The organism is Streptomyces sp. NPDC043878 (assembly GCF_056435735.1).
In genome coordinates, this window is sequence record NZ_JBWKDW010000024.1 from 1 (window position 1) to 56,004 (window position 56,004).

Annotated in this window: 43 protein-coding genes; 34 read left to right on the forward strand and 9 right to left on the reverse strand. The window is 74.2% G+C overall.

All coding sequences use genetic code 11. The annotated features are described in order from the left end of the window. Positions 1 to 579 precede the first annotated feature (579 nt). Entirely contained in the window at positions 580 to 1,554 is a 975-nt protein-coding gene (locus tag AC07AZ_RS28670; protein WP_478852715.1) for a ScbA/BarX family gamma-butyrolactone biosynthesis protein, read from the reverse strand. A gap of 171 nt (positions 1,555 to 1,725) precedes the next feature. On the opposite strand from AC07AZ_RS28670, the gene AC07AZ_RS28675 reads away from it, so the two are divergent. Beyond that, on the forward strand, positions 1,726 to 2,415 hold the full coding sequence (locus AC07AZ_RS28675; RefSeq protein ID WP_478852717.1) for a ScbR family autoregulator-binding transcription factor: 690 nt from the start codon (positions 1,726 to 1,728) through the stop codon (positions 2,413 to 2,415). Between the two features lie 654 nt (positions 2,416 to 3,069). On the opposite strand, the gene AC07AZ_RS28680 is transcribed toward AC07AZ_RS28675, so the two are convergent. Next, positions 3,070 to 3,933 (reverse strand): shikimate kinase, encoded by an 864-nt coding sequence (locus tag AC07AZ_RS28680; protein ID WP_478852719.1) that lies wholly within the window; start codon positions 3,931 to 3,933, stop codon positions 3,070 to 3,072. 540 nt (positions 3,934 to 4,473) lie between these two features. On the opposite strand from AC07AZ_RS28680, the gene AC07AZ_RS28685 reads away from it, so the two are divergent. Then, on the forward strand, positions 4,474 to 6,573 hold the full coding sequence (locus AC07AZ_RS28685; RefSeq protein WP_478852721.1) for an AMP-binding protein: 2,100 nt from the start codon (positions 4,474 to 4,476) through the stop codon (positions 6,571 to 6,573). Further along, entirely contained in the window at positions 6,570 to 6,974 is a 405-nt protein-coding gene (locus AC07AZ_RS28690; RefSeq protein WP_478852723.1) for a hypothetical protein, read from the forward strand. Before AC07AZ_RS28685 ends, AC07AZ_RS28690 begins: the two co-directional genes overlap by 4 nt. A gap of 79 nt (positions 6,975 to 7,053) precedes the next feature. On the opposite strand, the gene AC07AZ_RS28695 is transcribed toward AC07AZ_RS28690, so the two are convergent. Beyond that, a complete protein-coding gene (locus AC07AZ_RS28695; protein WP_478852725.1) occupies positions 7,054 to 7,914 on the reverse strand; it encodes an RNA polymerase sigma-70 factor in 861 nt (286 codons plus the stop codon). Further along, on the reverse strand, positions 7,911 to 8,489 hold the full coding sequence (locus AC07AZ_RS28700) for a carboxymuconolactone decarboxylase family protein (protein WP_478852727.1): 579 nt from the start codon (positions 8,487 to 8,489) through the stop codon (positions 7,911 to 7,913). The genes AC07AZ_RS28695 and AC07AZ_RS28700 overlap by 4 nt, the downstream gene beginning before the upstream one ends. A 561-nt stretch (positions 8,490 to 9,050) precedes the next feature. Here AC07AZ_RS28700 and AC07AZ_RS28705 point away from each other — a divergent pair. The 30 genes from AC07AZ_RS28705 to AC07AZ_RS28850 all read left to right on the forward strand — a co-directional run bounded on the left by AC07AZ_RS28705 (position 9,051) and on the right by AC07AZ_RS28850 (position 47,790). Further along, positions 9,051 to 9,371, forward strand: coding sequence for a LysR family transcriptional regulator (locus AC07AZ_RS28705; RefSeq protein WP_478852729.1), 321 nt, complete (start codon positions 9,051 to 9,053; stop codon positions 9,369 to 9,371). Positions 9,372 to 9,981: 610 nt separating this feature from the next. Then, the gene (locus AC07AZ_RS28710) at positions 9,982 to 11,529 is read left to right on the forward strand and encodes an FAD/NAD(P)-binding protein (protein WP_478852731.1); all 1,548 of its coding nucleotides are present in this window, start codon (positions 9,982 to 9,984) and stop codon (positions 11,527 to 11,529) included. Between the two features lie 160 nt (positions 11,530 to 11,689). After that, on the forward strand, positions 11,690 to 12,502 hold the full coding sequence (locus AC07AZ_RS28715) for a class II aldolase/adducin family protein (protein WP_478852735.1): 813 nt from the start codon (positions 11,690 to 11,692) through the stop codon (positions 12,500 to 12,502). Positions 12,503 to 12,604: 102 nt separating this feature from the next. Continuing rightward, positions 12,605 to 13,789, forward strand: a complete 1,185-nt coding sequence (gene aroC, locus AC07AZ_RS28720; protein ID WP_478852737.1) for a chorismate synthase — start codon at positions 12,605 to 12,607, stop codon at positions 13,787 to 13,789. Positions 13,790 to 13,797: 8 nt separating this feature from the next. Continuing rightward, positions 13,798 to 14,988, forward strand: a complete 1,191-nt coding sequence (locus AC07AZ_RS28725; protein WP_478852739.1) for a 3-dehydroquinate synthase family protein — start codon at positions 13,798 to 13,800, stop codon at positions 14,986 to 14,988. Continuing rightward, positions 14,985 to 16,256 carry an IS701 family transposase gene (locus AC07AZ_RS28730; RefSeq protein ID WP_478852741.1) on the forward strand — a complete coding sequence of 424 codons (1,272 nt, stop codon included), beginning with the start codon at positions 14,985 to 14,987 and terminating at the stop codon, positions 16,254 to 16,256. Before AC07AZ_RS28725 ends, AC07AZ_RS28730 begins: the two co-directional genes overlap by 4 nt. A gap of 28 nt (positions 16,257 to 16,284) precedes the next feature. Next, positions 16,285 to 18,096 carry a transketolase-like TK C-terminal-containing protein gene (locus AC07AZ_RS28735; protein ID WP_478852743.1) on the forward strand — a complete coding sequence of 604 codons (1,812 nt, stop codon included), beginning with the start codon at positions 16,285 to 16,287 and terminating at the stop codon, positions 18,094 to 18,096. Further along, positions 18,093 to 19,061, forward strand: coding sequence for a transaldolase family protein (locus AC07AZ_RS28740; RefSeq protein ID WP_478852745.1), 969 nt, complete (start codon positions 18,093 to 18,095; stop codon positions 19,059 to 19,061). Before AC07AZ_RS28735 ends, AC07AZ_RS28740 begins: the two co-directional genes overlap by 4 nt. 1,573 nt (positions 19,062 to 20,634) lie before the next feature. Then, positions 20,635 to 21,678: a helix-turn-helix domain-containing protein gene (locus tag AC07AZ_RS28745; protein ID WP_478852747.1), complete on the forward strand. Its 1,044-nt coding sequence runs from the start codon at positions 20,635 to 20,637 to the stop codon at positions 21,676 to 21,678. After that, a complete protein-coding gene (locus AC07AZ_RS28750) occupies positions 21,675 to 25,337 on the forward strand; it encodes an AMP-binding protein (protein ID WP_478852749.1) in 3,663 nt (1,220 codons plus the stop codon). The genes AC07AZ_RS28745 and AC07AZ_RS28750 overlap by 4 nt, the downstream gene beginning before the upstream one ends. A gap of 326 nt (positions 25,338 to 25,663) precedes the next feature. Continuing rightward, the gene (locus AC07AZ_RS28755; protein WP_478852751.1) at positions 25,664 to 25,846 is read left to right on the forward strand and encodes a hypothetical protein; all 183 of its coding nucleotides are present in this window, start codon (positions 25,664 to 25,666) and stop codon (positions 25,844 to 25,846) included. Between the two features lie 240 nt (positions 25,847 to 26,086). Further along, positions 26,087 to 26,920, forward strand: a complete 834-nt coding sequence (locus AC07AZ_RS28760) for a PIG-L family deacetylase (protein WP_478852753.1) — start codon at positions 26,087 to 26,089, stop codon at positions 26,918 to 26,920. Between the two features lie 832 nt (positions 26,921 to 27,752). Further along, on the forward strand, positions 27,753 to 28,979 hold the full coding sequence (locus tag AC07AZ_RS28765) for an IS701 family transposase (protein WP_478852755.1): 1,227 nt from the start codon (positions 27,753 to 27,755) through the stop codon (positions 28,977 to 28,979). 474 nt (positions 28,980 to 29,453) lie between these two features. Beyond that, complete coding sequence (locus tag AC07AZ_RS28770; protein ID WP_478852757.1) at positions 29,454 to 31,094, forward strand: carboxylesterase/lipase family protein; 1,641 nt, start codon at positions 29,454 to 29,456, stop codon at positions 31,092 to 31,094. Positions 31,095 to 31,265: 171 nt separating this feature from the next. Further along, positions 31,266 to 32,435, forward strand: coding sequence for a 3-deoxy-7-phosphoheptulonate synthase (locus tag AC07AZ_RS28775; protein WP_478852759.1), 1,170 nt, complete (start codon positions 31,266 to 31,268; stop codon positions 32,433 to 32,435). Between the two features lie 58 nt (positions 32,436 to 32,493). Continuing rightward, positions 32,494 to 33,276: a 2,3-dihydro-2,3-dihydroxybenzoate dehydrogenase gene (locus AC07AZ_RS28780; protein WP_478852761.1), complete on the forward strand. Its 783-nt coding sequence runs from the start codon at positions 32,494 to 32,496 to the stop codon at positions 33,274 to 33,276. Between the two features lie 45 nt (positions 33,277 to 33,321). Then, positions 33,322 to 33,945, forward strand: a complete 624-nt coding sequence (locus AC07AZ_RS28785; protein ID WP_478852763.1) for an isochorismatase family protein — start codon at positions 33,322 to 33,324, stop codon at positions 33,943 to 33,945. Then, the gene (locus AC07AZ_RS28790) at positions 33,942 to 35,861 is read left to right on the forward strand and encodes an anthranilate synthase family protein (protein WP_478852765.1); all 1,920 of its coding nucleotides are present in this window, start codon (positions 33,942 to 33,944) and stop codon (positions 35,859 to 35,861) included. Before AC07AZ_RS28785 ends, AC07AZ_RS28790 begins: the two co-directional genes overlap by 4 nt. A gap of 228 nt (positions 35,862 to 36,089) precedes the next feature. After that, the gene (locus AC07AZ_RS28795; RefSeq protein ID WP_478852767.1) at positions 36,090 to 37,145 is read left to right on the forward strand and encodes a 3-oxoacyl-ACP synthase III family protein; all 1,056 of its coding nucleotides are present in this window, start codon (positions 36,090 to 36,092) and stop codon (positions 37,143 to 37,145) included. Positions 37,146 to 37,156: 11 nt separating this feature from the next. Continuing rightward, complete coding sequence (locus tag AC07AZ_RS28800; RefSeq protein ID WP_478852769.1) at positions 37,157 to 37,960, forward strand: arylamine N-acetyltransferase family protein; 804 nt, start codon at positions 37,157 to 37,159, stop codon at positions 37,958 to 37,960. A gap of 5 nt (positions 37,961 to 37,965) precedes the next feature. Then, the gene (locus tag AC07AZ_RS28805) at positions 37,966 to 39,540 is read left to right on the forward strand and encodes an FAD-dependent oxidoreductase (RefSeq protein ID WP_478852771.1); all 1,575 of its coding nucleotides are present in this window, start codon (positions 37,966 to 37,968) and stop codon (positions 39,538 to 39,540) included. Between the two features lie 79 nt (positions 39,541 to 39,619). Further along, positions 39,620 to 40,105, forward strand: a complete 486-nt coding sequence (locus tag AC07AZ_RS28810; protein WP_478852773.1) for an RrF2 family transcriptional regulator — start codon at positions 39,620 to 39,622, stop codon at positions 40,103 to 40,105. A 127-nt stretch (positions 40,106 to 40,232) separates the two neighbouring features. Beyond that, positions 40,233 to 41,723: an MFS transporter gene (locus AC07AZ_RS28815; protein WP_478852775.1), complete on the forward strand. Its 1,491-nt coding sequence runs from the start codon at positions 40,233 to 40,235 to the stop codon at positions 41,721 to 41,723. 198 nt (positions 41,724 to 41,921) lie between these two features. Continuing rightward, positions 41,922 to 43,106 (forward strand): MFS transporter, encoded by a 1,185-nt coding sequence (locus AC07AZ_RS28820; protein ID WP_478852777.1) that lies wholly within the window; start codon positions 41,922 to 41,924, stop codon positions 43,104 to 43,106. Between the two features lie 113 nt (positions 43,107 to 43,219). After that, positions 43,220 to 43,834 carry an NAD(P)H-dependent oxidoreductase gene (locus tag AC07AZ_RS28825; protein ID WP_478852779.1) on the forward strand — a complete coding sequence of 205 codons (615 nt, stop codon included), beginning with the start codon at positions 43,220 to 43,222 and terminating at the stop codon, positions 43,832 to 43,834. Positions 43,835 to 43,866: 32 nt separating this feature from the next. Next, positions 43,867 to 44,247, forward strand: coding sequence for a YybH family protein (locus tag AC07AZ_RS28830; protein ID WP_478852781.1), 381 nt, complete (start codon positions 43,867 to 43,869; stop codon positions 44,245 to 44,247). A gap of 154 nt (positions 44,248 to 44,401) precedes the next feature. Further along, the gene (locus AC07AZ_RS28835) at positions 44,402 to 45,046 is read left to right on the forward strand and encodes an NAD(P)H-dependent oxidoreductase (RefSeq protein WP_478852783.1); all 645 of its coding nucleotides are present in this window, start codon (positions 44,402 to 44,404) and stop codon (positions 45,044 to 45,046) included. A 172-nt stretch (positions 45,047 to 45,218) separates the two neighbouring features. Then, positions 45,219 to 46,850, forward strand: coding sequence for a class I adenylate-forming enzyme family protein (locus AC07AZ_RS28840; RefSeq protein ID WP_478852785.1), 1,632 nt, complete (start codon positions 45,219 to 45,221; stop codon positions 46,848 to 46,850). 37 nt (positions 46,851 to 46,887) lie between these two features. After that, positions 46,888 to 47,052 carry a hypothetical protein gene (locus AC07AZ_RS28845; protein ID WP_478852787.1) on the forward strand — a complete coding sequence of 55 codons (165 nt, stop codon included), beginning with the start codon at positions 46,888 to 46,890 and terminating at the stop codon, positions 47,050 to 47,052. 153 nt (positions 47,053 to 47,205) lie between these two features. Continuing rightward, positions 47,206 to 47,790 (forward strand): NADPH-dependent FMN reductase, encoded by a 585-nt coding sequence (locus tag AC07AZ_RS28850; protein WP_478852789.1) that lies wholly within the window; start codon positions 47,206 to 47,208, stop codon positions 47,788 to 47,790. A gap of 363 nt (positions 47,791 to 48,153) precedes the next feature. Here the strand turns inward: AC07AZ_RS28850 and AC07AZ_RS28855 are convergent, their stop codons facing one another. Beyond that, a complete protein-coding gene (locus tag AC07AZ_RS28855) occupies positions 48,154 to 48,879 on the reverse strand; it encodes an alpha/beta fold hydrolase (protein ID WP_478852791.1) in 726 nt (241 codons plus the stop codon). A gap of 158 nt (positions 48,880 to 49,037) precedes the next feature. On the opposite strand from AC07AZ_RS28855, the gene AC07AZ_RS28860 reads away from it, so the two are divergent. Beyond that, complete coding sequence (locus AC07AZ_RS28860) at positions 49,038 to 49,430, forward strand: winged helix-turn-helix transcriptional regulator (RefSeq protein WP_478852793.1); 393 nt, start codon at positions 49,038 to 49,040, stop codon at positions 49,428 to 49,430. A gap of 267 nt (positions 49,431 to 49,697) precedes the next feature. Here the strand turns inward: AC07AZ_RS28860 and AC07AZ_RS28865 are convergent, their stop codons facing one another. The 4 genes from AC07AZ_RS28865 to AC07AZ_RS28880 all read right to left on the reverse strand — a co-directional run bounded on the left by AC07AZ_RS28865 (position 49,698) and on the right by AC07AZ_RS28880 (position 55,906). After that, positions 49,698 to 50,921 (reverse strand): FAD-dependent oxidoreductase, encoded by a 1,224-nt coding sequence (locus AC07AZ_RS28865; protein WP_478852795.1) that lies wholly within the window; start codon positions 50,919 to 50,921, stop codon positions 49,698 to 49,700. After that, complete coding sequence (locus AC07AZ_RS28870; protein WP_478852797.1) at positions 50,918 to 52,327, reverse strand: FAD-dependent oxidoreductase; 1,410 nt, start codon at positions 52,325 to 52,327, stop codon at positions 50,918 to 50,920. Before AC07AZ_RS28870 ends, AC07AZ_RS28865 begins: the two co-directional genes overlap by 4 nt. Continuing rightward, positions 52,324 to 54,417 carry a molybdopterin oxidoreductase family protein gene (locus tag AC07AZ_RS28875; RefSeq protein WP_478852799.1) on the reverse strand — a complete coding sequence of 698 codons (2,094 nt, stop codon included), beginning with the start codon at positions 54,415 to 54,417 and terminating at the stop codon, positions 52,324 to 52,326. Before AC07AZ_RS28875 ends, AC07AZ_RS28870 begins: the two co-directional genes overlap by 4 nt. 109 nt (positions 54,418 to 54,526) lie before the next feature. Continuing rightward, on the reverse strand, positions 54,527 to 55,906 hold the full coding sequence (locus AC07AZ_RS28880; protein WP_478852801.1) for an MFS transporter: 1,380 nt from the start codon (positions 55,904 to 55,906) through the stop codon (positions 54,527 to 54,529). Positions 55,907 to 56,004: the final 98 nt, after the last annotated feature.

The following is a 56,004-nucleotide window of genomic DNA, read 5'->3' on the forward strand; positions in this document are numbered from 1 at the left end:
CCGGCTTTCGGCTGGTGTTTTCTCCCGGGGCCTGTGCTCGGTGCCGGCTGGTGTTTTCCCCGGGGGTCGGCTTCATGTCCTTCCCGGGTTGTGCTGGGGTGGGTTGCCGGCGGGCGTCTGGTGTGCTCTCGGCTTTGGGTCGGTGCCTGCCTGGGGCTGTGTCGGTGTCTGGCTGGTGCACGTTTTGGGTCCGCCGGCGGCGGCCGGCGGTCCCTCCCGGGGGGAGTTGGGGCGGTGGTGGTGTGGTGTGTTCGGGGGGTCCTGTGTGGTGGCAGGGTCGGGTTGAACCGCCAGGGGGGAGGCTGGATGGAGAGGCGGCCCTCGGCCCTCGGTGGTCGTGTCCCCCTTCGTGGTGTGGGCGATCACGGTCTGTCGTCTCCGCTTCGGAGCCGTCCGGTATGTGCCGCTGCGGGCGGTGGGGCGATCACCGCTGGTCCCGGCTCCATATGTCTCAACAGGGCGTCCAGCGAAGGCGATTCGGGCCGCGACCTGGGGATTCCGCCGGTTTGATCGGCTACACCACGAGACGGGACGTCACCCCTTCGGTTGTGGGGGGTTTTCTGGTTTTCGGTTGTGGTGTCAGGGGGTGGTGGGTTGGGTGAAGCGGATGGTGAAGGCGGGTTGGTTGTTTTGGTGGCCGGTGACGCTGATGGTGGTGGTGCCGTGGGGGGTGGTGTGGGGGCGGGCGGTGATGAGGCAGGGGGTGTGGTGTTCGACGTAGCGGGCGAAGCGCATTTCGGAGGCGGAGGGGGTGAAGCGCCGGCCGGGGGTGAGGAGGTGGGTGGCCTGCTGGGCTGCTTCGACCAGGACCATGGCGGGCAGGTGGTCGTTGGCGCGGTCGAAGAGGAGGTCGTTGGCGGGGTCGGCGCGCAGTTGCCACTGGCCGGGTGTGGTGGTGGGGGCGAGGGTGACGTCGCCGGCGTGGTGGTGGTGGACCGTGCGCGGGTCGACGGGCTCGGGCAGTGCGGCCGGCTCGGGGGCGGGCGGTATGTGGCCGCGTATGCGGCTGTAGGCGGCGGGTGAGGTGATGTCGAAACGGATGGAGCCCGAACCGGCGGCACGGCCGTTGATGGTGAGGGTCATCTCCATGAACATGCCGGTGGGTACCGTGCCGCGCCGGCGCAGCACGGTGACGGTGACGTCCAGGCCGACCTCGGCCGGGCTGGGCCCGCGCTCGAGGAGGCCGGCGTCCAGGCGGTGGCACAGGTCCCACATCACGAAGTGGTGGCCGACGGGCACGCCGAGCGCCGCGTGGGAGATGAGCAGGGTGGTCTGGCGGATGGTCTCCAGGACCAGGGAGGCGGTGTAGCGGCCGTCGCAGGCCACGAACAGGCGGTGTTCGCGCGGCCAGCGTGCGCACACGGTGAAGTGTGTGTCGTCGTGGCGTGTGAGGTGTGTGGGCAGTACGTCGCGCAGGTGTGCGCGGTGGACGAGACTCTTGTCCACCGGCAGCGCCGGACGGGCCGGCCGCGGCGCTGTGATCTCGCCGATCGTGGTGTGGTGTGCCCCCTGGTGGGTGTGTCGGCTGTGCAGAGCCATAGCACTCGTGGTCATGGGTTTCTTCCTTCGTCGGTGAAGGTGCATGACGTGGGGTATGGCCGTTCCCCCCCCGCGGTCGGTAAGGTACAGGCATGCGGGTTTGTTTTTCAATGAGTTGATGCGCGTTTCCGAGACGCGCACTGGGAAGCCGTCCCCCCGGGCGGCTGGGCACAGATGGGAGGCCGCGTGGCGCGACAGGAGCGTGCGGTCAGGACCAGGAAAGCGATCCTGGAGGCAGCGGGAACGGTCTTCGCCGAACACGGTTACGCGGGGGCCACGATCTACGACGTCTACAGCCGGTGCAAGGTGACGAAGGGAGCGTTCTACTTCCACTTCGCCTCCAAGGTGGAGCTGGCCCAGGCGGTGCTGGATGAGCAGGTGGGCGGCCAGATCGGTTATCTGGAGGTGCCGCCGGGAGAGCAGACGGTCACCTTCCAGGAGGTCTTGGACATCGGGCAGTTGGTGGCCTACCGGCTGACGTTCGACCGGATGCTGCAGGGCAGTATCCGCCTGGCCGTCGACCAGGCGCACGAGATCGACCGCCGGGTGCCGTATCAGGCGTGGATCGACCTGCACGCCCGTATCCTCACCGAGGCCGACGCGCGGGGCGAGCTGGTGGCGGGCACCGATGTGAACGCCGCCGCACAGATGATCGTCGGCGCGTTCAGCGGGGTGCAGCTGATGTCGGAGGTGATGAGCGACCGCAGGGACGTGGAGGAGCGGATCGCGGTGCTCTACCGCAGTCTGGCCCGTGCCATCGCCACCCCGGAGGTCTTCGCACGCCTGGAGATCTCCGCCGACCGCGGCAAACGCCTGATGGCCAGGGTCGAACGGGCCCTGCAGGAACGCGAGAGCGTGGGACAGGGCGCCCAGTAGCCGGGTCCGTCGCAGGAGGACGACCCGCGACGGACCCACGGCACCCACCACACCGAAACCCGCGGACCTTGACGGATTGCGGGAGACCCCGCGGACCTTCACGGATTGCGGGACACCCTGCGGACCTTCACGGATTGCGGGAGACCCGCGGACCTTCACGGATTGCGGGAGACCCGCGGACGTTCGTCGATTACGCGGGGCCTGCGGGCGTCCATCGGCTGGTGGGACGTTCGCGCAGGGGGTTTTTGCGTATGCCGGGGCGGGGGACCCGGCGGACACCTCATCTCACCGCACCTGCCAGGTCCGGTATGGGGTTGGTGGGTTGCGTGCTGCGGCGCCGCGTATGCGCGAGCCGTTCGGCGCGCTGGGCACGGTGAGTGATCGTTTGGCGGGGCGTGGCGGCCGTGGGCGGCTATCACGGCCGGCGGTCGGGGAACCCGGCCCGGATGAACCCGTGACGGCCGGCGAAGGCAGGCGGGTCGATCTTCTTGAGTTCGTGAGCTGCCGGTTTTGCCATGTGCACCGCTCAGGCGACAGGCTCCCGCGGACGAAGTCCTGCGGGCGGTTGTCCGGGCGGTGTCCGGGCGGGTGTTCGGGCGGGGTGGGCCGTGCCGGGTGTTGGGGGGCGGGGGATGGCTGGTCACAGGTCACAGGTCACAGGGCTCGGGTGAGGGCCGGTGCGTGCAGCGCCGTGCGGGTGACCTGGGCCGCGGTTGTGGCCCGGGTGGACACCGTCGCGCGGGCGACCTGGCGGTAGAGGGGTGTGCGGTGTGCGGCCAGTTCCCGTAGCCGGCCGGCCGGGTCCTGGGTGAGCAGCGGGCGTCCGGTGATGCTTGCCGGGCGGGCCAGTACTTCCTGTACGTCGGCGTCGAGGTGGATGACCGGGCCGCCGGTGAGCAGTGTGCGGGTCAGCGGGTCGAGGACCGCGCCGCCGCCCAGCGCGAGCACCCCGTCGTGCCCGGCGAGCGCGGCACGCACCGCCGACCGTTCCAGCTCACGGAAGACCCCCTCGCCGTGCGAGGCGAAGATCTGCGCGACGCTCATGCCGCTGCGGCGCTCGATGTCCTCGTCGGTGTCCCCGAACGCGACCCCCAGCCGCTCGGCCATCAGCCGCCCCACCGTCGACTTGCCCGCCCCCGGCAGACCGACCAGCACCGCGACCGGCCGCATCCGGGCCCCGCCGGACCCGCCGGCGTCTCCCGCGCCCCCGCCGCCCGCTCCGCCGGCGCCCCCGCCGTACTCCCGGGCGGCGGCTTCGCCGTACTCCCGGGCGGCGGCTTCGCCGTACTCCCGGGCGGCGGCTTCGCCGTGCTCCGCGGCCGCGCCCCGGCTGTCCTTGCGGGGGGCGGCCCCGCTGCCGGCCCTGCCGTACTGCCCGGTGCCGCGCTGGTTCCCGCCGGTGCTCGTGCGGTCGGCTCTGGCACGGGCCTCCCGCAGGGGCGTGGGGCAGGGGGCGGGGCGGGTCGCCGGTGAGGTGAGAGCGGTGAGGTGCGCCGGGCGGCTCCGGTCGTCGGGCACGGTGTCCTCCACAGGTCGGTCGGATCAGGACAACGCACCCGGCCCGGTCGGCCCAGCACGGATCAAAGAGCCAGGTCGGGCCACGCCCGGCCACGTCACTCCGGGCCGGGCCGGTGCGGTCGGATCGGGGCCGGGCGCACCGGGCCAGGCGCACGCCGCCGGGCGCACCGGGCCGGGCGGGCCGGGTGGGCGGGCCTCATCGGCCGGTCGGCGCCGGTTGGCGGGGTGTTCGCAGTGTCGGTGGCCGGGTGGGGGTGGTGGGGCGGGACCTGACATGCGGGGGCCGGCATCGTACTTTTCGATGCCCGTTGCAAACCCGCATGCAGGTTTGTTTCTCTGGGGTCTCGGCTCCCGCGGGGCCGGCCCCGAGCGGTTTCCGCGCCCGATTCCCGCACGCGCCCGCGGTCCCTTCCTGGCTCCGGTGCTCCGGTGCTTGGGTGCTCGGGTGCTTGGGTCAGGTGTTTCGCCTGTGGGCCGGTGCGTCTGAGGGCGGGGGTCTTTTTCATCGGAGCTTGGGCTCACCGACTACGGAGAAGCCACATGATCAAGCTTGACGACATTCGCCGGCATGCGGCGGTCCGCCCTGAGGCGATCGCGCTCGTGGACGGTGCGACGCGCCTGTCCTGGGCGCGGTTGGCCGACGCGGTGGAGCGGGTCGCGGGCGGCCTGGCCGTGCGCCTGCCGGCGGCGCGTCCGGCCCGGGCGGTCTTCGTGGCCGGCCCGTGCTGGGAACTCACCGTGGTGCTGGCCGCCTGCGCGACACTCGGTGTGCCCTGCACGGGACTCGATCCCGCCCAGCGCCCCGGCGATCTGGAGGCCGTCCTGGACCTGCTCGACCCGTGCGCGTTCTTCACCACCGCCTCCTGCCGGCCGCTGCTGCAAGGCCGCTCCTGGCCGGCCGGGCGTGAAGCCCTTGAGGTCCTGCTGCCCGCCACCACCGACGCCGGCCGCCTCGCAGCCCCCGCCGCTGCGGGCAGCGCCGCAGTCGCGGACCGGGCCGCCGCAACGCCCGCCGCCGCGGTGGACAGAGCGAGGCCGGACACCGCGGCGCAGGAGAGCGGAGCCGGGCGCGGTGAGTGGAGTGTGCGGGGCGGGGCCGGGCGGGAGCCCGCCGGACCCCGTGAGCCGGCCGGACCCCGTGAGCCGGCCGGACCCCGTGGCCCCGCTGGGCCCGGTGAGCCGGCCGGGCCCGGTGAGCCGGCCGGGCCCGGTGAGCCGGCCGGGCTTCGGGGGCCGGCGGGGGGGCGGGGGTGTGGTCCGGGGGTGTCGTTCGCCGCTCTGCTGGCCAGTGCACCGCTGCGCGGGATGCCCGAGGCCGGGGGCGGTGAGTTGTTGACCGTCGTGCCCGGTGGTGCGCGGCCGCGGATCGCGGTGCGGCACGGCGCGGCCCAGGGGCAGGGGCTGATCGATCTGGTCGAGGAGTTCGGCTTCGACGCCCACGACACCCATCTGGTCGCCGCCCCGCTGTGGCAGCCGCTGTCCCGGCAGCTGGCGCACGTCCTGCTCACGGTCGGCGCCACCGTCGTGCTGGACGCCACCGCCGACGTCGGGCGGCTGGCCGCGCTGGTCACCGGCGAAGGCGTCACCACCGCGGTGATCGACCCCGCCACGCTGGGCCGGCTGGTGGAGGACCCCGCCTGCGTCCCGCTCGCCCACACCGGGCGGCTGCGGTGCGTGCTCACACCGGGCCGCCACCTGAGCCGCTGGATGCTCAACACCGCCTGGGAGCGGCTGGGCCCGGTACTGCACCCGGTCCACACGAGCCCGCAGGGCGGCCTCAGCGCGATCCTCACCCCCGAGGAGGCCCAGGTCACCCGCATGCGCACCGGGCGGCCCGTGCTCGGCACCACGGTCGTGGTCCTCGACGAGGCCGGCGCCGTGCTGCCGGCCGGCCGCCCGGGCCGCCTCGCCGTCGCCGGCCCCCACGTGATGGACGACTACCTCCACCCCGACAGCCCCGGCAGCCACCACCCCGACAGCCCCGGCAGCCACCACCCCGACAGCCCCGGCAGCCATCACCCCGGCAGCCCCGGCAACCCCGGCAACCCCGACAGTCCCGGCAGCCATCACCCCGGCAGCCCCGGCAACCCCGGCAACCCCGACAGTCCCGGTGCTCGAGCCCCCGGCGGTCAGGGCGCTTTCACCGTCCCCGGCGGTCAGGGCGCTTTCACCGTCCTGGACACGGGTAGGGGCCCGCAGCGTTTTTGGGTCAGTGACGATCTGGGTGTCCTGGACGACCAGGGCCGTGTCACCCTCACCGGGTCCGTCGCGGGCGTGCGCTCGCCTGTGCGCGACCGGGCCGTGGATGCCGCCCTGTTCCGCCTCGAGTCCGACCTGCTGAACCTGCCCTGCCTGCGCGACACCGCCGTGGTGCGGGTCAGCCTGCCCGCACTGGGCGACGCGCTGGTGGTGCCGTTCATCGCGGTCGCCGTCGGCCGCGAAGCCACCGGCGCCGCCGCCCTGCGCACCGCCTGCGCCCGCCGCGTGCCCTCGATCCCGGCCCACGTCATCGCCGTCGACCACATCCCCTACAGCCCCACCGGCCGTATCCGCACCGCGGAACTGCTGGAGGCGGTCGTCCCCATCATCACCCTCAACCTCCAGCTGGAGCAGAGCATGCACCAGGAGATCACCGCATGAACGCCCCCCACCCCGCCACCACCGGCCCCCACCAGAACGCCCCCCACGCCCTCGGCCCGGACGCCCGCGGCGTCTTCGAGGGCGGCTTCTTCGCCCTGGAGGGGGAACTGCTCGAACTGTCCTGCGTGCGCGAGTGCGCCCTGGTCCACACCGGCCTGCCCGAGCTGGGCGAGAGCCTGGTCGTCGCGTTCGTGGCGCCGGCGCCGGCGCAGGAGAGCGCCGGCCGCCGCGCCGTGCTCGCCGCCTGCCAGCGCAACCTGCCCGCCCTGTACGCGCACGCGGTGGCCGTGGAGGAGATACCGCGCGACAGCGAGGGCGCGGTGCGCGAGGGCGAGCTGCTGGACCGGCTGCTGCCCCAGCTCGCCAGAGACCTCATGTCACCGGCCGCCATGTCCGACTGAACCCTCCCCCCGCACCCCCGTCCTCGCGGCGGTCTGCCACCCTCCCCCCGCACCCCCGTCCTCGCGGCGGTCTGCCGGTCTACCTGCTGAGATCGGCTGGTGTGTCGAGCCGTGTCAGTTTCTGCGGGTTGGATGTCGCGTAGATGCGGGTGATGCGCCCGTTGTCGATCACGAGGCTGACCGCGGCGCGTCCGTGGCCGGAGTCGATCCGGATCGCGGGAGCACCGTTGAGCCATACCGCCGTGGGCTGGAAGGCGGTCCGGTCGGCGCGGGCGAGCATCGTCGCCACGCGTTCGGCGCCGTGGACGGGGGCCGCGGCGGCGGCCGTGATCCCGCCGCCGTCGGCGATGAGGACCACGTCCGGTGCCATGGTCTCCAGGAGGTCCTGGATGCGCCCGGTGTGCAGCGCGGCGAGGAAGCGGTCCATCACCACCCGGTGCTCCGACGGGCTCACCCGCACGCGCGGCTGCCGGGCCGCGACGTGGTCCCGGGCCCGCCGGGCGACCTGCCGGACCGCGGCGGGGGTCTTGCCCACGGCCTCGGCGACCTCGTCGTAGGGCATGTCGAAGACCTCGCGGAGCACGAACACCGCGCGTTCCACCGGTCCGAGCGTCTCCAGGACGGTCAGCATCGCGATGGAGACGCTTTCCGCGAGTTCGACGTCGTCGGCCACGTCGGGGTGGGTCAGCACGGGTTCGGGCAGCCACTCGCCCACGTAGTCCTCGCGGCGGCGTGCGAGGGTGCGGATGCGGTTGAGTGCCTGGCGGGTGACGGCCCGGACGAGGTAGGCGCGCGGGTTGTGGACCTGGGACCGGTCGGCGCCCGTCCACCGCAGCCAGGTCTCCTGCAGCACGTCCTCGGCGTCGGCCGCCGAGCCGAGCATCTCGTAGGCGACGGTGAACAGCAGGCCGCGGTGGGCGACGAACGCCTCCTCGCTCATGCGCCGGCCCCCGCGCGGGGCGTCACCGGGCGGGTGGCCAGGGGGATCTCGCAGGCGTCGGAGAAGCCCTGCGAGGTGACCCCGTTCGCCACGTTCGCCCTGGCCGCCAGGTTGACGTAGGCGATGAACGCGGTGAGCTCCACCATCGCCGGCGCCCCCAGCCGCTCCAGAAGGGCGGCGTACTGCTCGTCGGTGACGGTCGGCGGCGTGTTCGTCATCGCCTCGGCGTACCCCATGACGTCGCGCTCCAGCGCGGTGAACACCTCCGCCCCCCGCCAGCGCGGCACCTGGCTCGCCTTGGCCACGTCCAGGTTCTCGTTCTGCGCCTGGAAGTAGCCGACGTCCAGACACCAGCTGCAGCCGACCTGCGAGGCGACGGCCATGTGCGCCAGCGACTTCCAGCCCGGGGCGACCGCGTCCCACCGCCCCACCCTGGCACCGAACTCCAGGTTGTCCTGCGTCACCCGGGGGCTGTGCCACAGCACCTCGACGTTCTCGGGCACGACGCCCAACTGCCTGATCATGCTCTCCTTCAGCTCGGCCGGGAGCTCGGCCTTCGCCAGGCGCAGTGTCATGGTGTCTCTCCTCGCGTTACGTCCCTGTGGGGCTGTCCGGCATGAAGACACCGCCCGGCCCGCGCGCGTGACACCCGCCCCCCGGCCCGCGCGCGTGACACCCGCCGCCCGGCGCGCCCCACGCCCGCCCCTCGCCGGTCCTCACATGCGAGCGCGCGCCTCGCCTGCGCGAGCCGGTCACGAAGCGAGGACCCCCCACCTCCGGGAAGATCATGGCCGGTATTCCTTCCTGCCCGCGTCTGCCCCCACACCCCGGGGCGCGCGCCCCGCGACCGTGCACGTCCGCGATCACGCACCGAAGCCGTCGGCACCCAGCATGGCCCTCAACCCGCCGCCCCCACCGGCGTCTTGAGCCCGCGCAACGCGCGGAGCCCGAAGCCCGCGCTGCGCGGGGGCCGCGGTGCGAGCCGTGCGCCCGCCGCTCCCACGGGGCTGCGGCGGCAGGAAAGGGCCCGCCCGTACTGCCGCCGCAGCCGGCCGGGCGAGCTCGCGCACCCACCTCGAAAAAGAACGTGCAAGCTGGTATCTTTTTTGGACGAGGCCGGGGAAAGGGGCCGTGTCATGCAGTTCCAGCAGTTGCGTGCCTTCCGTGAGGTGGCGGCCGAGCTGAGTTTCACGCGGGCCGCGAAGAACCTGCACTACGCCCAGTCGACCGTGACGACCCAGATCAGGAATCTCGAGGAGGCCGTCGGGGCGGACCTCTTCGACCGCAGTCAGCGTCAACTCGCCCTGACCGAAGCCGGGTTACGGCTGCTGCCGCATGCCGAACGCATCATCGAGATAGCCGAGACGGCGCGCCGTGAGGTCGCCTCCACCGTCCGCCAGCCCCGCCGTCCCACCACCCGCCGGCCCGCCGCGACAGCCCGCCGCACCCTGCTCTGACCACCCCGCCACCCCGGCCACCCGGACGCCCCCAGCCCGGCACACCCCGCCCCCTGCCCGCAGTGCGCTGTTCTGCGGCCACGACGTCGTCGCCTCCCACCGGCCGGCCCCCTCCCCGGGGCCGGCCGTTCCTGCATGCGCCGGACATACGGGAGGGGAAGCAGCCCCGGACGCGGCAAGGCAGCCCCGGACGCGGCAAGGCAGCCCCGGGGCGCGGCAAGGCGGGCCCCGGGGCGCGGCACGGCGGGCCCGGGGCTCGGCAAGGCCGAAACCGAGCGCGGGGCGCGGGGTGCGCGGAGAGGGGGAGCCTGGTGGGCGCGTGTTTTTGCTAGTGGCGGTGCGCGGTGCGGCAAGTGGCGCCGGGGGCCGGTTCCTACAGTCGCTGGCATCGGAGTTGAGTCCCTTCACCGCGGTGGCCCTCCGCGTGCGCCACCGCGTGTGCTGCGTGCTCCGTGCTCCGTGCTGCGTGCTCTGTGCTCTGTGTTCCGTGTTCTGGCTCGGTGCTCTGTGTGCTGTTGGTGTTCCGTTTCCGGCCCGGGTCGTTCCGTCGGTGCCGGTGGCGGTTGGTGTGTGCCTGCCGGCTGTTTCGTTTACCGAAGGTGACTGACACATGTCCTGTGGAATCTCGATCGGTGTGGTGGGTGGCGGCGCGGCTGCTGTCTGCCTGATCGACGCGCTGGCCAGGAACGGGGGCCCTGCGGGCAGCCTCACCGTGTTCGAGCCCTCGCCCCGTCTGTGGCGCGGGCGGGCCTACCAGCTGGACACCGAGACGCTGCGGGTGAACTCCACCGCCGAGGACATGTCCGTACGGGCGGGGGACGCGGGTCATTTCACGCGCTGGCTGGCCGCCCGGGAAAAGGCCACCGGCACCGGCGCGAGCGCGGGCGCGGAGGGGGCGGGCGGTGCCCGGTTCGTGCCGCGTCCCGTCTACGGCGACTACCTGGAGGAGTCGGCGTATGCGGCGCTGGGGGTGCTGCGCCGCCAGGGCTGGCGGGTGGACATCGTCGGGCAGGCGGTCACCTCCGCTGCCCGCCTGCCCCACCAGGTCGTGCTGAGCGCCGGCCCGGACGGCTTCTGCCCCCGCGCGTTCGACTACGTCGTGCTCAGCGTCGGCGGCGACAGCCCCCGCGACGTCTACGGCCTGGGCGGCAGCGCGGGGTTCGTCGCCGACCCCTATCCGCTGGCCGCCACCGTGGACGGCATCGGCGCGGACGAGCATGTGGCGGTCATCGGCAGCGGCCTGACGGCCGTCGACGTGGTGCTGGCGCTGACGGCCGGCGGCCACCGGGGCCGGGTGAGTCTGCTGTCACGGCGCGGGGTGCTGCCAGGGGTGCGGCAGCAGCCCGCGGCCGTGGAGCTGCGCCACATGACCCCCGCCCGTATCCGGGCGGTGGCCGGCGGGCGGCGCGAACTGGCGATCGAGGACATCGCCGCGGTGCTGCGCGCGGAGTTCCGGGAGACGGGAGCCGACCTCGACACGGTCGTCGAGGAGATCATCCGCGTCGATCTGGAGGATCCCGCCGAGCGGCTGCGCCGCCAGATCGGCGAGGTCGACTCGCCGCAGCTGGGCCTGCGCATCCTGCAGCGCGCCGTCCCCGAAACCGGCCCCGACGTGTGGCCGCTGCTGCGGGAGCAGGACAAGGTGCAGCTGCTGCGCGCCCACTACCGCACCCTGATGAGCCTGTGCTGCCCGATGCCGCCCGCCAGCGCCGCCGTCCTGCTGGAGGAGGTGCGCACGGGCCGGCTGGAGATGTACTGCGGCCTGCTCGACATCACCCCCGCCGCCGGCGGCGGCTTCGACGTGCTGGCCGCCGACGGCAGCGACTTCCACGCCGACCGGGTGATCAGCGCCGTCAACGCCAGCGAGGGCCGCATCCCCGCCGGCGCCCGGGCCGTGGTCGACTCCCTCCTGCGGGCACGCGCCGTGACCCGCCACCCGCACGGCGGACTGCAGCTGGCCCGCGCCACCAGCCGCCTGACCAGCAACGGCCGCCCCGACCCGCGGCTGTACGGGCTCGGTGACATCGCCGCCGGAGCCCTCTTCTTCACCTTCGGCATCCCCTCCCTGGTCGACCGCAGCCACGACATCGTCACCGCGATCCACGACCACCGCACCACCGTCGGCGCCGCCCGCCAGGCGGTAACGGCCGCCGCCTGAAACCACCCCCAGCCCCTCCTGCCGCCCACCCCAGCCCCTCCTGCCGCCCCCCGGCTTCTCCTGCCGGCCACCCCCGGCCCCTCCTGCCGCCCTCCGGCTTCTCCTGCCGGCCACCCCCCAGCCCGTCCTGCCGCCTTTTCCGGGAAGGATCCACCCGCGCATGAGCCCGCTCGCCGCCGCGTCCCGCCCCGCCTACCTGGCCGACACCCCCACCGGCCTGCCGATCCCCGGCGAACCCCGCTTCGCCACCCACGAGGAGACCCGCCGCCACCGCAGACAGCGGCTGGCCGCCGCCCTGCGCCTGTTCGGCCGGCACGGCTTCGGCGAAGGCATATCCGGCCACATCTCCGTCCGCGACCCCGAACACCCCGACCGGTTTTGGGTCAACCCCTTCGGCGTCTCCTTCCACCAGGTCCGCGTCGCCGACCTGATCTGCGTCGACGCCACCGGACACGTCGTCAGCGGCCACCACCGGGTCAACCCCAGCGCGTTCGTCATCCACTCCCAGATCCACCAGCTGCACCCCGCCGCCACCGCCGCCGCCCACGCCCACACCCCCCACTCCCGGGCCCTGGGCGCCCTGGGCCGCCTGCTGGAACCCATCGACCAGGAATCAGCCGCCTTCTACGGCCGCCAGACCCTCTACGGCGACTACCAGGGCCCCTCCGTCTCCCTCACCCAGGGCCGCGACATCGCCCGCCACCTCGGCGACCACCGGGCCATCCTGCTGCGCCACCACGGACTGATCACCGTGGGCAACTCCCTCGACGAAGCCGTCCACTGGTTCCTCACCTACGACAGCTGCGCCCAGGTGCAACTGCTCGCCCAGGCCGCCGGCACCCCCCACACCCTCACCCACCAGCAGGCCCTGGCCGCCCGCGAAGGCTTCGGCGACCAGCAGCTGGGCCACTTCTCCTTCCAGCTGCTGTTCAACGAGATCGTCGCCGACCAACCCGACCTGCTCCAGGAATAACCACCCCGCCCCCCGGCGCACCCCCACCCGCGCACCACCCCCCCCACACGCACCCTCACCCCCTGCTTCCGTTCTTAGCCCGCCCCCAACAAAGGAACCGTTTTGTCTGCTTTGCGATGGCTTACCGCCGGTGAATCGCACGGGCCGGCCCTGGTCGCCGTGCTGGAGGGGCTGCCCGCCGGTGTGCGGACCTCCACCGAAGAGGTCACCGGCGCGCTCGCCCGGCGCCGGCTGGGGCACGGGCGCGGTGCCCGGATGAGGTTCGAGCGGGACGAGGTGGCCTTCGTCGGCGGCCTGCGTCACGGCCGCAGCCTCGGCAGTCCTCTCGCCGTGCGGGTCGCCAACAGTGAATGGCCCAAGTGGCAGACGGTGATGGCGCCCGACCCGGTGCCCGCCGCCGTGCTGGCCGGCCAGGCCCGCAACGCTCCCCTCACCCGCCCGCGCCCCGGCCACGCCGACCTGGCCGGCATGCAGAAGTACGGCTTCGACGACGCCCGGCCCGTCCTGGAGCGGGCCAGCGCCCGCGAGACCGCCGCCCGGGTGGCACTGGGCTGCGTGGCGGAGGCGTTCTTGCAGCAGGCGTACGGCATCGAACTGGTCAGCCACGTCGTCGCCCTGGGCCGGGCGGTGTCGGTGTCCCAGGCGCTGCCCGGCCCGGGCGACACCGCACGGCTGGACGCCGACCCGGTGCGCTGCTTCGACGCCGGCGCCTCGGCCGCGATGACCGCCGAGATCGACCGGGCACACGGCGACGCGGACACCCTCGGCGGCGTCGTCGAGGTCCTGGTGCACGGTCTTCCGCCGGGCCTGGGCTCCCACGTGCACTGGGACCGCCGGCTGGACGCCCGCCTGGCCGGCGCCCTGATGGGCATCCAGGCCATCAAGGGCGTCGAGTTCGGCGACGGCTTCGCACTCGCCGCCGTCCCCGGCTCGCAGGCACACGACGAGATCGTCCCCGGCCCCGGCGGCCTGCGCCGCGCCACGGTCCGTTCCGGCGGCGTCGAGGGCGGCATCTCCACCGGCGGCCTGCTGCGGGTACGGGCGGCGATGAAACCGATCGCCACCGTGCCACGCGCGCTGGCCACCGTCGACACCACCACCGGCGAGGCCGCCGCCGCCCACCACCAGCGTTCCGACGTGTGCGCGGTCCCGGCCGCCGCCGTGGTCGCGCAGGCCGTGACCGCGCTGGTGGTCGCCGACGCGGCGCTGGAGAAGTTCGGCGGCGACAGCGTCACCGAGACCGCCCGCAACCACCGCACCTATCTCACCCACCTGGCCGTCAAATGAGGCAGAACGTGACCTTCCAGACGCACCCGTCCGCCGCGCCCGCCACCACCACCGCGGCCCCGCCCACCCCGCTCCCCGCCCCGCTGCCCGCCGTCGGGAGGGAGGCGGGCCCGGCGCCGTATCCCGTCGTGGTCGGCACCGGACTGCACGAGCAGGTCGGTGCGCTGCTGGGCGAGCAGGTGCAGCGCACCGCAATCGTCCACCCCCCGAAGCTGGCCACCGCCGCCCACCGCATCGCCGGCGACCTCGAACGCCACGGCCGCTACGTGCTGCCGCTGGTGGTGCCGGCCGGCGAGGCGGCCAAGGACGCCGGCGTCCTGGTCTACCTGTGGTCCCAGCTCGCCGAGGCCGGCTTCACCCGCTTCGACGCCGTCGTCGCCCTGGGCGGGGGCGCCACCGCCGATCTGGCCGGCTTCCTCGCCGCCACCTGGCAGGGCGGCATCTCCCTGGTCCTGGCCCCCTCCACCACCGCCGCCATGACCGACGCGGCGGTCGGCGGCGCAGGCGCCCTCAACATCCCCCAGGGCAAGAACCTGGCCGCCCTCACCCACCGGCCCGCCGGCGTCGTGTGCGACCTGGACCTGCTGGCCACCCTGCCGCGCGCCGACCACGTCAGCGGCCTCGCCGAGGTCGTCAAGGCCGGCCTGCTGGCCGATCCCGCCCTCCTGGACCTGATCGAGGCCGACCCCCGGGCGGTGAGCGACCCGGCGGGGGAGCACACCCGCGAGCTGATCGAACGCGCCATCCGCGCCAAGGCCCACCTCGCCGCCGCCCCAGCCACCGGACAGGCCGCCCAGAACACGCAGGCCGCCCAGAACACGCAGGCGGGACAGGACGGGCGGGAGTTCCTCGACTACGGCCATCTCCTGGCCCACGCCGTCGAACACGCCGAGGGCTACCGCATCCGGCACGGCCACGCCCTGTCCATCGGCATGGTCTACGCCGCCGAACTCGCCCACGAGGCCGGGCGGCTGGACGCCGAACACGTACGGCGCCACCGCACCGTCCTGGAGGCGCTGCACCTGCCCACCGGCTACCCGCGGCACGCCTGGGAGCGGCTGCGGGCCGCCTTCGCCCCGGACGACACGCACCGCAGCCGGCTGCGGTGCGTCGTGCTGGACGCGCCGGGCCGCCCCGCCCTGCTGTCCGACCCCGCCCCCGGACTGCTGCACGCCGCCTACGCCCGGCTCGCCACATGAGCGCCCTCACCGCGGCCCGGCCGGCCACCCCCACCACCCGCCCCCGCACCGACCCCACCACCCGCCCGGCCACCGGGACGGCCGCCGACCCCACCACCCGCCCGGCCACCGGGACGGCCGCCGACCCCACCGCCGAGATGGCGGCGGACGTGGTGGCCGGGCTGTGCCAGCAGGTCCTGGCCTCCCTCGCCCGCCGGGACCAGCGGCGCAGCGGCGAGCTGTACGTCCGGGGCCTGCTGGAGACGACCGGCCGTAAAAGCATCCGCAACATCGCCTCGCACACCGGGATACCGGCCAACGCGCAGCGGCTGCACCACTTCGTCAGCGACTCGACATGGCACTGGCGGCCGGTCCGCGCCGCCCTCGCCCGCCACCTGGGCCTGCTCGCCCCGCCCCGGGCCTGGGTCGTGCACACCGCGACCATGCCCCGCCCCCAGCGCGGCGGCGTGGGCTGCGACCACTTCACCGACCCGCGCACCGGACGCTTCGTCACCGCGCAGCGGGCCGTGGGCCTGTGGGCCGCCACCGCCTGGGGCGGCTACCCGCTCGACTGGCACCTCCACCTCACCCCCCGCTGGCTGGAAGACCCCCACCTGCGTGAACAGGCCGGCATCCCCGCCGACACCCTCGCCCACAACGAGGCCGAAGCCGGCCTCGACCTGGTCCTGGACACCGCCCCCACCCTCCCCACACCCCCCGTCCCGGTCCTCCTGGACGCCCGGCACGCCCCGGCGGGCCGCATCGCCGCCCAGCTGGGCGCGGCCGGCTTCCCCCACCTGCTGCGCATCAGCGCCTCCCAACCACTGACCCCCCTCACCCCCGACGGCCGCCCCACCGGCCGCACCCTCACCGCCCGGCAACTGGCCGCCGGCGTGCCGCCGGGCCGCATCAGCCGGGTCAGCGCCCCCCGCTCCGCGAGCGGCCACCGCGAGGTCGCCCGGGTGCCGTGCCAGGCCGCCGACACCCCGCCCGGCCCGCGCCGGCGCCACCTCCTGCTCGCCCACCGCCACCCCCACCACCCGCCCCACACCGACTTCTGGCTCACCGACCTCACCACCCTGTCCACCCCCGCCCTGCTGGGACTGACCGCCACACCCGCACACCTCGCCCAGGACGCCACCGGCCGCCATGTCGGCCTGTACGACTTCGAGGGCCGCTCCTTCGCCGGCTGGCACCGCCACATCACGCTCGCCTCGGCGGCCCACGCCGCCGTCCTGCTGCTCCGCGCCCGGGGCGCGCCCCTGCCCCCGGCCGGCCGCAGCCGCTGAACGCCGGCCCCGCCCCCAGGAGGCACCCATGCCCGCAGCCGCACCCCCCGGCCACCACGACACCCCACCGGCCCCCACCACCCCCCACACCGGGACCGCCCCCCACACCGGGACCGCCCCCGGCCGGCTCCACGCCCGGGCCGCCGCCCGCCCGCTGCCCCGCCCGCACCACCCGCAGGCCGGTCCGCGCCGGGGCGCTCCGCCGGGCGCCGGTGTCCAGCCGCAGGCCGGCGGCCATCCGCCCGGCCGGCCCTGCGGCGGCCATCTGCCGGGCCGGGCGGCCCTGGGGTGGCCGCAGCGTAAGGACGGCCGCCCGCCCCTGCAGCCCGGGTGCGGGCATGGGCCGGGCGCCGGGGAGAGCGCGGGAGTACTCGGGCACGGCCTGTGGGGCGTCGCCGGCCCGGCGGCGGCCGCCCGGGGTGAGCGCCGCCGGTACGAGTCCGGCGCAGGGCCGGGCAGCTCGTTCTTCGACCCCACGATCGGGGACCCCGCCCGGCGCGGGGACCCACAGGAGGCAAGGAACCATGCGGCGAGTTCGCCGGCCGGCCACCAGCAGCCGGCCGACCTGGCTGTGCGCCGGGACGACGACCGCACCCGCCTCCGGGACACCCCGTACGCCGTGCCGGGCAACGCCCCCGCCGGGGGCCGGCCGGCCTGCCGCCAGGTGCGGCAGGGGGAGGGGACGCACGGCGGGACCGTCGCCGGGGGCGTCGAGGCACTGCACCGGACGCTGAACACCGCCGGCCGCCCCCGCCCGCTCGCCCCGCACCCCCGCACTGCCACCCTCCCGCCCGCACCCGGGGAGATTCCCCCCGGCCCCGGCGGCCCCCTCCAGGCCCCGGGCACCGCCCACACCGCCCGCACCGGTACCGGCCCGGGCTCCCGCACCCGCAACCCCGGCGACCTCCAGCCCACCACCCACCGGGCCGCACGCCCACGCCCACCCGCCCTCCGCCGTCAGGAGTCACCCATGCCGGCCACCTCACCCGGTCCAGACACAGCGCCGGCCGACGGCGTCGCGCACGCCGAACCCGGCCGCCGCCCGCCGCCCCTCCCGGCCCCCGCGCCCGGCGCGGGCCCGGTACCGGACCAGGGCATCGCGTGCACCGAACTCGGCCTTCACCTCAGGGAGTTGCCCGGACCGGCTTCCTCACCCGGTCCGGACCCGGCACCGGGCGACGGCGCCGCATGCGCCGAGCCCGGCCGCCACCTGCCGCTCCTCCCGGCCTCCCCGGCACCGGCCGGCGGCGCCGCATGCGCCGGACTCGAACTCGGACTCGGACTCGAACTCGGCCTCGGTCTCGGTCTCGGGTTCGGCTCTGGTCGCCGTGAGCCGTCCGTCGCGGCCCCTTCGCCCGGCTCGGACGCGGTGCCGGCCGGCGGTGTCGCGCGCGGCGGGCACGTCCTAGCCGAAGCCGAAGCCGAAGCCGAAGCCGAAGGTGAGGGTGAGGGTGAGGGTGGTGTGCTGCCCGAGGTGATCCTCGTGGCCACCGGCGGTGAGGTCGCGGTGGCTCTCGCGGCGCGACGGATCCTGCAGGCCGAGGGCACCGCGACGCGGGTGGTGTCGATGCCCTGCCCGGAGCGGTTCGCCGAGCAGGACGAGGCGTACCGCGAGAGCGTGCTGCCCGCCCGTGTCACCGCCCGGGTGTCGGTGCAGGCGGGTACGGCCCTGGGCTGGTACGAGCTGCTGGGCGCGGCGCGGGAGGCCGCGGGCGTCGAACGGTTCGGCGCCGGCGCCTCCTACCGGCGGTTGTACGAGCAGCCGGGCCTGACCCCCGAGCGGGTCGCCGCGGCCGCCCGCACCCGCCTGGCCCGCACCCGGCGCGGGAGCAGGCGATGAGCGCCGTCCTGCTCACCGCCCCCGGCGCCCCGGCAGCCGGGAGCGGCGAGGCGCCCGAGGGACCGCTGGGGCAACTGCTGCACGAGCACCACCCCGGCGCCGGGGTGGCGGAGGGCACGGCCGTGCCCTACCCCGCCTACGACGCCCACGTGCGGGCTCTGGCCCGGCGCGGCCGCCCGGTCGCCGCGGCGCTCGCCGAACTCGTCACGCACGCCGCGCGCCGCGCCGCCGACCGGCTGCGCCCCCCGCACGAGGCAGGCCGGCGCGCCGACGGCCACGTCTGCGCCGCCGTCCCGGTCGCCCTGGCCCACGCCCCCGGCGCCGCCACCGCGGCCGCGTCCGCCCTGCACGACGCCGTCGGCCGGCCCAACCTGATGGTCCGCCTCCCGGCCACCGGGCCGGGCCTTCAGGCGATCACCGCCTGCCTGGGCCAGGGCATCGGCGTGCACGTCGTGTCCGTCGTCTCCCTCGAGAGGTACACCGAGGTGGCCGACGCCGTCCTGAGCGGCCTGGAGCACGCCGCCGGCGCCGGCCTTGACCCGGCCGCCCTGGCCGCGGCCGTCTCCCTGAGCGTCGCGGGCCTGGACGAAGCAGCCGCCGCCCGCCACAGCGGGGCCACCGGCGCGCCCCCTACCGCACCGCTCGGCCCGGCCGCCGCCACCGCCCACCTGGCACAGCGGATACACCAGGAGATCCACCAGGGGGCACGCTGGCGCGCGCTGGCCCGGCAGGGCGCCCGCCCGCACCGGCTGCTGCAGGACATCCCGCGCCCGCCCTCCTGCCAGGACGCGCAGGCCTGGCAGGTCCTGGGCGCGCTGCCCTCCTACGGCATCTGCTACCGGGAACTGACCGCCACCGTGGAGGCCACCGTCCTCGCCCGCTCGGCCGCCCACCAGCAGCGCACCGAACACCGGGTGGCATCCGCCCTGCACACCGCCGCCCACGAACCCCACGCCACGCCATGAACCCCCACGCCCGCCCGCCCGCCGCCCGGCTTGCCACACCCCCCGCCGGGCGGCCGGGATCGCGGCCGGCCTGACGGGTGCGGCCGCCGACGGCACCGTGCCCGGCGCCGGGCACGGTCGGCCACGCCCCACGGCAGGAGCCCCCACGGCCGCCCGTACCGGCCCGCCCGCCACCACCCCCTGCCGGGTCGCCGGGATCGCGGCCGGCGGCCGGGCAGGTGCGGCCGCCGACGGCGTCGGCCGCACGTCGAGACGGCGCGCCCAGCCCCCGCCCCGCGGCAGGCCTCGTACCGGCTGCGCGCCGCCGGCCGCGGATCTCGCCGCACCGCAAACGGCGCCGGCCCACGCGGCCGCTCGCGCTCCGGGCAGTGTGCCGCCGGCTCCCGCCGGCCGCCACCGGCGCCGGTGGCGGCCGCCTGCTGTCGCCCGCCTCGCCCAGGCCAGAGCCCCGGCAGAGCGGGCCGATGCCCGCTGACGGACTCCGGCATCGAAACCGCTCCGGCAGACCCCGCCGCACACACACCGCATCACGGCGCCGCACACACACCGCATCACGGCGCCGCACACACACCGCACCACGGGCCAAAGGCGTTCAGCGCAGATGGCCTCGCTCGTCCACGCGATGGGTCGGCGTGCTCAGGAACCACCGCGACCGGTGCGGGACCGCGGGACCGCCGATGGGTCGGCGTGCCCAGGAACACCGCGACCGGTGCGGGAGCGCAGACGATGGTGAACGTCCGCGGCCGGTAGGACCAGGCTCCACCGCGACTGCCGACCAGCCGGAAGTTGACCTGCCACTGAAGCCACCGGCCGACAGCCGGACGGACAGCGGGCGGGCGGCGATCGTGTCGTGGCATGCCGAACAGGGTCAGCTCCGGCGGGTCCGCTCGCAGCAGCCCGTCGCTCTCCCGGAACACCACCCCGGCATCAGCCGGCTCCCGCACCCGTGTGCGGGGTTCGAAGGAACCGGACTCCCGCTCCCGCGCCGTGACCTCGTGCAGAGCGCGCCCAAGCCCTTGCGGCAGTAGGAAAGCCGATGGGGCGGCGTTCTGCGGGCCGCTCCCGGGCCGCCGCGGGACTTCTTGATCCACTTGGTCCACGACGTCCGCACGCGCTGCACCACGCCATCCACAGGCCCGGTCAGCAGGCAGGACACCGCGGCACCGCCACGCGGTTACGCGGACCGAGGCGCCCCCGCGGCTCCCCACCGTGGCCCTTTCCCCGCCGCCGCCCGCCTTCTCCGCCCGCCTTCCCCGCCGGTCCCGCCCGGCGTCTGCGGCCGGCCGTTCCCCGCCCCGCCGGCCGGCCGCTCCCCGCCCTCGCCGCCCCGCCCCGCGTCCGCGACCCACCGTGACCGCCGCGTCCGCCGTGACCGCCGCGTCCGCGTCCCACCGTGACCGCCGGCCGCAGCGGCCCCGGCGGGCGCGTTCGAACGCCTGTGGGGGTTGCGTGCCATCGAACCCTCCGATATGACTGCGATACCAGCATGCGGGTATGTTTTGATGGTGTGGGGGGACGGAGCATCACGTACCACGGCCGGCTCCGGCCCGAAGCACGGATGGAGGTTGATGCGGTGCAACGCCTCGACGAGCTGACGCTGACGCCGACGCCCAGGACGATGCCCATCCCGGCGCCGATGCCGGCGCACGCCGCCGGCCGTGCGGCCGGCTCCGCCCTGCCGGCACCCGCCGCCGTGTCCGCCGTGTCCGCGGTGGCGGCGGGCGGGTCGCGGCCCGGATGCGGGGGAGTGCAGATCGTCCGGGAGCATGACGAGCCCTTCGACGGGACGACGGTGACGCACCAGTTCGGCGGGGTGCGGGTCTCGCTGGTCAGGGGGGACGGTTCGCGGGAACTGATCCGGCCCGGCCGGCGCATCGACCCGCTGGCGGCCGGCTGCCTGCGGGTGCTGCGGCCGCTGAGCGGCGCGGTGTGGGTGGCGCAGGACGGCCGGCACGCGAGTGTCCGCGCGCCGCAGCTGGTGTGTTTCGACAGCACCCGCCCCTACAAGGTGGTGATGCCGGAGAACTTCCGTCTGGTCGACGTCACGGTCTCGCACCGCCTGGTGGGTCTCACCGGCTGCGAGGCGGAGCGTCTGACGGCCCGGCCGTGGTCGGGCACCGAGGGGCTGGCCGCGCTGCTGACGTCGTTGCTGGAGGGGCTGGGCCGGCACGGCCGGGAGGTCCAGACGGCCGTGGACCTGCTCGGCGGGAGTGTCGCGGGACTGACCGCGGCACTGTTCAGCGAACGCATGCGGGAGGTCGCCGAGGACGCGCAGATCGCCCGGCAGATGCTGATGCTCCGCATCCAGGCCCACGTCCGCGAGCAGCTCGCCGAGCCCGAACTGAGCCCGGTGACCATCGCCCGCCGGCACAACATCTCGCTGCGCTACCTGCAGAAGATCTTCCAGGAGTACGGCATCAGCCCGGCCCGCTGGATCCGCGACGAGCGGCTGGCCCGCTGCCGCAGCGAACTCGCCGACCCCTGCCTGGACCACCTGCCCGTCGCGCTGATCGGGGAGCGGGCCGGCCTGTACGGGGCGTCGCACTTCAGCCGCCTCTTCCGCGACCGCTACGGCCTCACCCCCCGCGACTTCCGCAAGGAGCGTGGCAGCTCATGACCGGCCCTTCGAGCCTTGGCCCGTCCCTGCTGGACGGCGGGCCCGCCCCGGCCCTGGAGTGCGCCACCCTCGGCGAGGCGCTGGTGCGCGCCGCGCTCGATCCCGGCGCCGGCGGCCTGTGCTTCATCGGCGCGGACGGCGGCGAACAGCGCTGGAGCTACCCCCGGCTGCGGCAGGAGGCGGCCGGCGTGCTGGCCGGCCTGCGCCGCGCCGGAACACGCCCCGGGCACCGGGTGATCGTGCACACCGGGGACACACGCGAACTGCTGAGCGTGTTCTGGGCGTGCGTGCTGGGCGGCTTCGTCCCGCTGCTCGTCGGCGCCGGCGCCACCCCCGCCGCCCGGGCCGCGGCGCCCGGCCTGCTGGAGGCGGTGTGGCACCGCTACGGCCACCCCCGCGTGGTCACCGGCCGGGAACAGCACCTTCTGCCCGCCACCCGCACGCACCCGCACTGGGCCGGCGCCTGGCTCGGCCACCCCGACCAGCTGCGGGCCCGGCCCGACCACCACCGCCACCCGGCCCGCCCCGACGACCTCGCCGCCCTGCTGCTGACCTCCGGCTCCACCGGCGTGCCCAAGGCCGTGATGCTCACCCACCGCAACATCCTCAGCCGCAGCGCGGCCACCGCCCACGCCAACCAGCTCAGCCGGGCGACCCGCACCGTCAACTGGATGCCCCTGGACCACGCCGGCGGACTGCTGCTGTTCCACGTGCGGGACGTGTTCCTGGGCGCCTACCAGGTCCACGCCCGCCCCGAGTGGGTGCTGGCCGACCCGCTGCGCTGGCTGGCGGCCGTCGACCGGCATCGCGCCTGCACCACCTGGGCCCCCGGCTTCGCCTTCGCCCTGGTCAACGACCAGGCCGGCCGCCTGCCCGGCCGGAACTGGGACCTGAGCTGCCTGCGCTACGTCATGAACGGCGGCGAAGCGGTCCACGCCGGCGTCGCCCAGCGCTTTCTGCGGCTGCTGGCCCCCTTCCACCTGCCGGGCGAGGCGATGTTCCCCGGCTGGGGCATGTCCGAGACGGCCTCCGGCGTCGTGGACTGCCGGCTGTCCGACCTCGACACCCGCGCCCTGCGCTACGTTCCCGCCGGCCGCCCCCAGCCGGGCACCGCGGTGCGCTGCGTCGACGACCACGGCGCCCTGGTGCCCGCCGGCACCCTGGGACACCTCCAGGTCAGCGGGCCGGCCGTCACCTCCGGCTACCTCGACGACGCCGAACACACCCGCCGCGCCTTCACCGCCGACGGCTGGTTCCGCACCGGCGACCTGGCCTTCGTCCACGACGGCCTGCTCACCGTCACCGGCCGCGCCGAGGACCTCCTCGAACACGACGGCGTGCGCTGCCACAGCCACGAGATCGAGGCCGCGGTGGAAGAACTCGACTGCGTCACCCCCGCCCACACCGTGGCCACCGCGGTCACCGGCGAGAGCGGCGAGGAACTCGCCGTCTTCTACCACCCGCGCCCGCCCACCCCGCCCGAGGCGGCCGCGGCCGCGATCCGCGCCCACCTCCGCGACCGCCTCCACCTGCACCCCACCCACACCGTGCCGATCAGCCCGGCCGACATCCCCAAAACCGGCATCGGCAAACTCCGCCGCTCCCACATGCGGCAGTGGTACGAGAGCCGCCACCCCCACCCCGCCACCCCCGCCCGCCCCACGAGACAGACACCCACCGGCCCGGGCCAGGAAAAGGAGAACCACACCATGAACGACACCGCACCGGCCACCGCACCCGACGGTGCGCTGCGGATCGGGGTGCTCGGCCCCCTGGAGATCCGCGCGCAGGGCCAGGACCACACCCCCACCGCCCCCATGGCCCGGCGCGCCCTGTCGGTGCTGCTGCTCAACGCCAACCGCCTGGTCTCCACCCCCGCCCTCATCGAGGAACTGTGGGAAACCACCCCACCGCGCCTGGCCCGCAAAACGGTGCAGACCTACGTCTACCAGCTGCGCAAAGCACTGCGCTGCCCCCCCGAGGCGGACGAGCGCGTGCAGAGCGGCCCCAACGGCTACCGCATCCACCTCAAGCCCGGCGAGCTGGACTGGTGGGAGTTCGAACACGGCGTGGCACGCGCCCGCACCGCCCTGGACCAGGGCGATGCCCGCACCGCGGCCGACCTGCTGCGCGAGGCGCTGGCGCTGTGGCGGGGCGAGCCGTTCGCCGGCCTGGAGACGGGACCACTGCTCGCCGCGCAGATCGCGCAGATCGCCGACTCCAAACTCAGCGCCCTGGAACTGCGCATCACCGCCGACCTGCACCTGGGCCACCACCGCACCCTGGTGGGGGAGCTGCAGCAACTCACCGCCGACCACCCCCTGCACGAGGAGTTCACCGCCCAGCTGATGCTCGCCGCCCACCGCTGCGGGCAGCGCGCCACCGCCCTGGAAGCCTTCAGCCACCTGCGCCGCCGCCTCGTCGACGAACTGGGCATCGAACCCTGCGAACGGCTGCAGAAACTGCAGCAGGACGTCCTGAACGAGGCCCTGCCCCAACCCGCCCCCCAGCCCCGGACCGCGGTGACGGCCACGGCACCCGCACGGCCCGCACCGCAGCCCGTACGCGGCCAACTCCCCCTGGACACACCCGACTTCACCGGCCGCGAACCGGAACTGGCCCGCCTGAGCGCACTCACCGGCGAGGACACCACCCCGGCCGGCCACGACACTCACGCGGAGGGGCCGCGGATCGTCGTCGTGCTGGGACCGGCCGGAGCGGGCAAGACCGCCCTCGCCGTCCGCGCGGCACACCGGCTGGCCGCCCGCTACCCCGACGGGGTGCTGCACGCCCGCCTCCACGACGGCCAGGACCGCCCCCGCCCCGCCGGCGCCGTCCTGCGCTCCCTGCTGCGCGAGTGCGGCCTGGACACCGCCGCACTGCCCGAGAACACCGACGAACTCGCCGGCATGCTCCGCGCGTTCACCGCCGGCCGCTCCCTGCTGATGCTCCTGGACGACGCCGCGGGCACCGACCAGGTCCTGCCGCTGCTGCCCGCCGACGCCTCCAGCCTCGCCCTGGTCACCTCCCGCCTGCGGCTGCCCGGCCTGCCCGGCGCCCGCCCCCTTCCCCTGGGCCCCTTCTCCGCCCCCGACGCGGCCGCCTTCTTCGCCCAAGTCGCCGGCCCCGAACGCACCACCGCCGACCCGGACGCCCTGCGGGAGGTGACCGCACTGATGGGCAACTTCCCGCTCTCCCTGCGCGCCGTGGGCGAAAAATTCGCCGCCCGGCCCATGTGGACCATCCCCGACCTGGCCCTCGGCCTGATGGACGAGGGAAACCTCGCCGCGGAACTGCACGACGAGGCCTGCGACGTCCTGGCCCGCACCGCCGGCGCCATCGCCCGGCTGCCCGGATCCCTGCGCCGGGCCCTGGCCCTGCTCGCGGCCGCCGGCGCGGTCTCCTTCGACATCCCGCGCGCCCGCCGCCTGCTGGGCGGCGACACCTGGAGCGTGCAGTCCCTGGTCGGCCAGCTCCTGGACCACCACGTGGTGGCCCGCGTCGACCAGCCCGACCCCACCACCCTCGCCTTCCGGGTACCGGACCTGATCCGGATGTCACTGCCCTCCCCCCACGACGCCCAACTGCACGTCCTGCCCACCACCGACCGCGACCTGAACGTCCGCACCATCTCCGGAGTACTCACCGCCACCGGCTGAAACGGGCACGGCACCACCGGCCACCCGGCCCCGGCACCCGCACCGCTTCCTGGTTCCTGGACACAGGCCGCCACCGGCCGCAGAAGGCGCACCGCCCGGCCCTGGAGACACCCGGGCAGGCCGCCGCAGCCCCGGGCGCCCACACCCGCTGCGGCATGCCGGCCCGCCACCGGAAAGCCGGAAAAAAAGGGGGCGGGCCCGTCCGGTGAAAGAGGCCCGGGCGCAGGCCGTTGGTCGAGGCTTCAACCCGGCTGGACCGGCCGGACTGACGCTGGCCGCAGCGGCCGTACCTGCCGGTGCGGCCCGGTCCGAGCTGAGGAGGCCCCATGCCGCGCGAAGAGCACGAGGCGATACCCGCCCGCTGGCTGATGGTTCCGGCGGGCGTGGAGATAGACCTCGACCCGCCGTGCGCGGCCGCCTGCCACCACTGCCGCCCCCGCCCACCCGCCCCGCCCCACGGCATCCCGGAGCGGCCCACAGCCGCCCCGGACACACCGGCCGCCGCCTGACCCGCTGCCTGACGGGCTCCCACCGCGTTGTTCCCACCGCGTTGAAACGCCGACGTCCCGCAGACCCGGCGGCCGCGCCGGGAACAGCCGCTCCGGCCGGCACGGTTGCACTGGGAAACCGGCGCCGCACGGGCGGGAAACACGACCAGCGTCGCCGGCCACCAGGATCCCGGCCCCAGGACCGCGGTACGCCCACCGCACCCCGGGACCGAGACGTCTTATCCGCAGGAGGACTGCTTGATGACCGACCGGCCCTTGACGCTCATGGCAGTACACGCCCACCCCGACGACGAGGCCACCGGAACCGGAGGGGTCCTCGCGCGGTATGCGGCGGAAGGCATCCGCACGGTTCTCGTGACCTGTACCGACGGCGCCTGCGGTGACGGGCCGGGGGGCGTCAAGCCGGGCGATCCCGGACACGATCCGGCGGCGGTCGCCTTGATGCGCCGTCAAGAACTCCAGGCGAGCTGTGACGTGTTGAAGGTCAGCGATCTGGAGATGCTGGACTACGCCGACTCCGGAATGATGGGCTGGCCGAGCAACGACGCCCCCGGATCCTTCTGGCAGACCCCGGTGCGGGAAGGCGCGGCCCGCCTCGCGGAACTCATGCGGCACTACCGCCCCGATGTGGTCGTCACCTACGACGAGAACGGCTTCTACGGCCACCCCGACCACATCCAGGCCCACCGCATCACGATGGCGGCGCTGGAGATGACCGCGCTGACACCGAAGGTGTACTGGACCACGATGCCCCGCTCGATGATGCAGCGGTTCGGCGAGATCATGCGCGAGTTCCAGGAGGACATGCCGGAACCGGATCCCGCCGAGCGCGCCGCACTGGCCGAGATCGGCCTCCCCGACGATGAGATCACCACCTGGGTGGACACCACCGCGTTCAGCAGCCAGAAGTTCGACGCGCTGGCCGCGCACGCCAGTCAGGGCGAGAACATCTTCTTCCTCAGGATGGGCAAGGAGCGCTTCGGCGAGCTGATGGGCATCGAGACCTTCCTACGGGTCCAGGACGCCACCGGCACGGCCGTACCCGAGAACGACCTCTTCGCCGGACTGCGCTGATCCGCCCGCCCGCCCGGCCCGGCCCGGAACCCACCGGCGACCCGGGCCGGGTCGCCGGCTCGGCGATCACGCCGCCGGGCGGCCGGGGCCGGTCCAGTGGGCCGGCCGCGTTCAGGCAACAGCCCCTACCCTCGTCCCCAGGACACGAGCAGGTGCAAAAAAATGGGGGGCCGCGAGGGATGGCGGCAGTACGCATGGCGGCATCCGCTGCTCACCCGGGTCGTGCTGATCGTTGCTGCTTCTCGCACCGTCGGCCCTGCCGGAGCAGTGGCCCTCCTGCGTCTACTCGCCGGCGGGCGTGGGCCTGTGGCTGCTGACCATTGCTCGCCGCACCCCTCGCGGTCTGCGCCGTCACGCGGCCGTGGATCAAGTCAGGCAGTAAGCGAACCCGCGTCCTGCCCTGTGCCAGGGAGGTCACCACGTCTCTCCTGGCCGGCGACGGGTGATCACCGCGTGCCCTTGAGTTTCCCGGTCCGAGACCACAGGGCCCACGTCGTCATCAGCGACAGCACGACCGCGAGGACCAACGCCGCAGCGGCGGGAACGGCGTAGCGCACGGTCCGGCCCTCATCGCAGCGCGGTGAACACCCCCGGGGGACGTCCTTCGCGCACACCGGCGCAGGACTCCGCGCCTGACCGGCCCGCACACCGTCCCCGCCCCCGGTGTGAACGTCTCCCCGGGGCCATGCCCCACCCGCCCCCCCGCATGACCGGGCCCCACCCCCCGGCACCGCTCCCACCTGCGCGTTTCCCATGCCTTGGTCTGCCCTTGGACGCCTCGTCCGAGGCTGCCGGAGCAGGCAGACGGGACCGAAGGGCGAGGTGGGATGAGATGCAGACGACGCTGCACAGGCACACCGCGGAAGGCGAGCTGTTCCCTCCCGCGCGGGGGACGTCCCGGCAGAGCATGCTGGAGGAACTCAGCTCGGTGCTCTTCGAGTCACTGCCGCGCAGCGACCAGCGGCGCCGGGGCATGGAGTACGTACAGGGCCTGCTCGGTGTCGAGGGCCGCAAATCGATACGCAACATCTCCTCGCTGTTCGGCGGGGAAGCGGCCGAGCAGAGCCTGCACCACTTCATCAGCGGCTCCACCTGGGACTGGGGGCCGGTCCGCCGCGCCCTGGCCCGCCACCTGGAGGAGATCTCCCCGGCCCGCGCCTACGTGCTGCGGCCGATGGTCATACCCAAGGCCGGCGACAGCTCGGTCGGCGTGGACCGCCGCTTCGACCCCAGCCGCGGCCAGATGACCAACGCCCAGCAGGCGGTGGGCGTGTGGGCGGTGTCCGAGGAGCACAGCACGCCGGTCAACTGGCGTCTGCACCTGTCCGACACCTGGCTGGACGACGCCACCAGGCGCCGGCAGGCGTCGATCCCCGAGAGCGCCTCACCCGAGACGATGGACCAGTGCTGCGTGGAGGCCTACCTCAGCCTCACCCGGGACTGGAAGCTGCCGGTGCGCCCGGCCGTCATGGACGCCCGCGAGGCCGACGTGGCCGCCACCGTGCGCCCGCTGCAGGCCGCGGGCGCGCAGATGCTGCTGCGGGTCAGCGCCAACCTGCGGCTCTCCGCGATCGACCCGGGCCTGCCCCGCAGCGCCACCGAGACGGAGATGACGGCACACCAGCTGATGCTGATGGCCCGCCCGCTGCGCCAGCCGGTCATCCAGCGCCGGCCGGGCCCCGGCGGCGGCGCCGTGCACGCCGGTCTCGCCGCGACCGTCCGGGTGCGGCTGCCCCAGCGCGCCTCGCGCCGCCCCTCCTGGAGCCGCGACCTGCTGCTGCTCGGCGTCGGCGACAACGGCGGCCGCTGGCCGGGCGAGCTGTGGCTGACCGACCTCACCGACCTGCACCCCGCCCAGCTGCTGCGGCTGAGCCGGCTGACCCGGCGCGTGGAGCAGGACTTCGCCCAGACCGCCGAACAGGTCGGCATCCGCGACTTCTCCGGCCGCTCCTACAGCGGCTGGCACCGCCACGCCACCCTCGCCTCCGCCGCCCACGCCGTCGCGGTCCTGTCCGGCACCGCCGACACCCCCGCGGAAGACACCCAGGCCACCGCGTGACCACCCACGAAGACCACCCGCCCCACGGCGTGAACACCCGTAAAAGCACCCCGCCCCCTCGGCGCAGCACCCGCGAAAGCACCCCGCCCCCTCGGCGCGGCACCCGTAAAAGCACCCCACCCCACGGCGTGAGCACCCAGGGAAGCGGTCCCGCCCGCCGGGTGAGCACCCGCGAAAGCACCCCGCTCCCCTCCGCGAGCACCCGTAAAAGCACCCCGCCCCCTCCGTGAGCACCCGCGGAAGCCGCCCGCTCCACCGCGTGAGCGCCGGCGTCGGCGGCGGCGCAGTGTAGGGCTGTGGCGGGAAAGTGCCCGTCATCTTTCCTCTCGTTGTGTCAGCTCCGTGGCCGGCCCGGGCCGCGAGCTGACGGACTCACTGCGGCAGCTGACGGATTGCCCGGGCGTCCTTTGGTGACCCTTCAACCGGCGGCACACGATCGGCGGACCAGCCCGTCCGAGTGCCGAGGAGTTCACCATGGCCAGCCAGCCGCAGGCCGCAGGCAAGCAGCGGGGTGCGTCCGCCGTCGTCACGGACCCGCCCCGCCCCCCTGCCGCGACCGGATCCCGGGTCGTGGTGCGCACCTCGGGCGGGCTGGTGGCCGGGCGCCGCACCCACGGCGTCGCCGTCTTCCGCGGCGTGCCCTACGCCCGCCCCCCGGTGGGCGCCCTGCGTTTCGCCTCCCCGCGGCCCCCCGAGCCCTGGCGCGGCGTGCGCCAGGCCACCCACTTCAGCGACGTCTCCTTCCAGAGCGTCATCCCCAACCGGCCGGTCCCGCCCAGCAGCGAGGACTCGCTGTACGCCAACGTGTGGACGCCCGACACCCAGGGCCACCGGCCTGTCCTGGTCTACATCCACGGCGGCGGCTGGCAGGCCGGCGCCGGCAGCATGCCCGTCTACGACGGGGCCCGGCCCGCCCTGCGCGGCGACCTCGTCGTAATCACCTTCAACTACCGGCTGGGCGCTTTGGGCTTCGGCCTGCACGAGGACCTCACCGACCCGCTGAGCGGGCACTGCGCCAACTGGGGCCTGCAGGACCAGGAGGCGCTGCTGCGCTGGGTGCACGCCAACGCCGCCGCCTTCGGCGGGGACCCCGGCAACATCACCGTGTGCGGCACCTCCGCCGGCGGCGCCAGCGCCTGGCAGCTGGCCCTGCTGCCCGGGGTGCGCGGCCTGCTGCGGCGCATCGTGTCCATCAGCCCCAGCCACGCCCTCGCACCCGCGACGGCCCTGACCCCGCAGGACTCCCGCACCGCCTACGAGACGGTGGCCGGCCGGCTGGGCACCAGCGTCGCCGGACTGCGCGAGGTCCCGGCCGCCGCGCTGGCCGGGGCCTGGCAGGACCTGTTCGCGCCGCCCGCGGGGGAGCGGGTGGTGGCCAGCGGACGCTGGTATCGCGGCCCGGTCGTCGACGGGCGCACCATGCCCGCCCCCGACCACCGGCTGGCGACCCCCGACGTGCCCGTGCTGTCGATCCACACCAGCACCGAGGGCTCCTTCTACACCGGCCCGGCCTCCCCGCAGCCCGCCCCCGCCCCGCGGGACGAGGAAGAACTGCGGGCGGCGGTCACCGAGGTGCTGCGGCTGGCCGCACCCGAGGCCGGTGCGGACCTCGCACACGCCTGCACCGGCGCCTACCGGGCCGCCGCCCGCGACGCCGGCCTGCCCGGCGATCCGCTGTCGCTGTGGAGCGAGATCTGGGGGGACGCCTACTTCCGGCACCAGATCGTCCGCTTCGCCGAGCGCCACGCCCGCCTGGGCACCACCCCCCTGTACGCGATGGAGTTCGCCCACCCCGCGCGGGCGCCGCACACCGGTACCCCGCACGAGGCGACCTCGCCGTTCTTGTTCGGCACCCACCGGCTGCCGCAGTACGCCGAGATCTTCGGCGACGGCCCCGTGGAGCGGCTGCTGTCGGACATCCTCATCGACGCCGTCGCCGCGTTCGCCCGTACCTCCCTCCCGCACACCGCGAACACGCCGTACTGGCCGCCGTTCACACCCAACGCCCCCAGCACGCTCGTGCTGGGCGGCCCGCGGGTGGCGCAGGTGGAGCACACCCCCAAACTCGCCCAGCTCGCCTTCTGGGACGCGGTGGGCTGGGCGCCCCGCCTCTGAACCCCGCGCCCCCGCCCCCCGCCCCCCGCCGCCGGCCGCCTGGTCGGCCCGGCCCCTCACACCCCACACCCCCACGCACCCCCCACGTACACGCCCCCTCACTGACATCCACCCGCACCCGCGGCCCGGCCTGTGCGCCGTGCTGCCCGCCGTCTGTCTGGAGACCCTTTCGTGGACGATTCCCTGGTCGACATCGAACTGAAAAGCGCCCCCCAGCAACCGGACTGGGACGACCCGGAGCAGGTGCGGCGTGTCCGCTTCGACCTGGCCGGCCGGCCCCCGCTGGTGTCCGCCGCCGACGTCCGCGCCCTGCGCCGTTCGCTGGCCCGTGTCGCGGCCGGTGAGGCCCTGGTGGTGCAGGCGGGCGACTGCGCGGAGAACCCGGACGAGAGCACCGCCGGCCATGTCGCCCGCAAGGCGGCCCTGCTGGACCTGCTGGCCGGCGCGCTGCGGCTGATCACCGCCAAACCGGTGATCCGGGTGGGCCGCATCGCCGGGCAGTTCACCAAGCCGCGCTCGCAGTCCACCGAACACCTCGGCGGCGTCGAACTGCCCGTCTACCGCGGCCACATGGTCAACGACCCCGACCCCACCCCCGAGGGCCGCCGCCCCGACCCGCTGCGCCTGCTCACCGGCTACATGGCGGCCGACGACATCATGCGCCACCTGGGCTGGCACCGCTCCTGCGGCCCCGACCGCATCGACCCGGCCGTGTGGACCAGCCACGAGGCGCTGCTGCTGGACTACGAGGTGCCGCAGCTGCGGGAGGAGGACGACGGCACGCTGCTGTCCTCCACGCACTGGCCGTGGATCGGGGACCGCACCCGCCGGCCCGACGGCGCGCACGTGGCCCTGCTGGCCGGTGTGAGCAACCCGGTGGCCTGCAAGGTCGGCCCGCGCATGACGCCGCAGGAACTGCTGGAGCTGTGCCGGCGCCTGGACCCGCGCCGCGAGCCGGGACGGCTGACCCTCATCGCCCGCATGGGCGCCGACACCGTCGCCGACGCGCTGCCGCCGCTGGTGGAGGCGGTCCGCGCGGCCGGCCACCCGGTGATCTGGCTCACCGACCCGCTGCACGCCAACACCGTCACCACCCCCGGCGGCTTCAAGACCCGCTATGTGGAGGCGGCCGAACGCGAGGTCGCCGCCTTCCACCGGGCGGTCGTCGACAGCGGCGGCATCGCCGGCGGCCTGCACCTGGAGGCCACCCCCGACGCCGTCCTGGAGTGCGTGCCCGACGCCCGCTCGGCCGACCTGGTGGGCGACGCCTACGAAAGCTTCTGCGACCCCCGCCTCAACGCCGGCCAGGCCATCTCCGTGGTGTCGGCCTGGCACAGCTGAACCACCCCCGCACCCACATCGTTTTGGCCCGCACGGCATGTGAAGGAGAAGCATCGACATGCACAGCGCAAGCGAAACCAGGCTGGCCCTGGTCACCGGCGCCGCCGGCGGTATCGGCGCGGCCGTGGCCCGCGTCCTGGCCGAACGGGGCGTCGCGGTGGCCGCCGTCGACCGCGACGCGGAACAGCTCGCCGAGGTGATCGGCAAACTGGGCGCCGACGCACTGCCCGTCGCCCCGTTCGCCGCCGACGTCACCGACAGCGCCGCCGTGGAGGCCGTCGTCGCCGAGATCGAACAGCGCCTGGGCCCCATCGACCACCTCGTCAACGCCGCCGGCGTGCTGCGCCTGGGCGAGGTGAGCACCTTCAGCGACGACGACTGGAACAGCACCTTCGCCGTCAACACCACCGGCGTCTTCCACCTGTCACGGGCCGTGGTGAGCCGCATGGTCACCCGCGGCCGCGGAGCCGTCGTCACCGTCGCCTCCAACGCCGCCGCCACCCCCCGCACCGGCATGGCCGCCTACGCCGCCTCCAAGGCGGCCGCGGAGATGTTCACCAAGAGCCTGGGCCTGGAGGTCGCCCGGCACGGCATCCGCTGCAACATCGTCGCCCCCGGCTCCACCGACACCCCCATGCTCAGCTCCATGTGGCGCGACGACGCCGGCCCCCGCGCCACCCTCACCGGCTGCACCGAGACCTTCCGCGTCGGTATCCCGCTGGGCAAACTCGCCCGCCCCGCCGACGTCGCCGAGGCCGTCGCCTTCCTGCTGTCCGACCAGGCCTCCCACATCACCCTGCACACCCTGACCGTCGACGGCGGCGCGGCCCTGGGCGCCTGAGCCGCCCGCCCCCGACCCCACGACGAGAGAGGACACCGAGTCCGCATGGCCGGTCTTCCGCCCATCGAGTCCTACCCCCTGCCGACGACGCCGGACCTGCCGGCGAACACCGCGCCCTGGACGCCCGACCCCGACCGCGCGGTGCTGCTCGTGCACGACATGCAGAACTACTTCCTCAAACCCTTCCCCCAGCCGCTGCGCGACCCCCTGATCGACAACGCCGCCCAGGTCCGCGAGCGCTGCGCCGAACTCGGTGTCCCCGTCGCCTACACCGCCCAGCCCGGCGGCATGAGCACCCACCAGCGGGGCCTGCTCAAGGACTTCTGGGGCCCCGGCATGCGCCCCACGCCCGCCGACCGCGCCGTCGTCGACGCCCTCGCCCCCCGCGAAGGGGACTGGCTGGTCACCAAGTGGCGCTACAGCGCCTTCCACCACACCGACCTTTTGACCCGGATGCGTTTCCACCAGCGCGACCAGCTCATCGTGTGCGGGATCTACGCCCACGTCGGCGTCCTGGTCACCGCCGTGGAGGCCTTCAGCAACGACCTGGAGACGTTCCTGGTCGCCGACGCCGTCGCCGACTTCGACGAGAGCCACCACCGCATGGCCCTGGAGTACGCGGCCGCGCGCTGCGCGGTCCTCACCACCGCCAAGGAGGTCTTCGCATGACCGGCATCCGCGCCGGCCGCCCCCACCAGGGCAGTCTGCTCGACGAGATCCTCACCCCCAGCCCGCCGCCCTTCGCGCTGCTGCACCGCCCCGAGGCCACCGGCCCCGGCGTCCTGGACATCCTCCTGGGCGACATCTCCCACCCCGACACCCTGGCCGGCATCCCGCTGCCCCCGCCCGCCCCCGCCACCGGACACCCCCGCCACGAGGTGCTCGCCCTGGTGCCCTACCGGCAGATCACCGAACGCGGCTTCACCGGCCACGACGACGCCACCCCCCTGGTGGCGCTGAGCGTCACCGGGCAGGAGAGCGCCCCGCTCGCCGCCGTCCTGCAGAAACTGCCCGAGGAGGCGATCCGCACCACCGGCGCCCGCTTCGACGTCGACGACGACGCCTACGCCGCCACCGTCCGCCAGATCATCACCGAGGAGATCGGCACCGGCGAAGGCGCGAACTTCGTCATCAAGCGGACCTTCACCGTCGACATCAGCGACTACACCCCGCGCAGCGCCCTGACCTTCTTCAAACGGCTCCTGGAACGCGAGAAGGGCGCCTACTGGACGTTCATCGTGCACACCGGGGAGCGCACCCTGGTCGGCGCCACACCCGAGCGGCACATCAGCGTGCACGGCGGCAGCGCCGTGATGAACCCGATCTCCGGCACCTACCGCTACCCCCCCTCCGGCCCCACCCTGCCCGAGGTCATGGACTTCCTCGCCGACCGCAAGGAGGCCGACGAGCTGTACATGGTCGTCGACGAGGAACTGAAGATGATGGCCCGGATCTGCCCCGACGGCGGCCGGGTGACGGGCCCCTTCCTCAAGGAGATGGCCCGCCTGGCGCACACCGAGTACTTCATCGAGGGCCGCACCGACAGCGACCCGCGCCACATCCTGCGCGAGACGCTGTTCGCCCCGACCGTCACCGGCTCCCCGCTGGAGAGCGCCGCCAAGGTCATCGCCCGCTACGAACCGCAGGGCCGCGGCTACTACAGCGGCGTCCTGGCCCTGATGGGCCGCGACGCGGCCGGCGGCCCGGTCCTGGACTCCGCGATCTGCATCCGCACCGCCGACATCGACGCCGCCGGAGCGGTCCGCATCGGTGTCGGAGCGACCCTGGTACGCCACTCCGACCCGCTGTCGGAGGTGGCCGAAACCCGCGCCAAGGCCGCCGGCCTGCTCGCCGCACTGGACGGCGGGGGATCGGCCCGCTTCGCCGCCCACCCCGAGGTGCGCCGGGCGCTGGAGCGCCGCAACGAGACCATCGCCGGGTTCTGGCTGGCCGGCCACACCCCGCCGGCCGCACACACGATGCCGCCGCCGGGCCGCCGGGTGCTGGTGGTGGACGCCGAGGACACCTTCACCTCGATGATCGGGCACCAACTGCACTGCCTGGGCCTGGAGGTGACGCTCACACGCTTCGACGAGCCCTACGACTCCTCCCGCTACGACCTGGTGGTGATGGGCCCCGGCCCCGGCGACCCGCGCGACCTGTCCCACCCCAAGATCGCCCACCTGGACGGTGAGATCGCCCGGCTGCTGCGAGAACGCCGCCCGTTCATGGCGATCTGCCTCAGCCACCAGGTCCTCGCCCGCCGCCTGGGCCTGGACGTGGTGCGCCGGCCGGTGCCCAACCAGGGCGTCCAGCGCGACATCGACCTGTTCGGACGGCGCGAACGCGTCGGCTTCTACAACACCTTCACCGCCGCCGCCACCGAGGACAAGACCGAGACCGGCGCCGGCATCGTCGAGATCGCCCGCGACTGCGACAGCCTCGACGTGCACGCGCTGCGCGGCACGCACTTCGCGTCGATGCAGTTCCACCCCGAGTCCGTGCTCACCCAAAACGGCGTGGGCATCACCGGCGACCTGGTCCACGGCCTGCTGGCCGCCTCCCCACTGGCACCCGCCGCCTGACCCCACCCCCCGTCCTCCTCCCGACCCACCCCCGGCAAAAAAAAGGGGGCCTTCCAGCACTACCGGAAGGCCCCTTTCGGCCAGCCCGAACCAGCGGGAGCGGGCCGCCAGTTGACGTACTGCCCGGCGACCTGACGGGTTCGATTCCCGGGCTTTGCCCGCCACCGCGCCACCTGGGGACCATCTGGCTGCGCGGGGAGGCCCGAACTCCGACAGAAGGGTCACACAATGATCACCACGGGTACCGCCCGGTCCGGCCGCAGAAGCCCCGGCACCGCGATCCTGGGAACAGGATCGTGCCTGCCCTCCCACGTCGTGGGCAACGACGAGGTGGGCGCGGCCGCCGGGGTCAGCGACGCATGGATCAGGGCCAAGACCGGCATAGGCAGCCGGCGCCGGGCCAAACCCGACGAGGCCACCTCCGACCTGGCCACCGCCGCCGGCCGGGCCGCGATGGAGGCCGCCGGCATCACCGGCGCGGACCTGTCCCTGGTCATCGTCGCCACCTCCACCCCCGACTCACCGCAGCCGCCCACCGCCAGCGTCGTCGCCGACGGCCTCGGCGCCGGACACGGCACCGCCGCCTTCGACGTCAACGCCGTCTGCAGCGGCTTCGTGTTCGCACTGAACACCGCCCAGCACATCCTGGCCGGCTCCGACTCCGCCTACGCGCTGGTCATCGGCGCCGACATCTACTCCCGCATCCTCAACCCCGCCGACCGGCGCACCGCCATCCTCTTCGGCGACGGCGCCGGCGCGGTGGTGCTGGGCCCGGCCCGGCCCGGACGCGGCCTGCTGGCCGGACGGCTGGCCGGCTTCGGCGCCGAACGCGACCTCATCGAGGTGCCGGCCGGCGGCAGCCGCCTGCCCGCCAGCCCCCACACCCTCCAGGAGGGCCTGCACTACTTCACCATGAACGGGCGCGGCGTACGCGACTTCGTCACCGCCACGGTCGCCCCCGCCATCACCGCCTTCATCCACGAGGCGGGCTTCACCGCGAGCGCCCTGGACCACTTCGTGCCCCACCAGGCCAACGGGCGCATGCTCGCCGACCTGTCGGCCACCCTCCACATCCCCGACCGGCACACCCACACCACCTACGAGGACTTCGGCAACACCGGAGCCGCCTCCATCCCCCTCACCCTCGACGCGGCCGCCCGCTCGGGAGCGCTCACCGACGGCGACCTCGTCCTGCTGGCCGGCTTCGGCGGCGGCATGGCGATGGGCCTGTCACTGCTGCGCTGGCAGCACATCCACCCCTCACCCCGCACCCCCCACCTCTAAAGGAGACGCTGATGCCGGACAGCATCATGGACGACTACCTGCGCCGCATCGACGCCCGGCGCCCCCAGCGCGCCGACCTCGCCGGCCTGCGCCACATCATGGAACGCCACCTTCTGTCGGTCCCCTTCGAAAACCTCGGCTACCACCTCGACGAGGACATCTTCATGGACGAACGCGCCCTGGAGAAGATCGTCCACGGCAACCGCGGCGGCGGCTGCTACGAGGTCAACCCCGCCCTGTCCTTCCTGCTGAAGGACCTGGGCTACGAACTGGACATCCTGCCCGGCTGGGTGCACCGCCCCGGCGGCGTCCTGGGCCCCTTCCTGGGCCATCTGGCGCTGCGCGTGCAGGCCGACGGCCGCCAGTGGCTGGTCGACGTCGGCTTCGGCCGCAACAGCCGCTTCCCCCTCGACCTCGCCTCCCGCGAGGTGCAGCACGACCCGCACGGCGACTACCAGCTGCACGACGCCGGCGAGGGCGCCGTCGACGTCCACCTCGGCGGCAAGCCGCTGTACCGGGTCGCCGACCGGCCGGTGACCATCGCCGACTTCGCCCCCACCCTGTGGTGGTACCGCACCTCGCCCGACTCCTCCTTCCTGCAGGGCCTGTTCGCCTCCATCCGCACCCCCGACGGCCTGATCACCCTCAAGGGCAACAAGCAGGTCAGCATGGTCGCCGGCGAGCAGCGCTCCAAGCGCCTGCTGGAGAGCGCGAGCGAGGCCCTGAGCGCCTACAAGGAGTACTTCGGCATCAGCCTGGACCGGCTGCCCGACGAGCCCGCCGGAGGCGTCACCGCCGGCGTGCGGACGGAATGACAGCGATGAGCCACCACACCACCGCCGCACCCGATCTGGACGTCCTGGTCGTCGGCGCCGGACCCACCGGACTGCTGAGCGCCGTGGAGCTCGTGCGCCGCGGCATCCGGGTCCGCGTCATCGACCGCGCCGAACAGCCCGCCACCACCCCCAAAGCACTGTCGGTGTGGCCGCGCGCCCTGGACATCCTCCACGACGCGGGCCTGGGCGACGCCGTCCTGGCCGAGTCCCTCAAGGTCAACCGGCTCAGCTACTTCTCCCAGCGCAAACCGCTGGCCTCCTTCGCCCTCACCGAGGACACCGCCTGCCGGGTGCTGCCCCAGCACGTCACCGAGCGGCTGCTGGCCCAGCGGCTGGCCGAACTCGGCGGCAAGGTCGAACGCGGGGTGCGGCTGCTGGCCCTGGAAGGCGTGGACTTCGCCGGCGGCGTCGGCGCCGGCGACGGCGTCACCGCCGTGGTGGAGCGGCCCGACGGCAGCGTCGACCGGATCCGCGCGCCCTACGTGGTCGGCGCCGACGGCGCCGGCAGCGCCGTCCGCGGCCAGCTCGGCATCGGATTCGCCGGCAGCACCTACGAGATGGCCTTCGCCCTCATCGACGCCCGCACCGAGGGCGACCTGCCGCCCGACGAGTGCCTGTTCTACCAGGCGCCCAGCGGCGCCCTGGTCGTCGTGCCGATGCCCGGCGGCATCCACCGCTTCCTGTCCGTCATGCCGCAGGGCCGGCGCGAGGTGTCCCTGGAGATGATGCAGGACATCCTCGACGAACGCGGGCCGCGCGGCGTGCGGTTGACCGAGGCGGTGTGGCAGGCCGTCTTCCGCGTCCACGCCCGCCACGCCAGCGACTTCGCCGTGGGACGCGTCTTTCTGGCCGGAGACGCCGCACACGTGCACAGCCCGGCCGGCGGCCAGGGCATGAACAACGGCCTGCAGGACGCCCACAACCTGGGCTGGAAACTGGCCGCCGTCATCCGCGGCGACTCACCCCCCTCCCTGCTGGCCACCTACGGCAGCGAACGCTCCGAGGCCACCCGTCAGATCGTGCGCGACACCGACCTGCAGACCCGCGCCTGGGTCGCCGACACCAAGGCCAAGGTCGCCGCCCGGGACGCCGCCTTCCAGCTGCTGGACCGCACCGGTCTCGTCTCGCGCTACTACACCCCCGTGATGGCCGGACGCCGTCTGGCCTACCCGCCCCAGCGCGACACCCAGCGCCCCTCGGGGCGGGCCGGCTGCCGCCTGCTGCGCCGCCTCCCCGGCGGCCTCAAGGACGGCGCCGTCTTCCCGCGCCGGCCGGCGCTGGCCCACGCCATCGCCGGCCCCGCCACCGACCCGCACGCCTGGAGCCTCGTACTGGCGCCGCCCTCGCAGGCCTGGCACACCCAGGCCGGCCATGTGAGCGCCCGCTACGGGCCGGCGGTGCGCACGGTGGTGCTGCGGCGCCGCGAGGCGGCCTTCGCGACCGGCTGCCGCAGCGCCGGCTACTGGCTGGTGCGGCCGGACGGGCACATCGCCGCACACGGCCACCAGCAGGATCTCGACCGCCTGGAAACCGAACTGAAAACCGCTCTGAACAGCTGAAACAGCGGCCCCGAGGCGACTTGACATTAAAAGAGGCGGGCCCTTCTGGTGGACATTCCCGATGCGTAATGTCCACCACATGAAGCTGCGAGAGGGCGTGGAATGGGCGGTGCACTGCTGCATCAACCTGTCCTGGGTCTCCCCTGACACCACGGTGCCGGCCGCCCGGCTGGCCGCCTTCCACGACCTGCCCACGGCCTACCTGAACAAGCAGATGAACGCGCTGGGACGGGAGGGCATCGTCGCCTCCCGCTCCGGCCCCCGCGGCGGATTCCGGCTGGCCCGCCCGCCCAAGGACATCACCCTGATGGACGTGGCGGCGGCCATCGACGGCTCGGCCCAGGCCTTCCTGTGCACGGGCATCCGCCACCACGGCCCGGCCGGCCGCATCACCGGCCAGGCCGACGCCCGCACCCCCTGCACCATCGCCCAGGCCTTCTCCCTCGCGGAGCTGGAATGGCGCCGCCACCTCGCCGGCCAGAGCATCGCCACCCTGGCCGACGCCGTGCGGCGGGCCAACCCCGCGGCACCCGAACACGTACGCCGCTGGTTCGACCAACCCTGAACCCCCGCACCACACCGCCCCGTTCACGACCACCACCGCACTTTTCGTACGCGTCGGGCCTGATCCCCGGCAGTCGGCGCCGCGCGCGCCGGACGACCCTTCCGACCCCGTAGTGAAAGGCACAGTCATGCCGTCTTCGGCCGCAGGCGCCCCCACCGAGGCACCACGCCGGCGCTCTGGACTCCTCCTGGCGCTGCTGGCGTTCGCCCAGCTGATCATCTCCATCGACTACAACATCGTCTACGTCGCCCTCCCCGAGATCGGTGACGGACTCGGCTTCTCCGCCCAGACCCTGCAGTGGGTGATCAGCGCCTACGCCGTCGCCTTCGGCGGCTTCCTGCTGCTGGGCGGCCGCGCCTGCGACCTGTGGGGCCCGCGCCGCATCTTCGTCCTGGGCCTGTCCCTGTACGGGGTGTCCTCGCTGCTGGGCGGCCTGGCCACCGACCCGTGGGTGCTGGTCGCGGCCCGCGCGGTGCAGGGCATCGGCGGCGCCTTCCTCTTCCCGGCCACCCTGACGCTGGTGTCCACCAAGTTCGCCGAGGGCAGGGAACGCAACCGCGCCTTCGCCGTGTGGGGCACCGCCGGCGGCTCCGGAATGATCCTCGGCTCCCTGCTCGGCGGCGTCCTGACCGAGGCGTTCGGCTGGGAGTCGGTCTTCTTCGTCAACGTGCCGCTGGCCGTCCTCGCGGTCCTGTTCGCCTTCCCGCTGATCGCCCCCGACGCGGTCGCCGGCAGCCGCCGCAGCTTCGACCTGGCCGGCGCGCTGACCTCCACCGTCGGCACCACCTCCGTCGTCTTCGCCCTGGTCCAGGGCCCGGAGTCCGGCTGGGGCTCGGCACTGATCGTCGGCGCCCTGGTCCTGGGCGTGGCCCTGCTGGCCGCCTTCCTGGTCATCGAGAGCCGCAGCAGCGACCCGCTGATGCCGATGCGCCTGTTCCGCAACCGCAACCTGAGCACCGGCGCCGGCATCACCTTCTTCTACATGGCCACCTTCGGCACCCTGCTGTACTTCCTGACCGTCTACTTCCAGGGCGTGCACGGCTACAGCGCCCTGGAGACGGGCCTCGCCTTCCTGGTCCCGATGGTCGCCATCTCCGTCGGCGCCCAGAGCGCCGGCCGCCTGGCCACCCGGTACGGCCTGCGCGCCATCATGATCGCCAGCCTGCTGGTGGGCCTGGTCGGCACCGTCATCGTGGGCCTGACCCTGTCCACCGACGGCTCCTACCTCGCCCTGGTGCCCGGCATGATCGTCATGGGTCTGGGCCAGGGCGCCGGCTACACGCTGATGTTCGGCGCCGCCACGGTCGGCATCGACCCCAGCGAGCAGGGCATCGCCTCCGGCTGGGCCTCCACCACCCAGCAGATCGGCGGCGCGGTGGGCCTGGCCATCCTGGTCGCCATCGCCAACTCCCACCTGGAGGGCCTCTCCGGCCAGGCGCTGCGCTCGGCCACCAACGACGGCCTGCGCACCGCGGTGCTCATCGCCGCCGGCGGCATCGCCCTGACCGCGCTGGTCGCCCTCGGCCTGCGCAAGCCCAACGCCGCCCCGGCCGCCGCCGCCGCCGGCACGGCCCCGGCGGCCGTCGTCGCCGACCAGCCGCAGACCGCCCAGGTCTGACCCCCCTGCTCCGGCGCGCCCCTTTTCGGGGCGTGCCGGACGCCGGGCCCCACGCACCGACGTTCCCCCGCGGGTGCGCCGGGGCCCGGCACCTCCAGCCGCCGTACTATGCGTCAAGTCCCCCACCCTGGTGGGGGACTTGACGCATAGTACGGCGGCTGATTGCTGCCGCCCCCGGGGGCCTTCCAGGATCGGTGCATGTCGAAAACATCGGTGGCCGGCCCGCCGCCCACGCTGACACCGACCGCACCGCTGGCCGCGACCGTCGCGACCGTGTCGGTCATGGGCGTCCTGGTGGTCGGCCAGATGTACGTCACCATCCCGCTCATGCCCCAACTCGCCGCCGCCTGGCACGTGCCGGCCGGCTCGGCGGCCGCCTCGACCACCGCGTTCGCCTTCGCCCACGCGGTGGGCTCCCTGCTCAGCGGCCCGCTCTCCACCCGCCTGGGACGACGCACCGTCATGGTCGCCAACGTCCTGGCCATGGCCGCGGTCACCGCCGTCCTGCCGCTGGCCACCTCCCTGGGCACCGGTATCGCCCTGCGCGCCCTGCAGGGACTGTTCGCCGGCAGTTTCATCCCCATGTCGTACGCCTACCTGCACGCCCGCATCGCCCCGCACCGCGTCTCCTTCGCGCTGACCGTGGTCTCCGCCTCCATGGGAGCCACCGTCCTCATCGGCCAGCTCGAGGCGCAGCTGGTGGCCTCCGTGCTGGACTGGGCGTGGGTGTTCTGGGGGACCGTGCCCCTGCTGCTGGCCGGCGCCGCCCTGTCCTGGCGGGTCCTGCTGCCCGAAGCGCGCCCGCTCACCGCCGCATCCGGCGGCTCAGCCCTCAAAAGCGCCCTGGGCACCCGCCTGATCGGCCTGTACCTGGTCATCCTGGTGGGTGCGGGCAGCCTCACCGCCCTGTACACCGGAGTCCAGCTGTACGGGCCGCCGGCCGTGGCCGGCGGCGGCGCGGCGCTGCTCGCGCTGCGCGCCAGCGCCCTGCCGGCGCTGCTGGCCGCCGTCCTGGCCGCCCCCGCGCTGGCCCGCGTGCCCGCACACCATCGGGCCGCCGGAGCGCTCGCGGTGTGCGTCGCCGCGATGCCGGCCGCCGTGCTGGGCGCCGACGACGCCGTCGTGCTGGGCGCCGCCCTGTTCGCGTTCATGGCCGGCTTCTCCACCCTGGGCCCCGCCCTCATCCAGTCGGTCGGCGCCCGGGCCCAGGCCGCCGCCCAGACCACCGCGATCGCCCTGTACGGCTTCACCCTCAACGTGGGAGCCGGAGCGGGCGCCCAACTCGCCGCCTTCTTCGACCATTTCGCCGCGCTCGCCCTGTTCCTGGGCTGCGCCCTGGCCCTGGCCGCCGGCGGCATCCTGCGCGGCAACCGCACGACCTGACGCACTCACCCAGCGTCCGTTGCCGCGCCCGCCGCCGGCCGAGCACGATGCGCACAGCCCCACACCCCCGCCCGCCCGCTCATGACCTCCGTACGCCCAGGGAGCGCCCGATCATGACCAACGTCGCCGTCATCTACTACTCCTCGACCGGCTCGACCCACCGGCTCGCCCAGGCCGCCGCGGACGCCGCGGCCGCGGAGGGCGCCGAGGTGCGGCTGCGCCGGGTGCCCGAACTGGCCGTCACCGGACGGCCCGGCTCCGCCGAGCACGCCGCCAGCGTCGCGGACATACCCCAGGCGACGCTGGAGGACCTGGACTGGGCCGACGCCGTCCTGCTCGGCTCGCCCGTCCACTTCGGACTGGCCGCCCCGCAGCTGATGCAGTTCATCAACACCTCCTCGGCGCTGTCCATCAACGGCCGGCTGCTGAACAAGGCCGTCTCCGCCTTCGCCTCCGGCTCCGCCGAACACGGCGGCCAGGTCACCACGATCCTCGCCCTGCACAACGCGATCTGCCACTGGGGTGCGGTCATCGTCGCCACCGGCTCCGCCGACCCGGTGCTGTATGAGAAGAACAACGGCAACCCCTACGGCGCGAGCACCGTCGCCGGCAGCCAGGCCGGCTTCATCCACGACGAGAACGTCGGCGCCATCGCCTACCAGACCCGCCGCACCCTGCACGTCGCCGCCGCCCTGAAGGCCGCCGCGTCCGCCCCGGCCGCCGCCTGAACCGGCCCCGCCCCACAGGAAGGAGACCCCTCATGGCAGTCAGCGACCCGGCCCAGCTGCCCTCGACGTTCGTCGAGGCGTTCAACGCCAAGGACCTCGCCGCCATCGACCGGCTCTTCGAACCGGACGCGGTACGGGTGCTGCGGCCGGGCGTGGTGGTGACCGGCGACGGCCGCCGCCGGGCCACCAGCAGCTTCCTGGCCCTGGGCGTCCCCATCGACATCAGCGTCCGGCACACCTACGTCTTCGACGACACGGCCCTGATCATCGGCGACTTCGTCATCGACGGCACCCGCCCCGACGGCCAGCACGTGCACCTCGAGGGCACCGCCACCGACGTGGCCCGCCGCGGAAGCGACGGACTGTGGCGCTACATCATCGACAACCCGCCCGGCGTCGAAGTGGGCACCTGAACCCCGCGGCCGGCCCCGCCGGCCGCAGGAGGGGACTTGACGGACTCCTGATTTCCCGATGACAGCCCCGCCCGGCCGGCGACAGGATGGACCACGCACCCGGCAGCCGGCCCACGGCGCGAGCACCGCAATCGAATGAGGGAGCAGTACGGCCATGACCAATGTCGCCATCGTTTACTACTCGGCCACCGGAAACATCCACAAGCTGGCTGTCGCCGCCGCCGAGGCGGCGGAGAAGGCAGGGGCCGAGGTACGGCTGCGCCGGGTCGCGGAAATCACCGACGAGCCCCTCGCACCCAACTACACCGAATGGACGCAGGCCAACAACGAACACGCCGCCGCCGCCCGCGAGGTGCGGGTGGCCGCCATCGACGACCTGGACTGGGCCGACGCCGTCGTCTGGGGCACCCCGGGCCGCTACGGCCTGCTGGCCGGCCCGCTCAAGCACTTCATCGACCAGACCTTCGAACTCCACGCCCGCCGCGGCCTGATGAACAAGGCGATGTCCGCGTTCACCTCCACCGGCACCCCGCACGGCGGCCAGGAATCCACCCTGCTGTCGCTGAGCAACGTCTTCTACCACTGGGGCGCCGTCATCGTGCCGCCCGGCGTCACCGACGACATCCTGCTCACCCCCAGCAACGGCAACCCCTACGGCGTCAGCGCCACCTCCGGCCTGCAGGCCATCCCCGGCCACCTCGCGCAGAACGTCACCGACGACAACCTCGCCGCCGTCGGCTACCAGACCGTGCGCACCCTCAAGGTCGCCGAAGCCCTCCGCAAGGGCCTCAAGAACTGAAACCCCGCCCCTCTTTTTTCAAAGCCGGTCCGCGCCTGCGCGGACCGGCTTTTCCCATTTCCCGCGAGATGACGAACTAACCGGCTTCTCCTTTCTGCCGGTTAATACCTGTGGGAGATTGTTGAAAAGGATTTCCCCCTTTCGGATGCCGGTTCTCGGAGGAAGAGTTCTGATGTTGTTTAAGGTGCCGAAGAGCAAGAAGTTCCTCTACCTCGGTGTCGTGTCCGAGCGTGCGGCCCGGAAGTACGGCAACACCCCCATCACGCTCGACCACGACATGGACGCCTTCCCCGAGGTGGGCCGGACCCTGACCGTCGCGGAGTTCGCCGGCCTGGTGGCCGACACCGCCGACCGGCTGTGGGCCGCCGGCGTACGTCCCAGCGAGCACGTGGCCGTCCACAAGACCTCCAGCTTCGACATCACCCTGCTGGCCTGCGGCGTGGCCCGCATCGGCGCCGTGCCGGTGATGCTCTCGCCGCACCTGGACGGACCCAGCATCGGCGAGCTGCTCAGGCGCCTGGAGCGCCCCACCCTGCTGACCGACCAGGCGAAGCTGACCGGGGAACTGGCCGGCCTGCCGCTCAGGGAGCTGACCGCCCGGGTCGTGACCGTCACCGGCCCCCACCCCGGCGCCCTCTCGCTGGCCGGCCTCGCCGGCGCGCCCTCGCGCCGGCCCGTCCTGCTGGACCCCGACCAGCCGGCCCTGATGACCCACACCTCCGGAACCACCGGCATCCCCAAGCTGGTGGTGCACTCCGCGCGGTCGCTCGGCGCCCGCGGCAACTGGCAGGACAAGGTCGTCTCCTTCATCCGCACCCGCGAGACGGTCGCCATGCACGTCAGCTACGTCCACTCGCGGATGTACCTGGGCCTGGCCGTGCTGCAGAGCCGCGGCATGCCGATGGTCTTCCTCAACGACGCCAGCCCCGCCCACGTCGCCGACATGCTGGTCCGCCACCGCCCCGGCGTCCTGGAGACCCACCCCAACTCCTTCCTGGAATGGGAGGAGATGCTGCAGGACCCGCGCCGGCCCATCTCCAACGTCAAGTACTTCAACAGCACCTTCGACGCGATCCACCCCTCCACCATGCACAAGTTCCTGCACGCCTCCGACCGCCGCAGCCCCGTCTTCCTCCAGGTCTACGGACAGAGCGAGTGCGGCCCGCTGGCCGGCCGCACCTACCGCCGCCGCAACGCCCTGAAGGCCGACGGCCGCTGCCAGGGCTACCCCACCCCCGGCATGACCAAATACCGCCTGGTCTCCCGCGGCGGCGCCAAGCCCTCGAAGGAGAACCCCGGCTACATCGACGTCGCCACCGCCGGCCGCGCACTGACCTACTTCGGCGAGGCCGAGCGCTTCGAGAAGCAGGTCATCGGCGAGTGGTGGCGCGGCGGCGACGTCGGCTACCGCACCAAGTGGGGCTGCCTGCACCTGCTGGACCGGGAGGTCGACGTCATCCCCGGCATCGACTCCACCCTGGAGATCGAGGACGCGGTACTGCACCGGCTGGAGGAGCTGACCGAACTGGTCGTCGTCCCCGGCCCCGACCAGCAGGCCGTCCCGGTGGTGTGCACCCGCGGCGACAAGCCGCTGGACCTGGAGCGCTGGAAGACCGCCGTCGCCGACCAGCCCGCCCTCGCCCAGCCCGTCCAGCGCCGGCTGTCCGACCTGCCGCGCACGGCCACCGCCAAGATCCGCCGGCTGGAGCTGGCCCGGCAACTGGCCGAAACCCTCACCGGGCAGGACACACCGCCTGCCCCCACGACCACGACCCCGCAACGGACCGGGGCCGTCGCCCGCTGAACGGTTCGGCGGCCGAGCGAGTGGAAGGAGTGCACGGGTGACAGTGCATCAGACGGCCCAGGGGCCGCCGCAGGACACGCGGCGCGGTCCCGCGGCCCCGGACCCGGGCTTCCTGGAGGTGTGGGCGCGCTCCGCCCCCATCCGCCTGGCCGGCTACGAGGAAGACCTCGCCGAACCGCACATCCTGCAGAGCGTCGACTGACCCGCCCCACCGCACGACCACCGGGCCCGCCCCACACGCAACCAGGGGCGGGCCCGGCAGCCGTACGGCGTATCGAATTCTTCGATCCCAGTTGAATACCCGCATGCGGGTTTGTTCTCCTGGTGGAGGAATGACCGCCGTGAAAGGGCTGACATGTCGAGTGATCGCATCCGCGTGGCCGTGATCCTGTCGAGCGTACGCAAGGGCCGCTTCGGTCCCACGATCGCGAACTGGTTCGTGGCCACCGCCGACCAGCGCGACGACATCGAGGTCGACCTGGTCGACCTGGCGCACTTCCCGCTCCCCACCGCCTTGAGCGACCAGCCGGAACCCGAGGTCGCCGAACTGCTCGGCGCGTTCTCGGCACGGCTGTCCCGGGCGGACGCCTTCGTCGTGGTGACACCGGAGTACAACCACAGCTTCCCGGCCGCCCTGAAGGCCGCCGTGGACTGGACCCAGAACGAGTGGCACGCCAAGCCCGTCGGCTTCGTCGGCTACGGCGGACTCGCCGGCGGCCTGCGCGCCGTCCAGCAGCTCAAGCACATCTTCACCGAGCTGCACGCCGTCACCATCCGCGACGGCGTCAGCTTCCACGGCCCCTGGGCCCAGTTCGACTCCGAGGGCACCCTCACCGAGCCGTCCGACGCCGAGGCCGCCGCCAAGGTCCTGTGGGACCGGCTGAGCTGGTGGGCACTGGCCACCAAGGAGGCCAAGACGCGCCGCCCCTACGACAACTGACCACCCGCCGGCGATCTTGCCGCACGGCCGCTGCCGCCCACCACCCCCGGGCCGCGGCCGCCACGACCCCGCCGTCCCCGGCCGCGCCCCACCCCCCGGCGCCCCGGCACGGCACCAGCACCACCACCGGACCGCGGGCCCGTGCCCACCCCCCTGACACGGGCCCGCAGGAAGACGACCCTGCCGAGTGCCGGCTCCACACCCGGAGCCCGGACAGGGTCCCTCCCGGTGTGCCGGCGCGCACCGGGCGAGGGAAAGCGCGCCGGCACACCACCACCCCGGACCGCTCCGGCCCCACAGCCACCTGCCCGGCCCGGTCCGCGCAGGGCGGTTGCCCTGCCTGCTGCTGACGGCCGGGCGATGCTAGAGGGTCTTGAGCAGCAGTTCGCTCAGTTCCGCCGGCATGGTGATCATGCAGTCGTGCCCGGTCGGCAGCTCCCACACCTGAGCCGGAAAACCATTGGGCTGTATCGCGGGCACGGGCCGCCGCATGATGCCTTCCGGCTCCACGCCGACGCAGTGGATGTGCGTACGCGGAATCACCCCCGCGGCCGGGTTGTCCAACCGGACCGGTTGCTGCAGGCAGCGCACCGGCTGGTCGGAGAGCATCGCGCGCAGCCACGCGAGGTCCGCCGGGTCGGTGACCCCGAACAGACCGAGCGGCGCGGGCATCTCGGGCAGGGGCGGAACACGCCAGCCGCTGCCGGACCCCGCGGCCAGCTCGATCAGGTGCTGAGCCATGGGCTGGACGTCGACGGCACTCTCGCCGTGCTCGGGGACCATCGCATCCAGGTACACCAGACGGGCGATCCGTTCCGGGACCTCGTTGGCCACGGACGAGATGACCAGCCCCGCATAGCTGTGACCCACGAGTACCACCTCGGTCAGGGCCTCCTCGCGGATCAGCCCGACGACGTCCTCGACGTGCGTGTCGAGCCCCACCCCGGGACCGAGCAGGTGCGCCCTGTCGCCGTAGCCGGTCAGCGACGGCGCGAACACGCGATGTCCGGCCGACTCCAGCAGCGGGACCACCCGCTCCCAGCATCGGCCGCTGTGCCAGGCGCCGTGTACCAGCAGAAACGTTGACATGATGGGAATGGTCTTCCTCTTCGGGTCGCGGAGGCGCTGGAACACGGCGGTTCCCCTTCGTGCCTCGGTACTCTTTGAGAACCGAAATCATCGTGGTGCACCTGCCGCGCCCTGAGCAATAAGGCACATTTCGGTGCCCCGGTTCCCTGGAGGTAACCATGACGGCAGTCGGCGGCGGGTCGCGGCCGGTCCGGCGGGAGGACCCGTGCCGGACCCGCGAAGTGCTCGACATCGTCGGGGACAAGTGGTCATTGCTGGTCGTACGCAACCTCAGCCAGGGACCGCGCCGCTTCACCGAACTCAAGCGGTCCATCGACGCAATCAGCCAGCGCATGCTCACCGTCACCCTGCGCGGCCTGGAACGCGACGGAATCCTCACCCGGACGGTCCACAGCGTCATGCCGCCGCACGTCAGCTACGAACTCACCCCGATGGGCGAAACCCTCCGTCAGGCCACCGCGCCCCTGCTGGAGTGGAGCACCACGCACCTGGCACACATCGACGCTGCCCGCGCCGTCTACGACGCCCGCCCCGACACCTCGCCGGCCTAGTCCGCGCCGTGGGTCCCGCGCGAGGGTGCGGGGGGTTGGTTGTCCCAAGTCCGCCGGCCGGCATGGCCGGTTGACGCTTGACGCTTGACGCACGGGCAGGTCGTCCTTCCGCGCCGTGACCGATGTCCTTTGTGTCCTCGGCCGGCGCCCGTTCGAGCCACGCCCGCCTACGCTTTTGTCCGCGGCGGCTGCTCGGGGAACTGCCGCCGCCCAGCCGGCCGTTCGGCTGCGCCCCGGGCCGCCTGCCGGCCGTGGCACCGCCGGTCCTCACCTGCCCTGCGTGGTTGCTGTCAGCAGGGTGTCGGGGGATGCGGTCAGGGGGCGGCCGGTCATGGTGCGCAGCAGGGGGTAGGCGCTGGTGTCGCCGGCCAGGACGCCGCCGAGGAGGGTGTGGCCGTCCGCGGCCAGGACGACCTTGGCGTAGGTGCCGGTGCGTGGGTCGTCGCGGATGTACTCGATCGCCCCGGGGGTGTGGGCGTGCGCGTCGCCGAAGCCGGCCACCTCGACGCCCAGGAGCTTGAGCTTGGCGGAGGTGTCCGCGCCGGTGAACGCCTCGCCGTCCGCGCCGAGGAGTTGGCGGGCGACGGTCTCGGCCATGCGGAAGCCGGGAGCGGCCAGTCCGTGGCAGCGGCCCTCGACGGCCGCGCACTCGCCGATCGCCCAGATGTGTTCGTCGTTGGTCCGGCACCACCGGTCGACCAGGAAGCCGCCGCGTTCACCGCGGTCGAGTCCGAGAGCGGCGGCGAGTTCGTCGCGGGGGCGTACCCCGGCGGCGAAGACGACCAGGGCGGCGTCCAGGACGCGGCCGTCGCTCAGTTCGGCCCGCTCGGCGTGGCCGGCGGGGCCCGCGGTGACGGCGCGCAGCCCGGTGGCGCAGTGCACGCCCACCCCGAGTTGTTCGACGGCCCTGGCCAGTACCCGTCCGCCGCCCTCGTCGATCTGCCGGGACATCAGCCACGGGCCGTGCTCGACGATGTGGGGCCGCATGCCCAGCAGCCGCAGGCCGCCCGCCGCCTCCAGCCCGAGCAGTCCGCCGCCCACCACCACCGCCGCGCGCCCCGCCGCGGCGGCGGCGCGGATCGCCGCGACGTCCTCCACCGTCCGGTACACGAAGCAGCCGGGCAGGTCGTGTCCGGGCACCGGCGGCACGAACGGGCGGGATCCGGTGGCCAGTACCAGCGCGTCGTAGCCGAAGGTGGTGCCGTCGGCGCAGGTCACCGTCCGGGCTGCGGGGTCGGCGCCGGTGAGCGCGGTGTTCAGGCGCAGGTGCGGGCGCCGGTCATCCGGCACGGGTCGTGAGGGCAGGGTGAGGTCGCCGGGTGTGGCGCCGTCCAGGAGGGTCGACAGCGCCACCCGGTCGTAGGCGGGGCGTGCTTCCTCGGCGAGGACGACCACCCGCCAGTGTCCGTGGCGGTCGTGGGTGAGGATCTCCTCGACCAGCCGGTGGCCCGTCATGCCATGGCCGGCGACCACCAGAGTGCGTGTCGTCACGGCGTTTCTCCGTCCTGGCCGGGGGCGGCGAGCGCCGTGCACAGGGTGCGCACCAGCGGGGCGCAGCCGCCGCAGCCGGTGGTGGCGCGGGTCGCCCGGGCCAGTGCCGCGAGGTCGTGCGCGCCCGCGTGCCAGGCGTCCTCGATGCCGGTGCGGGTGACGTTGTTGCAGTGGCACACGACGGCCTCGGGCGCCGGCCTCTGCTGGCCGGCGTAGTGGCCGTCGCCGCCGCTGAGCAGGGCGAGCAGGTCGGCGGGCAGGGGAGCGGCGTGCAGGTGCAGCCCGCTGACGGCGGCGACCGCGGCGGGCGAGCCGATCACGATCCCCGCGTGGAGGGTGTCGCCGCGCAGCACGAGGCGGGCGTAGCGGCCGCGTGCCCGGTCCACCAGCGAGACGCTGCGCTCGGTGTCCGGGCCCGGGCCGGGCCCGGGGCCGGGGTGGGCGGGGGATACGACGACCAGGTCCAGGCCCGGGGTGCGCGGTCGCAGCACCCGCCGTCGGGGCGTGTAGGTGTCGCCGTGGCCGGTGAGGATGCGGGCGAGGGCTTCGGCCTGTTCCCACGCGCCGAGCACCGTCGTGCCGGGGGTGCCCGCGTGTTCGGCGCAGTCGCCGATGGCGTGGATGTGCGGGTCGGTGGTGCGCAGCCGGTCGTCGACGCGCACGCCCTCACCGACGGCCAGGCCGGCCGCCCGGGCCAGGCCGGTCCGCGCGGTGGTGCCGGTGCACAGCAGGACGGTGGCCGCCGCCAGGATCTGGCCGTCGTCCAGGACGACCTTGCCCGGCGTGTACTCGCCGGCCCGCCGGCCCAGCTGGAGGGCGATGTTCTGCCCGGTCAGCCACTGGGCCAGCATCGCGGCGGCGACCGGGTCCAGGTGGCGTCCCATGAGCTGGCCGGCGGGGTGGACGAGGGTGACCTCGTGGCCGGCGCGGCGTACCGCCAGCGCCGATTCGACGCCGCGCAGCCCGCCGCCGAGGACCACCACCGGCCCCTCGGGCAGCGGACGGCAGTCGGCTGCGGTGCGCACCGTGCGCACCCCTTCGGCGAGGTGTCCCGGCGCGCTCGTCAGGCCCGGCACCGAGGGCACCGGGGTGCGGGCGCCGGTGGCCAGCACCAGGACGTCGTAGGCCACGGTGCGGCCGTCGCCGGTGCGCAGCGTGCGGGCCCTGCGGTCCACGGCACGGACCCGCACCCCGGTCAGCTGCCGTACCGCGGCGGGCAGCGCGGGCAGCGTCAGCCGGCCGGCGTCGAGGGTGTTGTCCAGGACCGAGCCGAGCAGGGCCCGGTGGTAGGCGGGCCGCGGCTCGGCGCCGATCACGCTGATCCGGCCCGGGTAGCCGTGGTGCAGGAGCCGGGCGGCCAGCCGGTGTGCGGCCGGACCGCCGCCCGCGATGACGACCCCGCTCACGGCTGCTCACCCGCCGGCCGGACGTGGACGGCGCTCACCTTGAACTCGGGCATGCGGCTGCGCGGGTCGAGCGCGTCGCCGGTGAACAGGTTGGCGCGGGCGGCGCCGGGAAAGTGGAACGGCACGAACACGGTGTCGGCCCGCACCGTACGCGTCAGGCGTACCCGGGCGCGGGCGGTGCCGTAGGCGGAGGTGATGTCGGCGAGGTGGCCCTCGGCGAGGTGGAAGCGGCGGGCGGTGTCCGGGTGCATCTCGACGACCGCTTCCGGCGCGGCGGCCATCAGGTCGGCTACGCGCCGGGTCTGGGAGCCCGACTGGTAGTGGGCCAGGACCCGGCCGGTCGTGGCGTACAGCGGGAAGGCGGGGCCGGGTTGCTGGGCGGGCGGGCGGTGGTCGACGGCGGCGAACCGGGCGCGCCCGTCGGGATGGGCGAACCGGTCCAGGAAGGGGCGTGGTGTGCCGGGGTGGCCGTCGGCCGGGCAGGGCCAGTGCAGTGCCTCGCCGGCGTCCAGGCGTGCGTAGCTGATGCCGGAGTAGTCCGCGCGGGCGCCGGCCGAGGCGCGCCGCAGTTCGTCGAAGACGTCCTGGGGGCGGGTGGGGAAGCGGTGTGCGGGCTGTCCCAGCCGCACGGCGAGCGCGTGCAGCACCTCCAGGTCGGTGCGCACCCCCGGCGGCGGGTCGAGGTGGGCGCGCCGGCGCAGCACCCTGCCCTCCAGGCTGGTGAGGGTGCCCTCCTCCTCGGCCCACTGCGTCACCGGCAGCACCACGTCGGCGAGCGCGGCGGTCTCCGACGGCACGAAGTCGGCCACCACCAGCAGGTCCAGGGCGCGCAGGCGTGCGCTGACATGGGCGGCCCGGGGCGCGGAGACGGCCGGGTTGGATCCGAACACCAGCAGGGCCCGCGGTCCGCCGTCGGTGGCGAGGGAGTCCAGCAGTTCGTAGGCGCTGCGGCCCGGTGCGGGCAGCGCGGCCGCCTCCACACCCCACACCGAGGCGATGTGGGCGCGGTCGGCGGGGTCGGTGAGGGAGCGGTAGCCGGGCAGCTGGTCGGCTTTCTGGCCCATCTCGCGGCCGCCCTGCCCGTTGCCCTGCCCGGTCAGGGTGCCGAAGCCGCGGCCCGCCCGGCCGGGGAGGCCCAGGGCGAGCGCGAGGTTGATGAACGCGGCGACCGTGTCGGAGCCCTTGCTGTGCTGTTCCGCGCCCCGGCCGGTCAGCACGTAGGCCCGGCGGGCCCCGCCCAGCAGCCGGACCGCGGTGCGCAGGTCGCTCACCGGCACCCCGGTGACCTCCTCGACGCGCTCCGGCCACCAGGCGGCGCAGCTTTCCCAGGCGGCGTCGAAGCCGGTGGTGCGGGTGTGGACGTAGGCGGTGTCGAGGAGTTGTTCGGTGACCGCCACATGCAGCAGGCCCAACGCCAGTGCCAGGTCGGTGCCGGGCGCCGGCTGCAGGTGCAGGGCGGCGCTCTCGGCGGTGCGGGTGCGGCGGGGGTCGATGACGATGAGGTCGGCGCGCTCCAGGTGGCGCATCAGCGGCGGCATGGTCTCCGCCGGGTTGGCCCCGGCCAGCAGGATCACGTCGGCCTCGGCGAGGTCGGTGACCGGGAAGGGCAGGCCGCGGTCCAGGCCGAAGGCGTGGCCGGCCGCGGCGGCCGCCGAGGACATGCAGAAGCGGCCGTTGTAGTCGATCTGGCCGGTGCCCAGGGCGATCCGCGCGAACTTGCCGAGCGTGTACGCCTTTTCGTTGGTCAGGCCGCCGCCGCCGAACACCGCGAGTGCGTCGGCGCCGTGCCGGGCGGCGATCTCCCGCAGCCGGCCGGCGACCAGGTCCAGCGCCTGGTCCCAGCCGGCCGGCGCGAGAGCGCCGTCCGCGCCGCGCACCAGCGGGCTCAGCAGCCGGTCGGGCGCGGCGAGCACGGCGGGCGCCGTCCACCCCTTCTGGCACAGCCCGCCCCGGTTGACCGGGAAGTCGGTCGCCGGCCGCACGGCGGTGGCGCCCCGCCCGCCCGACAGCACGGTGGCGCACTGCAGGGCGCAGTACGGGCAGTGCGTCGCGCTCTCCCCGGGCGCGCGCCGGGCGGGCGGGGATGGCACGCGTCCGTGCGTGAGGCCCTCACCGGGTGCGGGCCGGCTGCGCGTGCGGTGCTGGGCGGGCAGGGGAGGCGCGCTCTCCGCGGGTGCGGGCCGGCTGCGCGTGCGGTGGTCAGCCGACATGGGAGGCACGCGTTCGTGCGGTGTCGGGCAGGACGGTGGTGGCGCGGGCGCCGCGCAGGTACACCGCCCAGATCAGCGTGGCGCACAGGCCGTAGAAGGCGAGGAAGGCGTAGAACGCGGGCTCGCCGCTGCCCAAATGGCCGTAGGCGGAGCGGAAGGCCAGGTTGATGGCGACGCCGCCGAGCGCGCCCACCGCGCCGGCGATGCCGATGACGGCGCCCGACAGCCTGCGGGAGCGGGCGAAGGCGGCGGTGGCGTCGTGACCGGAGGTGACGGCCACCTCCGCCTGCCGGGCGAAGACCGCCGGGATCATCTTGTACGTCGAGCCGTTGCCGACGCCGCTCATCACGAACAAGACGGTGAACCCGGTGACGAACAGGGGGAAGGAGCCGCTGCGGGTGGCCGGCAGCAGGATACCGATCGCGGCCGCCATGCCGGCGAACGCCCACAGCGTCACCCGCGCCCCGCCGCACCGGTCGGCGATCCGGCCGCCGAGGGGACGCGCCACCGAGCCCAGCAGCGGCCCCAGGAAGGTGAACGAGGCCGCCTCCAGCGGTGTGGAGGCGAACTGGCTCTGCAGCACCAGCCCGAAGGCGAACCCGAACCCGATGAAGGAGCCGAACGTGCCGATGTACAGCAGCGAGATCCACCAGGTGTGCGGATTCCTGGCGGCCTCGCGCTGCGCGCCGCGCGCGGTGCGCACCACGGCCACGTTGTCCATGCGCAGCGCGGCCAGCACCGCCACCAGCGCGATCAGCGGCAGGTAGCAGGCGGCGACGTAGGCGGGGTGGGTGTCGCCGGCGACGGAGATCACCAGCAGGCCCAGCAGCTGGACCGCGGCCACGCCCAGGTTGCCGCCGCCCGCGTTCAGTCCCAGCGCCCAGCCCTGGTGGCGCTGGGGGTAGAAGGCGGTGATGTTGGTCATCGAGGAGGCGAAGTTCCCGCCGCCCGCCCCGGCGGCCGCGCCGATCAGCAGGAACACCCACAGCGGGGTGCCCGGGTGCTGCACGACGTAGGTGGTCGCGGCGGTGGGCACCAGCAACACCAGCGAGGCGAACACCGTCCAGTTGCGGCCCCCGAACCGGGTCACCGCCGCACTGTAGGGCAGTCTCAGCAGCGCCCCCGACAGGGTGGGCACCACCACCATCAAAAACTTCTCGTCGCTCTGGAAGTCGAAGCCGATCCTCGGCGACAGGAACAGCACCAGGACCGACCACATGCTCCACACGGAGAACCCGATGTGCTCCGACAGCACCGACAGCGCCAGGTTGCGCCGGGCGACCTGGCGGCCGCCCTGCTCCCACCGCTGTTCGTCCTCGGGGTCCCAGTTCTCGATCCACCGCCCTCGGGCGGGGGGTGCGCTGGTCATCTTCTCCTCGGCTTTCTCCAGGTCGCACCCCCCTTGGTGGGGGGGGGGGGGGGGGGGGGGGAGACGAGGGGGGGGGGGGGGGGGGGGGGGGCGAGGGT

Coding starts and splice junctions, on each gene's coding strand:
- AC07AZ_RS28860 (WP_478852793.1), top strand. CDS start 49,038: ATGACGGCAGTCGGCGGCGGGTCGCGGCCGGTCCGGCGGGAGGACCCG.
- AC07AZ_RS28750 (WP_478852749.1), top strand. CDS start 21,675: ATGACCGGCCCTTCGAGCCTTGGCCCGTCCCTGCTGGACGGCGGGCCC.
- AC07AZ_RS28835 (WP_478852783.1), top strand. CDS start 44,402: ATGACCAATGTCGCCATCGTTTACTACTCGGCCACCGGAAACATCCAC.
- AC07AZ_RS28755 (WP_478852751.1), top strand. CDS start 25,664: ATGCCGCGCGAAGAGCACGAGGCGATACCCGCCCGCTGGCTGATGGTT.
- AC07AZ_RS28840 (WP_478852785.1), top strand. CDS start 45,219: ATGTTGTTTAAGGTGCCGAAGAGCAAGAAGTTCCTCTACCTCGGTGTC.
- AC07AZ_RS28815 (WP_478852775.1), top strand. CDS start 40,233: ATGCCGTCTTCGGCCGCAGGCGCCCCCACCGAGGCACCACGCCGGCGC.
- AC07AZ_RS28810 (WP_478852773.1), top strand. CDS start 39,620: ATGAAGCTGCGAGAGGGCGTGGAATGGGCGGTGCACTGCTGCATCAAC.
- AC07AZ_RS28760 (WP_478852753.1), top strand. CDS start 26,087: ATGACCGACCGGCCCTTGACGCTCATGGCAGTACACGCCCACCCCGAC.
- AC07AZ_RS28700 (WP_478852727.1), bottom strand. CDS start 8,489: ATGACACTGCGCCTGGCGAAGGCCGAGCTCCCGGCCGAGCTGAAGGAG.
- AC07AZ_RS28785 (WP_478852763.1), top strand. CDS start 33,322: ATGGCCGGTCTTCCGCCCATCGAGTCCTACCCCCTGCCGACGACGCCG.
- AC07AZ_RS28685 (WP_478852721.1), top strand. CDS start 4,474: ATGATCAAGCTTGACGACATTCGCCGGCATGCGGCGGTCCGCCCTGAG.
- AC07AZ_RS28695 (WP_478852725.1), bottom strand. CDS start 7,914: ATGAGCGAGGAGGCGTTCGTCGCCCACCGCGGCCTGCTGTTCACCGTC.
- AC07AZ_RS28735 (WP_478852743.1), top strand. CDS start 16,285: ATGCCCGCAGCCGCACCCCCCGGCCACCACGACACCCCACCGGCCCCC.
- AC07AZ_RS28800 (WP_478852769.1), top strand. CDS start 37,157: ATGCCGGACAGCATCATGGACGACTACCTGCGCCGCATCGACGCCCGG.
- AC07AZ_RS28820 (WP_478852777.1), top strand. CDS start 41,922: ATGTCGAAAACATCGGTGGCCGGCCCGCCGCCCACGCTGACACCGACC.
- AC07AZ_RS28825 (WP_478852779.1), top strand. CDS start 43,220: ATGACCAACGTCGCCGTCATCTACTACTCCTCGACCGGCTCGACCCAC.
- AC07AZ_RS28850 (WP_478852789.1), top strand. CDS start 47,206: ATGTCGAGTGATCGCATCCGCGTGGCCGTGATCCTGTCGAGCGTACGC.
- AC07AZ_RS28830 (WP_478852781.1), top strand. CDS start 43,867: ATGGCAGTCAGCGACCCGGCCCAGCTGCCCTCGACGTTCGTCGAGGCG.
- AC07AZ_RS28740 (WP_478852745.1), top strand. CDS start 18,093: ATGAGCGCCGTCCTGCTCACCGCCCCCGGCGCCCCGGCAGCCGGGAGC.
- AC07AZ_RS28855 (WP_478852791.1), bottom strand. CDS start 48,879: ATGTCAACGTTTCTGCTGGTACACGGCGCCTGGCACAGCGGCCGATGC.
- AC07AZ_RS28715 (WP_478852735.1), top strand. CDS start 11,690: ATGAGCCCGCTCGCCGCCGCGTCCCGCCCCGCCTACCTGGCCGACACC.
- AC07AZ_RS28790 (WP_478852765.1), top strand. CDS start 33,942: ATGACCGGCATCCGCGCCGGCCGCCCCCACCAGGGCAGTCTGCTCGAC.
- AC07AZ_RS28710 (WP_478852731.1), top strand. CDS start 9,982: ATGTCCTGTGGAATCTCGATCGGTGTGGTGGGTGGCGGCGCGGCTGCT.
- AC07AZ_RS28670 (WP_478852715.1), bottom strand. CDS start 1,554: ATGACCACGAGTGCTATGGCTCTGCACAGCCGACACACCCACCAGGGG.
- AC07AZ_RS28795 (WP_478852767.1), top strand. CDS start 36,090: ATGATCACCACGGGTACCGCCCGGTCCGGCCGCAGAAGCCCCGGCACC.
- AC07AZ_RS28730 (WP_478852741.1), top strand. CDS start 14,985: ATGAGCGCCCTCACCGCGGCCCGGCCGGCCACCCCCACCACCCGCCCC.
- AC07AZ_RS28770 (WP_478852757.1), top strand. CDS start 29,454: ATGGCCAGCCAGCCGCAGGCCGCAGGCAAGCAGCGGGGTGCGTCCGCC.
- AC07AZ_RS28765 (WP_478852755.1), top strand. CDS start 27,753: ATGCAGACGACGCTGCACAGGCACACCGCGGAAGGCGAGCTGTTCCCT.
- AC07AZ_RS28690 (WP_478852723.1), top strand. CDS start 6,570: ATGAACGCCCCCCACCCCGCCACCACCGGCCCCCACCAGAACGCCCCC.
- AC07AZ_RS28705 (WP_478852729.1), top strand. CDS start 9,051: ATGCAGTTCCAGCAGTTGCGTGCCTTCCGTGAGGTGGCGGCCGAGCTG.
- AC07AZ_RS28805 (WP_478852771.1), top strand. CDS start 37,966: ATGAGCCACCACACCACCGCCGCACCCGATCTGGACGTCCTGGTCGTC.
- AC07AZ_RS28780 (WP_478852761.1), top strand. CDS start 32,494: ATGCACAGCGCAAGCGAAACCAGGCTGGCCCTGGTCACCGGCGCCGCC.
- AC07AZ_RS28880 (WP_478852801.1), bottom strand. CDS start 55,906: ATGACCAGCGCACCCCCCGCCCGAGGGCGGTGGATCGAGAACTGGGAC.